Source organism: Agreia bicolorata (assembly GCF_000938265.1).
GTDB lineage: Bacteria > Actinomycetota > Actinomycetes > Actinomycetales > Microbacteriaceae > Agreia > Agreia bicolorata.
In genome coordinates, this window is the sequence record NZ_JYFC01000003.1 from 339,951 (window position 1) to 396,200 (window position 56,250).

Annotated in this window: 56 protein-coding genes (2 of these 56 running past the window's edge); 31 read left to right on the forward strand and 25 right to left on the reverse strand. The window is 65.2% G+C overall.

The genetic code is table 11. The features are described 5' to 3' along the window. Positions 1-303, reverse strand: the 5' portion of a protein-coding gene (locus TZ00_RS08485) for a LacI family DNA-binding transcriptional regulator (protein WP_052521415.1). 720 nt of this gene lie to the left of the window's left edge; only the first 303 of its 1,023 coding nucleotides appear in the window; the start codon lies at positions 301-303; its stop codon lies beyond the left edge, outside the window. 78 nt (positions 304-381) lie between these two features. Between TZ00_RS08485 and TZ00_RS08490 the strand changes: the two genes are divergently transcribed. Further along, positions 382-762 carry a hypothetical protein gene (locus tag TZ00_RS08490; RefSeq protein ID WP_052521416.1) on the forward strand — a complete coding sequence of 127 codons (381 nt, stop codon included), beginning with the start codon at positions 382-384 and terminating at the stop codon, positions 760-762. Between the two features lie 16 nt (positions 763-778). Here the strand turns inward: TZ00_RS08490 and TZ00_RS08495 are convergent, their stop codons facing one another. From TZ00_RS08495 to TZ00_RS08520, 7 genes are all read right to left on the reverse strand, one after another. After that, positions 779-1,465: a response regulator gene (locus TZ00_RS08495; RefSeq protein ID WP_044440837.1), complete on the reverse strand. Its 687-nt coding sequence runs from the start codon at positions 1,463-1,465 to the stop codon at positions 779-781. Beyond that, entirely contained in the window at positions 1,462-4,080 is a 2,619-nt protein-coding gene (locus TZ00_RS08500; protein ID WP_044440839.1) for a DUF4118 domain-containing protein, read from the reverse strand. The genes TZ00_RS08495 and TZ00_RS08500 overlap by 4 nt, the downstream gene beginning before the upstream one ends. 2 nt (positions 4,081-4,082) lie before the next feature. Beyond that, positions 4,083-4,694 carry a potassium-transporting ATPase subunit KdpC gene (kdpC, locus tag TZ00_RS08505; RefSeq protein ID WP_044440841.1) on the reverse strand — a complete coding sequence of 204 codons (612 nt, stop codon included), beginning with the start codon at positions 4,692-4,694 and terminating at the stop codon, positions 4,083-4,085. Between the two features lie 30 nt (positions 4,695-4,724). Continuing rightward, a complete protein-coding gene (gene kdpB / locus TZ00_RS08510) occupies positions 4,725-6,824 on the reverse strand; it encodes a potassium-transporting ATPase subunit KdpB (RefSeq protein ID WP_238579627.1) in 2,100 nt (699 codons plus the stop codon). A 14-nt stretch (positions 6,825-6,838) separates the two neighbouring features. Then, positions 6,839-8,512 carry a potassium-transporting ATPase subunit KdpA gene (gene kdpA / locus TZ00_RS08515; RefSeq protein ID WP_044440845.1) on the reverse strand — a complete coding sequence of 558 codons (1,674 nt, stop codon included), beginning with the start codon at positions 8,510-8,512 and terminating at the stop codon, positions 6,839-6,841. Then, positions 8,513-8,602: a potassium-transporting ATPase subunit F gene (locus TZ00_RS19650; protein ID WP_139368767.1), complete on the reverse strand. Its 90-nt coding sequence runs from the start codon at positions 8,600-8,602 to the stop codon at positions 8,513-8,515. Positions 8,603-9,105: 503 nt separating this feature from the next. Then, positions 9,106-9,507 carry a winged helix-turn-helix transcriptional regulator gene (locus TZ00_RS08520; protein ID WP_084605996.1) on the reverse strand — a complete coding sequence of 134 codons (402 nt, stop codon included), beginning with the start codon at positions 9,505-9,507 and terminating at the stop codon, positions 9,106-9,108. Positions 9,508-9,643: 136 nt separating this feature from the next. Here TZ00_RS08520 and TZ00_RS08525 point away from each other — a divergent pair, with 136 nt between their 5' ends. Together TZ00_RS08525 and TZ00_RS08530 are read left to right on the forward strand one after the other, a co-directional pair. Next, a complete protein-coding gene (locus TZ00_RS08525; RefSeq protein WP_044440846.1) occupies positions 9,644-10,240 on the forward strand; it encodes an NADPH-dependent FMN reductase in 597 nt (198 codons plus the stop codon). Positions 10,241-10,322: 82 nt separating this feature from the next. Further along, positions 10,323-10,679 (forward strand): iron chaperone, encoded by a 357-nt coding sequence (locus TZ00_RS08530; RefSeq protein WP_044440848.1) that lies wholly within the window; start codon positions 10,323-10,325, stop codon positions 10,677-10,679. Between the two features lie 29 nt (positions 10,680-10,708). Here TZ00_RS08530 and TZ00_RS08535 read toward each other — a convergent pair whose 3' ends face one another. After that, on the reverse strand, positions 10,709-11,557 hold the full coding sequence (locus TZ00_RS08535) for an NAD-dependent epimerase/dehydratase family protein (protein WP_044440850.1): 849 nt from the start codon (positions 11,555-11,557) through the stop codon (positions 10,709-10,711). Positions 11,558-11,599: 42 nt separating this feature from the next. Next, entirely contained in the window at positions 11,600-12,214 is a 615-nt protein-coding gene (locus TZ00_RS08540) for a GNAT family N-acetyltransferase (protein WP_044440852.1), read from the reverse strand. Between the two features lie 81 nt (positions 12,215-12,295). Here TZ00_RS08540 and pdxR point away from each other — a divergent pair, with 81 nt between their 5' ends. Continuing rightward, the gene (pdxR, locus tag TZ00_RS08545) at positions 12,296-13,738 is read left to right on the forward strand and encodes a MocR-like pyridoxine biosynthesis transcription factor PdxR (protein ID WP_052521417.1); all 1,443 of its coding nucleotides are present in this window, start codon (positions 12,296-12,298) and stop codon (positions 13,736-13,738) included. A gap of 71 nt (positions 13,739-13,809) precedes the next feature. Beyond that, on the forward strand, positions 13,810-15,156 hold the full coding sequence (locus tag TZ00_RS08550) for an outer membrane protein assembly factor BamB family protein (RefSeq protein WP_044440854.1): 1,347 nt from the start codon (positions 13,810-13,812) through the stop codon (positions 15,154-15,156). Between the two features lie 29 nt (positions 15,157-15,185). Here TZ00_RS08550 and TZ00_RS08555 read toward each other — a convergent pair whose 3' ends face one another. Then, positions 15,186-15,827: an RraA family protein gene (locus tag TZ00_RS08555; protein ID WP_044440856.1), complete on the reverse strand. Its 642-nt coding sequence runs from the start codon at positions 15,825-15,827 to the stop codon at positions 15,186-15,188. 434 nt (positions 15,828-16,261) lie between these two features. On the opposite strand from TZ00_RS08555, the gene TZ00_RS08560 reads away from it, so the two are divergent. From TZ00_RS08560 to TZ00_RS08610, 11 genes are all read left to right on the forward strand, one after another. Further along, the gene (locus tag TZ00_RS08560; protein ID WP_044440858.1) at positions 16,262-17,602 is read left to right on the forward strand and encodes an MFS transporter; all 1,341 of its coding nucleotides are present in this window, start codon (positions 16,262-16,264) and stop codon (positions 17,600-17,602) included. A gap of 63 nt (positions 17,603-17,665) precedes the next feature. After that, positions 17,666-18,493, forward strand: coding sequence for a LamB/YcsF family protein (locus TZ00_RS08565; RefSeq protein ID WP_044440860.1), 828 nt, complete (start codon positions 17,666-17,668; stop codon positions 18,491-18,493). 14 nt (positions 18,494-18,507) lie between these two features. Then, the gene (locus tag TZ00_RS08570) at positions 18,508-19,239 is read left to right on the forward strand and encodes a 5-oxoprolinase subunit B family protein (protein ID WP_044440862.1); all 732 of its coding nucleotides are present in this window, start codon (positions 18,508-18,510) and stop codon (positions 19,237-19,239) included. Next, the gene (locus TZ00_RS08575; RefSeq protein WP_044440864.1) at positions 19,236-20,258 is read left to right on the forward strand and encodes a 5-oxoprolinase subunit C family protein; all 1,023 of its coding nucleotides are present in this window, start codon (positions 19,236-19,238) and stop codon (positions 20,256-20,258) included. Before TZ00_RS08570 ends, TZ00_RS08575 begins: the two co-directional genes overlap by 4 nt. Before the next feature lie 71 nt (positions 20,259-20,329). Then, positions 20,330-21,145, forward strand: a complete 816-nt coding sequence (locus tag TZ00_RS08580) for an SDR family oxidoreductase (protein ID WP_044441397.1) — start codon at positions 20,330-20,332, stop codon at positions 21,143-21,145. Between the two features lie 54 nt (positions 21,146-21,199). Further along, on the forward strand, positions 21,200-22,384 hold the full coding sequence (locus TZ00_RS08585) for a pyridoxal phosphate-dependent aminotransferase (RefSeq protein WP_044440865.1): 1,185 nt from the start codon (positions 21,200-21,202) through the stop codon (positions 22,382-22,384). A gap of 9 nt (positions 22,385-22,393) precedes the next feature. Beyond that, positions 22,394-22,972, forward strand: coding sequence for a TetR/AcrR family transcriptional regulator (locus tag TZ00_RS08590; RefSeq protein WP_044440867.1), 579 nt, complete (start codon positions 22,394-22,396; stop codon positions 22,970-22,972). A gap of 127 nt (positions 22,973-23,099) precedes the next feature. After that, complete coding sequence (locus tag TZ00_RS08595; RefSeq protein WP_044440869.1) at positions 23,100-23,681, forward strand: gluconokinase; 582 nt, start codon at positions 23,100-23,102, stop codon at positions 23,679-23,681. Beyond that, on the forward strand, positions 23,678-24,751 hold the full coding sequence (locus tag TZ00_RS08600; RefSeq protein ID WP_044440870.1) for a D-2-hydroxyacid dehydrogenase: 1,074 nt from the start codon (positions 23,678-23,680) through the stop codon (positions 24,749-24,751). Before TZ00_RS08595 ends, TZ00_RS08600 begins: the two co-directional genes overlap by 4 nt. Continuing rightward, positions 24,751-25,539 carry an SDR family oxidoreductase gene (locus tag TZ00_RS08605; RefSeq protein WP_044440871.1) on the forward strand — a complete coding sequence of 263 codons (789 nt, stop codon included), beginning with the start codon at positions 24,751-24,753 and terminating at the stop codon, positions 25,537-25,539. The genes TZ00_RS08600 and TZ00_RS08605 overlap by 1 nt, the downstream gene beginning before the upstream one ends. After that, entirely contained in the window at positions 25,529-26,605 is a 1,077-nt protein-coding gene (locus TZ00_RS08610; RefSeq protein WP_044440872.1) for an L-idonate 5-dehydrogenase, read from the forward strand. Before TZ00_RS08605 ends, TZ00_RS08610 begins: the two co-directional genes overlap by 11 nt. On the opposite strand, the gene TZ00_RS08615 is transcribed toward TZ00_RS08610, so the two are convergent. Then, positions 26,602-27,414 carry a helix-turn-helix domain-containing protein gene (locus tag TZ00_RS08615; RefSeq protein WP_044440873.1) on the reverse strand — a complete coding sequence of 271 codons (813 nt, stop codon included), beginning with the start codon at positions 27,412-27,414 and terminating at the stop codon, positions 26,602-26,604. The genes TZ00_RS08610 and TZ00_RS08615 overlap by 4 nt on opposite strands. A 121-nt stretch (positions 27,415-27,535) precedes the next feature. Between TZ00_RS08615 and TZ00_RS08620 the strand changes: the two genes are divergently transcribed. From TZ00_RS08620 to TZ00_RS08645, 6 genes are read left to right on the forward strand one after another with little or no spacing between them, the layout of a single operon-like run. Then, positions 27,536-28,606, forward strand: a complete 1,071-nt coding sequence (locus TZ00_RS08620; protein WP_052521418.1) for an ABC transporter substrate-binding protein — start codon at positions 27,536-27,538, stop codon at positions 28,604-28,606. Positions 28,607-28,622: 16 nt separating this feature from the next. Beyond that, on the forward strand, positions 28,623-29,633 hold the full coding sequence (locus TZ00_RS08625; protein ID WP_238579628.1) for a FecCD family ABC transporter permease: 1,011 nt from the start codon (positions 28,623-28,625) through the stop codon (positions 29,631-29,633). Then, on the forward strand, positions 29,630-30,682 hold the full coding sequence (locus TZ00_RS08630) for a FecCD family ABC transporter permease (protein WP_044440876.1): 1,053 nt from the start codon (positions 29,630-29,632) through the stop codon (positions 30,680-30,682). The genes TZ00_RS08625 and TZ00_RS08630 overlap by 4 nt, the downstream gene beginning before the upstream one ends. Continuing rightward, positions 30,679-31,497 carry an ABC transporter ATP-binding protein gene (locus TZ00_RS08635; RefSeq protein WP_044440878.1) on the forward strand — a complete coding sequence of 273 codons (819 nt, stop codon included), beginning with the start codon at positions 30,679-30,681 and terminating at the stop codon, positions 31,495-31,497. Before TZ00_RS08630 ends, TZ00_RS08635 begins: the two co-directional genes overlap by 4 nt. A gap of 41 nt (positions 31,498-31,538) precedes the next feature. Then, entirely contained in the window at positions 31,539-33,122 is a 1,584-nt protein-coding gene (locus tag TZ00_RS08640; protein ID WP_052521419.1) for an ABC transporter transmembrane domain-containing protein, read from the forward strand. After that, positions 33,119-34,894, forward strand: coding sequence for an ABC transporter ATP-binding protein (locus tag TZ00_RS08645; protein WP_044440880.1), 1,776 nt, complete (start codon positions 33,119-33,121; stop codon positions 34,892-34,894). Before TZ00_RS08640 ends, TZ00_RS08645 begins: the two co-directional genes overlap by 4 nt. Before the next feature lie 11 nt (positions 34,895-34,905). Here the strand turns inward: TZ00_RS08645 and TZ00_RS08650 are convergent, their stop codons facing one another. The 3 genes from TZ00_RS08650 to TZ00_RS08660 are packed head-to-tail and all read right to left on the reverse strand — an operon-like array spanning position 34,906 to position 38,933. After that, positions 34,906-35,487 (reverse strand): hypothetical protein, encoded by a 582-nt coding sequence (locus TZ00_RS08650; RefSeq protein ID WP_044440881.1) that lies wholly within the window; start codon positions 35,485-35,487, stop codon positions 34,906-34,908. Between the two features lie 6 nt (positions 35,488-35,493). Continuing rightward, positions 35,494-37,425, reverse strand: coding sequence for a primary-amine oxidase (locus tag TZ00_RS08655; RefSeq protein ID WP_044440882.1), 1,932 nt, complete (start codon positions 37,423-37,425; stop codon positions 35,494-35,496). Positions 37,426-37,442: 17 nt separating this feature from the next. Beyond that, on the reverse strand, positions 37,443-38,933 hold the full coding sequence (locus tag TZ00_RS08660; protein ID WP_044440884.1) for an APC family permease: 1,491 nt from the start codon (positions 38,931-38,933) through the stop codon (positions 37,443-37,445). A gap of 147 nt (positions 38,934-39,080) precedes the next feature. On the opposite strand from TZ00_RS08660, the gene TZ00_RS08665 reads away from it, so the two are divergent. Together TZ00_RS08665 and TZ00_RS08670 are read left to right on the forward strand one after the other, a co-directional pair. Further along, positions 39,081-39,671, forward strand: a complete 591-nt coding sequence (locus TZ00_RS08665) for a TetR/AcrR family transcriptional regulator (protein WP_044440886.1) — start codon at positions 39,081-39,083, stop codon at positions 39,669-39,671. Between the two features lie 29 nt (positions 39,672-39,700). Then, positions 39,701-40,333 carry a GrpB family protein gene (locus TZ00_RS08670; protein ID WP_044440888.1) on the forward strand — a complete coding sequence of 211 codons (633 nt, stop codon included), beginning with the start codon at positions 39,701-39,703 and terminating at the stop codon, positions 40,331-40,333. A gap of 15 nt (positions 40,334-40,348) precedes the next feature. On the opposite strand, the gene TZ00_RS08675 is transcribed toward TZ00_RS08670, so the two are convergent. Continuing rightward, on the reverse strand, positions 40,349-40,948 hold the full coding sequence (locus tag TZ00_RS08675; RefSeq protein WP_052521420.1) for a uracil-DNA glycosylase family protein: 600 nt from the start codon (positions 40,946-40,948) through the stop codon (positions 40,349-40,351). Positions 40,949-40,970: 22 nt separating this feature from the next. Then, on the reverse strand, positions 40,971-42,443 hold the full coding sequence (locus TZ00_RS08680; RefSeq protein WP_044440890.1) for an AAA-type ATPase lid domain-containing protein: 1,473 nt from the start codon (positions 42,441-42,443) through the stop codon (positions 40,971-40,973). Between the two features lie 164 nt (positions 42,444-42,607). On the opposite strand from TZ00_RS08680, the gene TZ00_RS08685 reads away from it, so the two are divergent. From TZ00_RS08685 to TZ00_RS08700, 4 genes are all read left to right on the forward strand, one after another. Beyond that, positions 42,608-43,651, forward strand: coding sequence for an amidohydrolase family protein (locus TZ00_RS08685; protein WP_044440892.1), 1,044 nt, complete (start codon positions 42,608-42,610; stop codon positions 43,649-43,651). Beyond that, positions 43,651-44,454 carry an iron-sulfur cluster assembly protein gene (locus TZ00_RS08690; RefSeq protein ID WP_044440894.1) on the forward strand — a complete coding sequence of 268 codons (804 nt, stop codon included), beginning with the start codon at positions 43,651-43,653 and terminating at the stop codon, positions 44,452-44,454. The genes TZ00_RS08685 and TZ00_RS08690 overlap by 1 nt, the downstream gene beginning before the upstream one ends. Further along, a complete protein-coding gene (locus TZ00_RS08695; RefSeq protein ID WP_202965832.1) occupies positions 44,451-45,491 on the forward strand; it encodes an NAD(P)-dependent alcohol dehydrogenase in 1,041 nt (346 codons plus the stop codon). Before TZ00_RS08690 ends, TZ00_RS08695 begins: the two co-directional genes overlap by 4 nt. A gap of 62 nt (positions 45,492-45,553) precedes the next feature. Continuing rightward, positions 45,554-46,702: a glycerol dehydrogenase gene (locus tag TZ00_RS08700; protein WP_044440896.1), complete on the forward strand. Its 1,149-nt coding sequence runs from the start codon at positions 45,554-45,556 to the stop codon at positions 46,700-46,702. Between the two features lie 18 nt (positions 46,703-46,720). Here the strand turns inward: TZ00_RS08700 and TZ00_RS08705 are convergent, their stop codons facing one another. The 3 genes from TZ00_RS08705 to TZ00_RS08715 form a co-directional block, all read right to left on the reverse strand. Then, the gene (locus TZ00_RS08705; protein ID WP_044441404.1) at positions 46,721-47,794 is read right to left on the reverse strand and encodes a hypothetical protein; all 1,074 of its coding nucleotides are present in this window, start codon (positions 47,792-47,794) and stop codon (positions 46,721-46,723) included. A 444-nt stretch (positions 47,795-48,238) separates the two neighbouring features. Next, positions 48,239-48,481, reverse strand: coding sequence for a hypothetical protein (locus TZ00_RS08710; protein WP_044440897.1), 243 nt, complete (start codon positions 48,479-48,481; stop codon positions 48,239-48,241). A 340-nt stretch (positions 48,482-48,821) separates the two neighbouring features. Beyond that, on the reverse strand, positions 48,822-49,553 hold the full coding sequence (locus tag TZ00_RS08715; protein ID WP_084606002.1) for an AbiV family abortive infection protein: 732 nt from the start codon (positions 49,551-49,553) through the stop codon (positions 48,822-48,824). A 241-nt stretch (positions 49,554-49,794) separates the two neighbouring features. Here TZ00_RS08715 and TZ00_RS08720 point away from each other — a divergent pair, with 241 nt between their 5' ends. Next, complete coding sequence (locus TZ00_RS08720; protein WP_044440901.1) at positions 49,795-50,406, forward strand: hypothetical protein; 612 nt, start codon at positions 49,795-49,797, stop codon at positions 50,404-50,406. Positions 50,407-50,548: 142 nt separating this feature from the next. On the opposite strand, the gene TZ00_RS19945 is transcribed toward TZ00_RS08720, so the two are convergent. Continuing rightward, entirely contained in the window at positions 50,549-50,725 is a 177-nt protein-coding gene (locus TZ00_RS19945) for a hypothetical protein (RefSeq protein ID WP_161793751.1), read from the reverse strand. 41 nt (positions 50,726-50,766) lie between these two features. Here TZ00_RS19945 and TZ00_RS08725 point away from each other — a divergent pair, with 41 nt between their 5' ends. Together TZ00_RS08725 and TZ00_RS08730 are read left to right on the forward strand one after the other, a co-directional pair. After that, positions 50,767-51,069, forward strand: coding sequence for a hypothetical protein (locus TZ00_RS08725; protein ID WP_152631129.1), 303 nt, complete (start codon positions 50,767-50,769; stop codon positions 51,067-51,069). 1 nt (position 51,070) lies between these two features. Further along, positions 51,071-51,619 carry a CYTH domain-containing protein gene (locus TZ00_RS08730; RefSeq protein WP_044440905.1) on the forward strand — a complete coding sequence of 183 codons (549 nt, stop codon included), beginning with the start codon at positions 51,071-51,073 and terminating at the stop codon, positions 51,617-51,619. 1 nt (position 51,620) lies between these two features. Here the strand turns inward: TZ00_RS08730 and TZ00_RS18810 are convergent, their stop codons facing one another. From TZ00_RS18810 to TZ00_RS08750, 4 genes are all read right to left on the reverse strand, one after another. After that, entirely contained in the window at positions 51,621-53,183 is a 1,563-nt protein-coding gene (locus TZ00_RS18810; protein WP_161793752.1) for a deoxyguanosinetriphosphate triphosphohydrolase family protein, read from the reverse strand. A 563-nt stretch (positions 53,184-53,746) separates the two neighbouring features. After that, the gene (locus TZ00_RS19950) at positions 53,747-53,905 is read right to left on the reverse strand and encodes a hypothetical protein (RefSeq protein ID WP_161793753.1); all 159 of its coding nucleotides are present in this window, start codon (positions 53,903-53,905) and stop codon (positions 53,747-53,749) included. Positions 53,906-54,386: 481 nt separating this feature from the next. Continuing rightward, positions 54,387-55,502 (reverse strand): three-Cys-motif partner protein TcmP, encoded by a 1,116-nt coding sequence (locus TZ00_RS08745; RefSeq protein ID WP_044440909.1) that lies wholly within the window; start codon positions 55,500-55,502, stop codon positions 54,387-54,389. Between the two features lie 86 nt (positions 55,503-55,588). Beyond that, positions 55,589-56,250, reverse strand: the 3' portion of a protein-coding gene (locus TZ00_RS08750; RefSeq protein WP_044440911.1) for a DUF5131 family protein. Its footprint extends 88 nt past the window's final position; the window shows 662 of its 750 coding nt (coding positions 89-750); its start codon lies off the right edge, out of view; it ends in the stop codon at positions 55,589-55,591.

A 56,250-nucleotide genomic window follows, 5' to 3' on the forward strand; every position in this document is an offset into this window, starting at 1 on the left:
CGTCAAGGTGTACCCCATGTCGCGGGCGGCCTCTTCGATGGCGCGAATGGTGCTCATCGGGCCGTATTCGACGGCGCTCTCCACCACGACGCCGATTTGCCTCGAGCGATGGGTGGCGAGGGCTCTCGCCGCGGTGCTCGGCGTGAAGTTGAGCTCGCTGATCACGTCGAGCACACGCTGGCGTGTGGCGGGCCGAATGTTCGTGTGGCCGTTGAGCACTCGCGAGACGGTCATGTGCGACACCCCTGCGAGGGATGCGACAAGACGGATTCCGGTCTTGCCAGGCTGATCGCTCACATCCATCGCCGCCTTCGTTCTCCGCGAGAGGGAGACACTCGATTTTACAGCCGACGACAGGGCGCCAGACGCTATTGTCGGTGCATGGCATCCAGTTACGACTTCTTCATCGCGGGCGATCACGACGCCGCGAAGACCATCATCGGCAACGCGCTCACAGCCGAGGGGTTCACCATCACCATCAATACCGACGGCGGGTTCCACGCCGTTCGCGGCAGCACTGCGGCCACCGTTCTTTGGGGAGGGCTCGCGGGCAAGAAGCTGCACATGTCATTCGACACGCAGTTCTTCGTCGACGACCGCGGCCAGCTCGTCGCGCGCCTCAAGCGCGACCTCGCGGTGGGCGCTCTGAAGGGCGGAGCGATCGGCGCAACGAAGACCGCGAACGCGTTCGAAGCAACCTCGCACGCAATCGGCACGGCGCTCACAAACGCCGGCGTGCTGACCTCCAGCATCGCCAACTAGACGACAAGAGTCGGCCTCAGGGCACGAAGCGGTATCCCATCCCGGCCTCTGTCAGCAGGTGCCGGGGCCTCGCCGGCTCCCGCTCGAGCTTCTTGCGCAGCTGGGCGAGATACACGCGCAGATATCCAGAGTCGTTCGTGTGGTTCGGGCCCCAGACAGCGGTCAGCAGAGCGGCTCGCGTCACGAGCCTGCCGGGGCTTCGTACGAGGGTCTCGAGAATGATCCATTCCGTGGGCGTGAGCCGCACGGTCTCGTCGCCGCCGGCATCCGTTCGTCTCGTCGCCTGTTTCGCCGAGAGGTCGATCGTGACATCGCCGAAGGTCACGAGGGCCTCGTCGCCCGCCGTGGGCACCCGCCGGGTCAGGGCACGGATGCGCGCCAGCAGTTCGTCGATCGCAAACGGCTTCGTGACATAGTCGTCGGCGCCCGCGTCGAGGGCCAGCACCTTCTCCGCCCCGTCCGTTCTGCCCGAAACCACGAGAATCGGCACCTGTGACCAGCCGCGAATGCCCTCGATGACCTCGATGCCGGTGAGCTTGGGCATGCCGAGATCGAGCATGACCAGATCTGGATGCTGGTCGATCGCCGCGTTGAGCGCCTCGGCCCCGTCACGTGCCACCACAACGTCGTAGCCGCGGGCGCGCAGCGTCACGGAGAGAGCACGCAAGATCTGCGGGTCGTCGTCGGCGATCAGAATCTTCATGGCTTCTCCTCGGCGGAATCCTTCGACGGTTCAGCGATGCCCGGTTCAGCGATGCCTGGCCCAGCGACACCCGGTTCTGTCACACTCGGCGCCGTCGGCAACGAGACGACCATGGTCAGGCCACCGCCCGGAGTGTCTTCAGCCTCGATGGTTCCGCCCATGCCTTCGACGAAGCCCTTCGAGAGAGCGAGGCCCAGACCGAGACCCGTGGAGTTGTCGGTGTCGCCCAGCCGCTGGAACGGAACGAACACCTCGTCACGCCGATCGCCCGGAATCCCCGGACCGGTGTCCACAACACGGAGCTCCACCCGCCCCTGAAAGCTGCTGGCCGAGAGCCTGATGCGCGTCTCGGCCGGAGCGAAGCGCACGGCATTCGAGAGCAGGTTCACGAGCACCCGTTGCAGCAGCACCGGGTCGGCCAGAACGGGTGGCAGGTCGTCTGCGGCGACGGCGAGCTCCACGGATTCCGGGCCGAGCCCGAGTTCGTCGAGAGCGGGCACGATCACATCGTCGATGTCGAGCGGAATAATCGACACGGCGAGCACCCCCGCCTCGACCCGGCTCACATCGAGCAGATCGGTCACGAGCTCCGCAAGCGTATCGAGGCTCTCTTGCGCGGTGTCGAGCAGCTCGGCGCGATCAGCCCCGCTGAGCTCGACCTCCGTCGAACGCAGCCCGCTCACTGCAGCGGTCGCGGCGGTCAACGGGCGACGCAGGTCGTGGCCGACGGCGGCGAGAAGTGCACTGCGCATGCGATCGGCGACCGCCAGTGGCTTCAACTCCTGGGCCGTGGCCGAGAGGTCGCGGTGCTCGAGGGCCTGCTCGATCTGCGCCGCGATGACGCCCAGCAGGCGTCGCTCGGATGCGGCCAGGTCGGGCCCGCGCAGCTCGAGCACAGCCCGGTCGCCGACCGGCACGGTCGAGACGCTCCCGCTCGTCGAGCCGGTCGAGACGCGTTTTCCTTCGACAGGCTCAGGAAACGGGCCGGGTTCTGGCGACGAGTCCTCCGCCAGCACCTCTCCCCCGCTGCCGACCAGTCGCACCTCGTCGAGCCGGAACGCCTCGCGGGTGCGAGCCAGGAGGGCCTGCAGCGCATCCTGCCCGCGCAGCACGCTGCCGGCGACCATGGCGAGCAGCTCCGACTCCGCGGCGGCCCGCCGCGCCTGCCGCGAGCGCCTCGCCGCCGTGTCGACGACCACGCTCACGAGCACCGCATTCACCACGTAGAGCGCGAGCGCGAGCAGATGAATGGGTTCGCTCACCGTGACGGTGTACAGCGGAGCGACGAAGAAGAAGTCGAGCGTGAGGCCCGACAGCAGGGCGGCGAAGAGAGCGGGCCAGATGCCCCCGAGCAGGGCCACGAGCACAACGAGCAGCTGGAATGTCAACACATCGGAGGTGATCGACTCGTCGCTGCGCAGAACAACGAGCAGCCAGGTCACCAGCGGGCCGCCAACCAGCGCGAGCCCGAAGCCGAGAAGACGGCGTCGCATCGTGAGCGATCCGCTGAACTTCGGCAGCGACAGCCGGCCGCCGGCGGCGGCGTGGGTCACGATGTGCACGTCGATGTCGCCCGAGGCACGAACGACAGTGGAGCCGATTCCCGGACCCGAGAGGGCCGCACTCAATCGGCTGCGCCGGCTGACGCCGATCACGAGCTGGGTCGCGTTCACGCCGCGGGCGAAGTCGACGAGCGCCGCCGGGATATCGTCGCCGACGACCTGATGAAAGGTTCCTCCGAGCGATTCGACCAGCACGCGCTGGGCGGCGAGGGCTCCCGGATGCGCTGCGCGGAGGCCATCCTGGCTGGTCACGTGCACCGCGACCAGGTGACCACCGGCCGAGCGGGCGGCGATGCGCGCACCGCGCCGCAGCAGCGTCTCGCCCTCGGGCCCGCCGGTCAGCGCCACGACCACGCGCTCCCTGGCCTCCCAGGTGTTGGATATGCCGTGGGCCGCGCGATAGTTCGTGAGGGCCGAGTCGACCTCGTCGGCCAGCCAGAGCAGGGCGAGCTCGCGCAGCGCAGTGAGGTTGCCGAGGCGAAAGTAGTTCGAGAGTGCGGCGTCGATGCGCGCGGCCGGGTACACGCGTCCGTCGGCCAGGCGGTCACGCAGCGCCTGCGGGGCCAGGTCGACGACCTCGAGCTGATCGGCCGAGCGCACGATGGAGTCGGGCACGGTCTCCTGCTGACGCGCACCCGTGATCTGCTCGACCACGTCGGTGAGCGACTCGATGTGCTGGATGTTGACGGTCGTCATCACGTCGATGCCGGCATCCAGCAGGGTCTCGACGTCGTTCCAGCGTTTCTCGTGCCTCGACCCGGGAGCGTTGCTGTGCGCCAGTTCGTCGACGAGAGCCACATCCGGATGCCGCTCGAGCACGGCATCGAGATCCATCTCGCTCAGCGTCACCCCGCGATGGGTCACCGACAGGCGCGGAACGACCTCGAGGCCGCCCAGCATCTTCGCGGTGGCCGAGCGTCCGTGGGTCTCGACGACCGCCACGACCACATCTCGGCCCTCGGCGGCAAGCCGGGCTCCCTCTTCGAGCATCGTGTACGTCTTGCCGACGCCGGGCGCGGCACCGAGCAGCACACGCAGACGGCCGCGCCCCATGGTCAGTGAGCCATCGATGCGAGCGCGAGATTCAACTCGAGCACATTGACGGTCGGGTCGCCGAGAATTCCAAGATCCCGGCCGTGAATAAACGACTCGACGAGAGCCGAGACCTTGGCCTCGGGCAGGTCGCGCGCCTCGGCTACGCGAGCCACCTGCAGCCTCGCGTACTCGGGGCTGATCTGGGGGTCGAGACCGGATGCCGATGCGGTCACGGCGTCAGCGGGAACCTCGGACTCCGACACGCCTTCGAGTTTAGCCACCGCGGCGCGACGGTCGCCGATCGCCTTGATGAGGTCGGCGTTCTCGGGGCCGAGGTTGCTTCCGCTCGAGGCGGTGCCGTCGTATCCGCTGCCCGCAGCCGACGGCCTCGACTGGAACCACTGGGGAAGAGCATTGCCGTCAGCGTCGGTGAAGGACTGCCCGATGAGGGCCGAGCCGACGACCTGGCCGTCGGCATCCGATACCAGCTGGCCGCTGGCCTGGGCCGGCAGGGCCAACTGGCCGATGCCGGTGACCACGGCCGTGTAGCCGATGCCGAGAACGACGGTGAGGACCACCATCGCTCGCACGGCGACCCAGTACTGGCGGCCGTTGCGTGAACGTGAACTCATTTTCGTGCTTCTTTCTTGTGGCGAAACGTTCTAGAAACCGGGAATCAGGGTGACGACGAGGTCGATCAGCTTGATGCCGATGAAGGGCGCCACGACTCCGCCGAGTCCGTAGATCAGCAGATTGCGGCCGAGGATGCGCGAGGCAGACAGCGCCCGATACTTGACGCCGCGCAGTGCCAGCGGCACGAGCACGACGATGATGATGGCGTTGAAGATGATCGCCGAGAGAATGGCTGAAGCGGGCGAGTGCAGCTGCATGATGTTCAGCACCGCGAGCCCCGGGAACACCCCGGCGAACATCGCCGGAATGATGGCGAAGTACTTGGCCACGTCGTTCGCGATCGAGAAGGTGGTGAGAGCGCCGCGTGTGATGAGCAGCTGCTTTCCGATGCGCACGATGTCGATGAGCTTGGTCGGGTCGCTGTCGAGGTCGACCATGTTGCCGGCTTCCTTCGCGGCCGAGGTGCCCGTGTTCATCGCCACTCCCACGTCGGCCTGAGCCAGCGCGGGCGCGTCGTTCGTTCCGTCACCGGTCATGGCGACCAAGTTGCCGCCCTCCTGCTCGCGCTTGATCAGCTCGAGCTTCTGCTCGGGCGTCGCCTCAGCGAGAAAGTCGTCGACTCCGGCCTCGTCGGCGATGGCCTTCGCCGTGAGCGGGTTGTCTCCCGTGACCATCACGGTGCGAATTCCCATGGCTCGCAACTCGGCGAAGCGCTCAGCGATGCCCTCCTTCACGATGTCCTTCAGGTAGACGACGCCCAGGATGCGGGCTTCGCCCGGCTGCGTGCCGACGGGCGCCGCCTTCGTGGCGACGACCAGGGGCGTGCCACCCGCGTTCGAGATGCGTTCGACCTGCTCGTTGAGCTGCGCGACGGCCGACGGGGCCGCCGTGCCCGACTCCTCGACCCAGGCGAGCACGGCCGAACCCGCGCCCTTACGAATCTGGCATCCATCGGGAAGGTCGAGCCCCGACATGCGGGTCTGCGCGGTGAACGGCACGATCACGCCATCGACGTCGTCGGGCCTCATGAAGCCCTTCGTCTCGGCGAGCACCACGATCGACTTGCCCTCGGGCGTGGGGTCGGCGAGCGACGAGCTGGCTGCGGCCTCGATGAGCTCCCGTGGCGCGACGCCGTCGAGCGCCGTGAACTCGGCGGCCTGGCGGTTTCCGTAGGTGATCGTTCCGGTCTTGTCCATGAGCAGGGTGGTCACGTCGCCTGCGGCCTCGACCGCGCGGCCCGACATGGCGAGCACGTTGTGCTGCACCAGGCGATCCATGCCGGCGATGCCGATCGCCGAGAGCAGCGCCCCGATGGTGGTCGGAATCAAGCAGACGAGCAGCGCCACCAGCACGGGCACGCTCACCGAGGCGGCGGAGTATCCGGCGATCGGGTTGAGCGTCAGCACCACCACGACGAAGATGACCGACAGGCTGGCGAGCAGAATGTTGAGGGCGATCTCGTTCGGTGTCTTCTGCCTCGAGGCTCCCTCGACGAGCGCGATCATACGATCGACGAAGGTCTCGCCGGGCTTCGAGGTGATGCGCACGACGATGCGATCCGACAGCACGCGAGTGCCACCGGTCACGGCACTACGGTCGCCGCCCGACTCGCGAACGACAGGGGCGGATTCGCCCGTGATCGCCGATTCGTCGACCGAGGCGATGCCCCAGACGATGTCGCCATCGCCGGGGATCAGCTCCCCAGCGGTGACCACGACGTGGTCTCCGAGCGTGAGATCGGCGCTCGAAACGGGCCGGGTCTCGGCACGCAGGCCACCGGCATCCGATTCGCTGTCGTACGACACGATCACGTTCGCGGTCGTCGAGGTGCGGGTCTGGCGCAGGCTGTCGGCCTGGGCCTTGCCGCGGCCCTCGGCGATGGATTCGGCCAGGTTGGCGAAGACCACGGTGAGCCAGAGCCACACCGCGATTCCCGCGGTGAAGCTGGCCGGCACGGCCGAGCCACCGGATGAGGCCGGCCCGCCGAGAAACGGCTCGGCGACGGCCAGCAGGGTCGTGAGCGCGGCGCCGACCTCGACGACGAACATCACGGGGTTGCGCCACATCTGGCGCGGATCGAGCTTGCGCAGGGCCCCGGGAAGCGCGGGGATGACTGTTGCGGTGAGCATGGACATAGCTGCGGTTACAGCCCTTCAGCGAGTGGTGCGAGTGCGAGAACGGGGAAATAGGTGAGGGCCGACACGATGATCGTGACGCCCACGAGCAGGCCCACGAACTGCGGACGGTGCGTGGGCAGAGTGCCCGCGGTGGAGGGGATCTTCGGCTGGCTCGCGAGCGAACCCGCGAGCGCCAGGACCAGCACGATCGGAATAAAGCGGCCGAACAGCATGGCCACCCCGAGAGCGGTGTTGAACCAGGGCGTGTTCGCCGTGAGTCCGGCGAAGGCCGATCCGTTGTTGTTCGCCGCCGAGGTGAACGCGTAGAGCACCTCGCTGAGGCCGTGCAGCCCGGGATTCAGAATCGACGTGGCCTCGACATCCGCCCTGACCGCGGGGATGGCGAAGCTGAGAGCTGTGCCGGCGAGCACCAGCGTCGGAGTCACGAGAATGTAGACACTCGCGAGCTTGATCTCCCGCGGGCCGAGCTTCTTGCCCAGGTACTCGGGGGTGCGTCCGACCAGCAGACCGGCGATGAAGACCGCGATCACGGCGAGAATCAGCATTCCGTAGAGACCGGAACCCACGCCGCCAGGGGCGACCTCACCGAGCATCATGTTGATCATGGGCATCATGCCGCCGAGCGAGGTGAACGAGTCGTGCATCGAGTTGACCGCGCCCGTCGACGTGAGCGTCGAGCTGGTCGCGAAGAGCGTTGAGCCGGCGATCCCGAAGCGCGTCTCCTTGCCCTCCATCGCCGCACCCGCGAGCTGCGGCGCGGTTCCGGCGCCGTTCAGCTCGAACAGCGTCAACGCGGTGAGCGAGACCACGAAGATGGCGGCCATCGCCGCGAGGATCGCGTAGCCCTGGCGCCTGTCGCCCACCATCACGCCGAAGGTACGCGGCAGGCTGAACGGGATCGCGAGCATCAGAACGATCTGCACGAGGTTCGTGAAGCCGGTGGGGTTCTCGAATGGATGCGCCGAGTTGGCGTTGAAGAAACCGCCGCCGTTGGTGCCGAGCATCTTGATGGCCTCCTGGCTGGCAACGGGGCCGCCCGGGATGCTCTGGGTTCCGCCAGTAAGCGTCGTCACGTCGGTGAATCCGGCGAAGTTCTGGATAACGCCTCCCGCGATCAGCACGATCGCGACCAGCGCCGCAAGGGGCAGCAACAGACGCAGAGTGCCGCGGGTCAGGTCGACCCAGAAGTTGCCGAGGGTGCCCTGGCGTGTGCGGGCGAGACCGCGCACGAGGGCGATGGCCACAGCGATTCCGACCGCTGCTGAGACGAAGTTCTGCACCGCGAGGCCGGCGAGCTGCACGGTGTAGCCCATGGTCGCTTCGGGCGAGTAGCTCTGCCAGTTGGTATTGGTCACGAACGAGACGGCCGTGTTGAACGACAGCCCCTCGGGGATGGCAGGCAGGCCGAGCGAGTACGGGAGCACCGCCTGCGCGCGCTGGAGTGCGTAGACCAGAAGCACGCCGACGAGCGAGAACGCGAGCACGCTGCGGAGGTAGGCCATCCAGCTCTGCTCGGAATGGGCATCCACCCCGATGAGCCGATAGAAGCCGCGTTCGACGCGCAGGTCTTTCGTCGACGAATAGATGCGGGCCATGTAGTCGCCGAGTGGCCGGTGGATGACGACGAGAACGAGCGCGAGGGCGCCGACCTGCAGGATTGCGAGAAGTGAGGAGTCCATCTAGAACTTCTCCGGCTTCACGAGCGCGTAGATGAGATACGCGAGGGCTGAGACGGCGAGAACCGCCGCGAGCGCGTCGAAGACGATCACAGCTTCGACACCCCCCAGGCGATGACGCCGACGAGCGCGAACGCGGCGAAGATGCCGAGAACGTAAACGAGGTCGAGCACGGAGAACTCCATCGGATGATGTGACGTGACGCGCCCCGGCCGGGGTCGCACATCCGAGTAGATACCCGCTTTCGCCCGTGTTTCCGCACCCTAACGGATTCCTAACGGGCGCCCCGCGCATCCATACGGTCTCGATACGGTCGCTGAGCGACCTACTCGATCAGCCCCCCTCTACGCGCCCCCCCGCTTGTCACAGATCGACCTTCCCGCGGCATGTTGGGTCGATCTGTGCCAGATGGGAACAGGTAGAGACTGCTGCGCACACGACGAAGGCCCCGGGTTCGTCGCCCTCAGCACGCTTGACCTCGGCTTCGGCGCGAAGCTCGTTGGCCTTGTCGCTGGGCCGGTCCTTCGCGTCGTCGACGGCCTCGCCGATCTTCTTACCGGTGGCCTCTGCAGCAGCCTTAGCCTGACGCAGCCCTTTTACGCGTCGAACCGCCGGCGACTCTCTTCGATCTCGGCCTGGTGCTGCTGGGTCCATCCGACGAACGCGCGCACGGGCTCACTCAGCGTCTCACCCAGCTCGGTGAGTTCGTACTCGACCCGCGGCGGCGACTCGGGGTAGCTCGTGCGGCAGACCAGGCCGTCCCGCTCGAGCGAGCGAAGCGTGCGCGTGAGCATCCGGTGCGAGATGCCCTCGACGGCCTGCATCAGAGCGGTGAACAGCATCGGGCCATCGTCGAGGGCTCGGATGACGGGCATCGACCAGCGGTCGCCGGTCATGGTGAAGATGTCGCGCACAAGGTTTCGAGTGGAAGAGACCTCGCACGCCTCCTCGAGCCCCACAACGGATTCCGCATCGGCGGCGATCGACAATGCCGTCATCTCGGATGACTTCCTTTCATGTGCGTGACGCACCTCAAAGTGCGCGGCCAAAGGCGGGACTAAATCGCACTCCCGGTCTCTTCGTATGACTGACAACGTGCGTTACGCACGAAAAGTTCCTAAGGAGAGAAACCAGATGACCAAGATCGCAATCATTCTCGGCAGCACGCGCCCCGGACGCAATGGAGAGGCCGTCGCGAAATGGGTGCGCGACATCGCCGTGAAGCGCGACGACGCCTCGTTCGAGCTCGTCGACCTGGCCGACTTCCCGCTGCCGCACCTCGACGAGCCCGGCTCGGCCGCGTGGGGCAACTACCAGAACGAGCACACCAAGGCCTGGTCCGCGAAGATCGCCGAGTTCGACGGCTTCGTCTTCGTGACCCCCGAGTACAACCACTCCACGTCGGGCGTTCTGAAGAACGCCCTCGACTACCTCTACAACGAGTGGAACAACAAGGCCGCCGCCTTCGTGAGCTACGGCGGTGTCGGCGGCGCCCGCGCGGTCGAACACCTGCGCCTCATCGCCTCCGAGCTGCAGCTGGCCACCGTTCGCGCCCAGGTCGCGATCTCGCTGATGACGGAGTTCGAGAACTTCTCCGTCTTCACACCCAACGACTACCTGCTGCCCCAGGTCGACACAATGCTCGACCAGCTCGTGGCCTGGTCGAAGGCGCTCGAGCCGCTGCACGCCGCGGCCGAGAGCGACGACGCAGACGAGACCGTCGCCGCCTGATCGACTGAGATCACAGCCGGCCCGCCATCGGATGCGACGGGCCGGCTCTTGTCTCTGTGCAGGCGCGGTGGGAAAATCGGGCATGGCCACCGATGTCACGGACTACATCTCCAGCCTGACCGGTTCCGACCGGCTCCGCATCGAAGAGATCTACTCGACTGCCCGAGCTCTCGCGCCCGATGCCGTCGAAGGCTTCACCTACGGCGTACCCGCGCTCCTGTACAAGGGCAAAGGCCTCCTCTCCGTCGTGAAGACCGCGAAGCACATCGGCATCTACCCGTTCGGCAATCTGGCCGAGCTCGCGAGCGAGGTCACCGCGGCCGGCCTCGATACGACGAAAGGGTCCATTCATCTGAAGGACGGGCAGACCTTGCCGGTCGATCTCCTCGGCGCGTTCATCCGACGCCGGATGGCGCAGATCGATCGAACCGGGCGTTAGCTAGCCGCGCACCTTCTCGACGCGGCGCTTCACAGAGAAGCGAATCCATCGCGCCAACTCGCGTGGCGCAGAACGAGGCCGCTGTCACGGACGCGTTCATTCGAGATAGGTCGACCGACGTCAGCGGAGCCTGAATCAGAGGCTGTCGGCTCAGCTGCGCCAACGGCCGTGGCGAATCCCGGCACCCACTCGCGCCCCGAGGCCGGTTCATCATCGACCACGTTGTAGATTCCGCTCGACCACTCCAACGCGAGCGCGGCTGCGCGAGCGGCATCCGAGGTGTGGATGAACGACGCCACGGAGTCAGTGGCCGGCAAGCGACCGGCTCGTGCGTCCTGCCCAAAGCGGCCTTCCCGGGAATACCACGTACCCGGCCCGTAGAGCTGGCCGAATCTCAGCACGACATGCTCGGGCAGTTCCCGCACGGAGGATTCGAGTGCCGCCACAGCGGCAATCGTCGTGCGCCTCGGCTCGGCGGAATCCGGATCGAGCGGTTCGGCTTCTGTGGCGGGCGTTACGCCGCGCGGATAGACCCAGGAGATGCTCTCGGCGATCATCCGGGGCGTTCCCGTCTTCCGGGCCGCATCGACGAGGTTGCGGGAGCCGCTGACACGGAGCCGGGCGTTGCTGGAGGAGTCGCCCGCGCTCAAATCGGTCAGCAGATGCACGATCACGTCTGGCCGAGCGCGGTCGACCGCCTGAAACGCGGCATCTCTGTCGAGCGCGTCGAAGGCGACCGGGGCCGCGCCGAGCTGGCTGATCAGTGAGAACTTGTCGGCGGAACGGGTCGTGGCGGTGACCTCGTGCCCAGCCGCGATGAGCAGCGGAATGAGCCCGCGACCGAGCACGCCGGAACCGCCCGCAATAAAAATGCGCATGATGAACTCCTCGAGTCACGACAACCGATGGGCCGGCTTCGATCAGCCCCGCACCTTCTCCACGCGGCGGCGCAGCCCGGCGCGCACCGACGGCCATTCGCTCTCCACGATCGAGAACACGACCGTGTCGCGCAGGGTTCCGTCTGCCGTGCGGGTGTGACTGCGCAGCACTCCGTCTTGCTTTGCACCCAGCCTGGCGATCGCCTCGCGCGACTGCTGGTTCATCCAGTTCGTGCGGAACTCGACGGCCACGCATCCGAGCACCTCGAAGGCGTGCCCGAGAAGCAGCAGCTTCGAGTCGGGGTTTGTGCCCGTTCCATGAACTGAGGCGGCGTTCCATGTGTAGCCGATCTCCAGCCGCGGCGTCGTGTGATCGATGTCCATGTACGTGGTCATGCCGATCACGCGTCCCGGCTCTCCCGTCTCGTGGTCGCGCAGTCGGGTGACGAACGGCAGCATCGAGCCCTCCTGCTGCAGCCCGAGTCGTCGATCGATCTCGGCGCGCATGCCCTCAGGCGACGGCACCGTCGTGTACCAGAGCTTCCAGAGCTCGCCGTCGCGCACGGCATCGACGAGTCCGTCGTGGTGGTCGTGGCTGAGCGGCTCCAGAACGACATGGGTTCCAGACAGGGTGACGGGGGTGATCGCGAGTGTCATACGATCGAGTCTGCCCGCCCTAGTGGATCATCGAGTATGCCAGTATTGGCCGAACCGATGAGACCAGTTTCGAGGAGCACCATGCGGCACGCGCGCGCCATCGACATCGCAGAGCTGATCGCGGCCGACGGTCCGGGCAGCCCGCGCGATCGACTGTCGGCGGGGCTCCGGGCGGCCATCCTCAGCGGGCGCATGCGGCCGGGCGACGCGGTGCCGTCGAGCCGCGCCGTGGCATCCGCTGTGGGAGTCGCGCGCGGCACCGTCGTGCGCATCTACGACGAACTGTCGGGAGAGGGATACCTCGAGACCGTTGCGGGGTCGGGCACCTTCGTGTCGATGAGCGTGCCCCAGCGCGCGCCGAACCACGACACGGGGCTCTCCGACGAGGCCCCGATGGCCCACGGCACGAACGATCCGTCCGATTCCCCCGGCCGATCCATCGAGCTGCGCCCCGGCATCCCCTCGACCGCGTCGATCACGCGCGGCGATTGGGCCTCGGCCTGGCGTCGAGCGACCGCGGGCGAGGTCGCCGCGATCTATCCGCCCGCCGCGGGGCTGCCTGCCTTGCGCGAGCAGATCGCCCGGCACCTCTTTCACTCGCGCGGCCTCGCGTGCGACGCCGACGACGTCATCGTCACCTCCGGTGCGCGCGAGGGCCTGGCTCTGGTCGCGCTCGGACTTTCGGCTCGGAACAAGCCGCTGTTGCGGGTCGGATGCGAGAACCCGGGTCATGTGGGCAGTCGGGCGGTGCTCGCGCGGCTCGGCGCCGAGCTCGTGCCCATCGACGTCGTCGACGGCGGGGTCGACCTCGATGCCGTGCAGAGTGCGCGCCTAGCCGCACTGCTGGTCACGCCCAGCCACCAGTACCCGCTGGGCGGAAGCCTCGACGTGGGGCGGCGGCTGCAGCTGCTCGAGTGGGCTGCGCGAACGGGTTCGGTCATCATCGAAGACGACTACGACAGCGAGTTCCGACATGGCCGCAGGGCACTGCCGTCGATCGCGTCGCTCGACGACTCCGGCCGCGTCGTGCACGTCGGCAGCTACTCGAAGGTGATCACGCCGTGGCTGCGCTGCGGCTACGTGGTGGCGCGCGATCCAGCCGTGCGGGCCGCGATTCTGGATGCGCGGGCCGACGTCGGCGAAACTGTGTCGGGCATCCCGCAACAGGCGCTGGCGCACTACCTCGAGAGCGGCGGACTCAGTCGGCACCTCGCACGAACCCGACGCGCGTACGCGCACAAGCGCGGCCTGGTTCTGGATGCGCTCGGCGGCCGTCTCGGCTCGTCTCTCGAGCTGAGCGCGGTCGAAGGAGGGCTGCACGCCGTGCTCTCGTCGCCCGTCGGAGCCGGGAACGCACACCTGGCCGAGCGGCTGCAGCAACGCGGAATCATCGTGAGCGACCTGGCCAGGCACTACCTCGAGCCGACTCCGCGAGCGCGCGAGGGAATCGTCTTCGGCTACGGCGCCGCGACCGATCTCGACCTGCAATCGGCCCTCGCCGCCATTCGCCGCGAGACGACCTGACGAGAGCTCGCGTCCTGTCGATGGGGAGATCTGCCCATTCACGAATTGGAGGCGCTCGATACGCTGGCCGCATGACTCGCACACCACGACTGCGCCGCCGCTGGTTCGCCGCGGGAGGCCTCATGGCCCTGCTGGGAGCGGCCCTGATCGTCGCAAGCATCGTCTGGCAGTGGCGCCATATCCCCTACGGGCTGGGCGTCGCCGCGCTGGCGATCGGATGCGCGGTGGTCGCCGTGGTCGTGATCCGGCGAGCAGTGTGGAAGGCAGTCGCAGGCGTCGCTGTGGCCGCGCTCGTCGTGACAGGTGGCGTCGCCGCCGTCACCGGCATCTCGCCGAAAGACCTGCCCCGGTGGGACAGGAGAGTCTTCGAGGGGGTGTCTGGGCTATCTGCCCGAACAGGCGATCTCCTCGTCTCAGGGGGCACCGCATACGACGCTGCCTCCGGAGACGTGGTGTGGAGCGTCGGCCGCGGGATCGTCGACCCGATGCTCGTCCGCTCGGACATCGTTGTTCTGGGCACCCCCGACGAGACGATGGCACTCGAGACATCGACCGGCAAAGAGCTCTGGCGCTCACCGGTCGCCGGGCGCGGAATCGCCACGAACGGAAACATTCTCGTCGTCTCGCGGTCCGTCTCCGACAGCGATTTCGAGGCCATCGCGCTCGATCTGGCAACCGGTGAGGTCGTCTGGCAGCGCACCGGCCGTCCGGTGATGGAATGCGATCTCGGACCGACCGACCTGTATTCCGTGGCTCTCGACCAGACCCACGTTCTCGTCGACCACGACGGCGGCCAGACCGAACTCCTCTCCGTGGCCGACGGAAGCACCACAGTTGCAGATGTGGACTGCTCCGTCACCGCGCGCATGGTCGGCGACGTTCTCGTCGAAACGAGTGGAAGGACTCTGCTGGGCAGATCTCCCGCTGACGGCACACGGCTCTGGTCGACACCCATCGACGAATCCTGGACAGTCGAGGGGGCCGGCTCCGAGGTCTTCTCGACAGGCCCAGCCGTCGGCGACTCGATCGAACTCACGGCAATCGACGTCTCCACGGGGCGGTCTCGCCCGGTCGAGCCGCCCGCTGGCACGATTCGGCAGATGTCGAGCACCGAACGGTTCCGCACTGCCGACTTATGGGTTCCGCTCGATCTCGAGTCGGGAACCGCCATGTGGAATCCCGGCACCGACGCGCTCGTCGAGATCCCCGACGCCGAATCCATCGATGACTACAGCGTCGACGCGCACTCGGGATGGATCGCCCTGAGCGGCCGGACTCGAGACCTCACGGGCGACGTGACCCGCCTCTGCTGGGCTCTTTCACCCGACGGAGAGCTCTTCGGCCCTGCACCGGGACCGGGATGCTACGTCGACGAAGGCATCATGGACGCCGGCCACGCGGTATATCCCCTGACGTGAGCATGGGCGGTGCGCCGCCGCCAGGAGTCCTAACGAACGATGTGTACCTTCATCTGTTCGACCTCGGCATCCTTGCTGGCTTCGAGTGCTTCGATCTCGGCCACGGCGACGATGACCTCATCGGCGCGGTGCAGGGGAACGACGATGATGCCGTCCTCATCGGCGGCGATGATGTCGCCAGGGTTTACGACGACACCTCCGATGGCGACAGCCTCGCCGATTGTTCCGGGACCGTTCTTGAATGGGCCGGCGGGGGTTAGACCCCGTGCGAAGACGGGGAAGCCGAGGCGCTCGATGATGACTTTGTCGCGCACGTAACCATCGACGATGGCGCCGGTGGCGCCCAGTACGTCGAACCGTTGCGCGAGGTTGTCTCCGATGATTGCTCGACCGCTGAAACCGAACGCGTTGATTGCGAGCAGATCTCCCGGTTGGATGTGGTCGAGCGCCTCGATGACGGCTCGGTTATCGCCGGCGACCGTAAGGACGGGAAGCGCAGAGCCCACCGCTCGGGCACCAGACCAGATGCCGGAGATGCCCCCGTCAGTGAATCCGAGGCGTTCCATGGCGTCACCGATGTTCGCCACTTGGAACCCGGAGAAAGCCTTGAGGACCGCGGCTGTCGGTCGTTGCCATCCTGTGTGGACGCGGACATTGCTGGACTCGGACATGGGTCAAGGCTCCTTGAACTGATGCGGATACATGAAGTGCGAACAGATTCGCATTTTTACTTCAGTCTGCGTGTGATCGAAGAAGATCGCAAGCGACATTGCCGCGCACTCCCATGCGGGAGAAGGCGTGAAACATATGCGAAACATGCCTTTTACGCGCCCGTGACGCGCCCGCTATTGCAGGAAGTGAAATGCGACTCTATTCTCAGTTACGAACCAAATCGCAAATTCGGTTCAGACAACGTCGTCGAACTCCCACGAGGAAATCACATGGATCGCTCTGCTCTGGAAGACCACACCACGGTCTACCTCGTGCGCTCCGACGACCGCAAGCCGCATCGCCCGTCGCGTCAGATACCTTCCCGCGACCGCCCCAATAAGCGCACCATTGACAGGACTCCTGCGAAGGCGTCCATCGACCTTGAGAGAGCACAATGACAACGCAATCAGAACGTCTTGACACGACAGCAGTCAACGTCATCACGGCAGACGGCAAAGTCGTCCGCAGGGCCACCGTCGCCGGATCCGTCGGATCTTTCGTCGAATGGTACGACTACGGCATCTACGGCCTGTTGACCACCTACCTGGCTATCAACATCATGGGCGGCGCCGAAGCAGGCGGCCTCTTCCTCACGAACGTGGGGTTCCTCGTCAGCTTCATCGCCCGACCGTTCGGCAGCGTGATCTGCGGCTACCTGGGCGACAAACTCGGCCGCAAGACCCTCCTCTCCACCCTTCTCCTCCTCATCTCCGGGGCCACGGCCTGCATCGGGCTCATCCCCTCGAGCACGGTCATCGGCATCGCGGCTCCGATCCTGCTGATCGCCCTTCGCGTGCTGCAGGGGTTCTCAGCCGGCGGCGAGGTCGCAGGAGCAATGTCGTTCGTCGGCGAATACGCCCGCGATGCTCGGCGCAACTTCTCTATGAGCTTCATCGCGGTCGGATCGTTCTTCGCCCTGATGTTCGGCAGCGCATTCTCTGCCGTGCTCATCACCACCCTCGGCGACGCCACCATGGAGTCCTGGGGATGGCGCATCCCGTTCCTCTTCGCGGCCCCGCTCGGCTACGTCGGCTTCTACATCCGCAGCAAGATGGAAGAGACGCCGCACTTCGAGGCTCTGCGTGAGCGCAATACCGTCGAACGCAACCCGCTGCGCGCCGTCTTCACCTCGAAGCGCCACCTCAAGGCGATCCTGCTCACCATCTTCCTTCCCGCGCTGAACGGCCCCGGCTACTACCTTCTCTTCGCCTACATGCCGACCTACCTGAAGACGTCGCTCGGCGAGGATCACAACTTCACGATGCTGCAGGCACTGACCGTGACCGCAACGAGTCTGGTCGTCATCATCATCGCGATCCCCCTCATGGCCCGTCTCTCCGACCGCATCGGCCGCAAGCCCGTGCTCGTGATTTCGTCTGTCGCCGTCATGGTGGCCGCGCTGCCCATGTTCATGCTCATCACCACCGGACAGATCGGCTTCGCGATGATCGGCACCGCGATCATGGCCCTCGCGTTCTCGGGTCACGCCGCTGTTGTGCACACGGTGCTCACCGAACTGTTCCCGACCACGGTGCGCTACAGCGCATACAGCATCGGCTTCAGCCTGAGCACGATCATCTTCGGAGGCAGCGCCCCGCTCGTGATGACCGCCATCATCCAGGCCACGGGCAGCAGTCTCGTGCCGGCATTCGCCGCGATCATCACCGCGATCATCAGCTTGGTGACGGTGATGTTCCTGAAGGAGACCAAGGGACTTCCCCTCCGCTCGGTCTGACCGAGCCGTACATTCATAACACGCACGTCGCACCATCGCATCGCCACAGATCAGGAGAACTTCATGAGCATCACGTCAGTCGCCGTCGTCGCAGACCTCGGCGAAAGCTTCGGCAACTACACGATCGGCGACGACGATGCCCTGCTCGGCCTGGTCACGGCGTCGAACATCGCCTGCGGGTTTCACGCCGGAGACCCGCGGGTGATGAACGACACAGTCAGGCGGTGCGTCGAGCGCGGCATCGAGCTCGGCGCACACCCGGGCTACCCCGACCTCGTGGGATTCGGACGCCGCCTGATCGAAGCGTCCGAGGAGGAGATTCGCACCGACGTGCTCTACCAGATCGGCGCCCTCGACGCCTTCGCCCGAGTGCACGGCGGCATCATCAGCCATGTGGCACCCCACGGCAGGATGGGCAGCATCGCGCAGACCGACGCCAAACACGCCCGGGCGATCACCGACGCGATCGCCGCTTACAACCCCGATTACATCGTGATCTGCCAGAACGGTCTGCTGGCCGAAGAGTCGCGCAAGCGCAATCTTCAGGTCGGCTATGTGTTCCTCGCCGACCGCGGCTACGGAGCGGACGGCATGCCGGTTCCCCGCTCACACGAAGGCGGCCTCATCCACGATCCCGAGCTGATCGGCCGCCGCGTCGTTCAGGTCGTCACGGAAGGAACAGTGGTGACGGTCGACGGTGAGACGGTTCCCCTGGGCCACGATGCAGACGTCGTGCTGCTGCACGGCGACCACCCTCAGGTGCTCGCGAACGGCACGGCGCTGCGGGCAGCACTCGAGACGGCCGGCATCCGTGCCACGGGATTGCAGGAGGTGCTCGCCGAAAAGGCATCCGCTGCGCGGCAGACTGCGTCGGTCGTCGGAGCCGTGTGACAGGGCGCCACAACATGAGCATTCACCTCGAGGCGCCGATCGCCACCGAACGCTACGGCGACTCGGCCGTGATGGTGACCGTCAGGCATCCGGATGCCGCGCTGCGCGCGGGTCACATAGTCGACGTGCGCGACCGACTGGTGCAGCGGCGTCCCTTCGGAGTCACCGACGTCGTCTCCGGCCTCGAGTCATTGCTGGTCGAGTTCGATCCGCTGATCACTGCGGCCGAACACGTGGAGTATGCACTGCGTTTGCTCGCGGATCTGCCCCCTCTGGACGCACTGCACGTCACGCCGAAGAACTTCGTGATCCCCATCATCGTGACGGAGCAGACGGCCCCTGACCTCGACGAGGTCGCAGCCGAATGGGGCGTTCCGTCCGATGACGTGATCGACCATCTGCTCCGATCCACACTGACGATCTCACTACTCGGCGCCGCCATGGCCCCGATGATGGCGGGCCTCGAGACCGTACGGCCGATTCGGCGACGTGCGGAACCGAGAACAGATGTGCCGCCTGGATCGATCATGGTCGCCGGCACGAATGCGATCATCCAGCCCTTCCCCGGGCCAACGGGGTGGCGTGTCATCGGCCGCACCCCGTTGACGATCGTCGACATCAATCGGCCGGAGCCGGTCTCGTTCTCCACCGGCGACATCGTGCGCTTCGAGCGGATCGACACCGCGGCGGCCGCCCGGAGGGATGGCGAGTTCCTTCTTCCCAATACGAATGGGGCGCCGGCATGACCGACACAGCACACCTCGATGTCACCGACACGGGCTGGCTGACGACGTTCCAGGACCTGGGGCGTACCGACACGGAACGGCGTGGCGTACCGAGTGGAGGCGCGGCCGACCAGCACTCCGCAGCAGTCGCGAACATCCTCGTCGGCAATCGCCGTGGCGCTCCGCTGATCGAGAGCATGGGCGGCGAACTCGCCATTGTGCCCGACGTCGACGTGCTCGTCGCCGTGACGGGAACGCCGAGCCGGGTCACCGTGGGCGGGGCTCATGTCGACTCGTGGACACCGGTCGTGGTTCCCGCCGGCCACGAGCTGCGCATCTCAGAGGGCGGGCTCGGCGCACGCAGCTACCTTGCGATCAACGGACTTCTTGCCGTCGAGCGATTCCTCGGCAGCGCGGCCCCGGATGCCCGGATGGGCTTCGGCCAAGTCATCGCGCGGGGCTCCGAGATCCGGGTGGACACCGGATTCCACGGCTTCGATCGCACTTTCTTCGATCAGTCGTTGTTCCGCTTTCCCGTCCCCCGACTCGCATTCGACGAGAAGCCGTGGACCATCGACGTACTGCCCAGCGATCAGCTGGTCGGCATCCCCGGCATGCGCGAACTCGTCGCCGAGTCGATCTACACCGTCACCGATCGATCGAATCATGTCGGTCTGCGACTGAATGGACCGGTCCTTCACCCCGACGATCGAACAGAGATCGTCTCGCATGGAGTGCCAATCGGTGCACTCGAGGTGCCGCACGCAGATGAGCTCATCGTTCTGGGCCGCTATCGCAGCCTCACAGCGGGCTACCCGATCATCGGGTTCGCCACCCGCACCAGCCTCGCGATGCTCGGCCAGGCGGGCCCGGGGCGCGAACTCCGTTTCCGCTGGGTCGATCGTGATCGTGCGGTGCACGCAGCGCGTGCCGTCGAGGGCGAGCTCCAGAAGCTGGAGTCCGTCGTGTCCGACGCGTTTGTCGCGCTGGGAGTGCCGACGACATTCAGCCGGGGCCTTGACTGCGCTCGGATCATTTGAGAACCTATTCTCACTTGAGAATCGATTCCGCACAATTCATGCACTCGACGATCGCCCGGGAGGACATTCGGATGACCAACTCCACAACACGCATAGCGATCGTCACAGGAGCAGGCAGCGGCATGGGCGCCGCGACGGCTGCGGCTCTAGCGGATGCCGGCCTCACGGTTGTTCTGGTCGGGCGGCGCCAGCCCCAGCTCGATGCGGTCGCAGCAACCATCGCGACGCATGGTGGCGTGGCCTACGCCCGAGCGTGCGACATCACTGAGGGTGCCGCCATCGCCGCCCTCATCGAATGGGTTCACCGCGAACTCGGTCCGATCGATGTTCTAGTCAACAATGCAGGCAGCTCCTCGACCGTCCTGAATCCTCGATGGACATCCGAGGCCGAATGGCGACAGGTGCTCGAGGTCAACCTCACGGCAGTCTTCCTGCTCACCCAGGCCGTGCTTCCCGACATGTTGGGCACGCGCGACGGAGAGAGAGGTCGTGGCGGCACGATCGTCACGGTCTCATCTCTCGCGGCGGTCACCCCGAATCTGCTCGGCGGCGCCGCATACGGAGCGGCGAAGGCCGGAGTGCGCAACTTCATGACATTCCTCCACACGACCTTTCGCAACGACGGCCTGCGAGCCATCACCGTTCTTCCCGGCGAGGCCGATACTCCGATCCTCGACAATCGGGCCCGGCCGCCACGCGCCGACGAGCGCGCCAATATGGTGCGCCCCGACGATGTGGCCGAGGCCATCCGGCTTGCCGTCACGCTGCCCGAGCGAGTCGTTCTGCAAGAGATCGTCGTGGCCCCCACCCGGCAACGCGACGTCTCGGGCGATCTCGATGTGAGCCGCTGGCTCGGGGCACCCGACGACCTCAGGCCGCGTGCCTGACCGGCACACGGCCCGCCGCACCCACCGACCCCACCAATACCCCGGAGATCTCCGATGACATTCACCAGCCCTTCGCCTCTTCTCGATTTCACCCCATCGGCCGCGGTCTCGCGCATCGATGCGGCATCACGCCGCGTGCAGCAGCCGCAATCGAGCGGCCAGCTTGTGTCGCTCGCCATGGGGGAGCCTGACTTCGACACCCCTCCGCAGGTATCCGAGGCCGCGGCGCGCGCACTCGCCTCCGGTCGCACCCACTACTCGCCGCTCTACGGCGAACCGGCCCTGCGCGAGGCTCTCGCGTCGCGTATCAGCCTGCTCACCGGCGACACGGCCTCGGCGAGCGATGTGCTCATCACGCACGGCGGCACCGGAGGCCTCGGCGCGTCGATCCTCAGCCTGGTCGACCCGGGAGACCGCGTCGTTCTGCCAGACCCCACCTATTCGCTCTACGCCGACCTCATCAGCATGGCCGGAGGAACCGCGGTTCCGGTGCCCCTGGCCGCCGACCTGCACTGGGATCTCGACCGGCTCCGCGACGCGCTCGTCGGCGCCAAGCTCTTCGTCTTCTGCAACCCTGGCAACCCCACGGGCATCGTGCACACCGCAGAGGAGCTCACGGCCCTCGGCGAGTTCCTCGATGGCACCGACACCATCGTCATCTCCGACGAGGCATACGCCGACCTCAACTACACCGACCGTCCCTTCACCTCAGCCCTCACCGTCCCCACCCTCCTCGGCCGCACGATCTACTGCCAGACGTTCTCGAAGAGCTACGCCATGACGGGCTGGCGCGTCGGCTATCTCTGGGGGCCGTCGGCACTGATCGCCGCAGCCGCACGCATCCACAACACGGTCAACGGGTCTATGAATACCGCGGTACAGGATGCCGCACTCGTCGCGCTCGAGACCTGTGGCCCCGACATAGAGCGGATGCGCGAGTCGTATGCCGCACGTCGAGAACTGATGGCGACTGGGCTCGCCGAGGTGCCCGGCCTGACCCTCAGCAATCCGGAGGGCGCGTTCTACTTCTTCCCCAAATACGACCTCGGGATCCCGTCCGCCGAGCTCGTCGGTGCACTGCGCCAGTTCGGCGTCGCCGTGCGGCCTGGCTCGGAGTTCGGAGCGGCCGGCGAGCATCACCTGCGTCTGTCGTATGCCGCGAGCGAGCAGGCCATCAGCGCGGGTGTCGCGCGTCTGGCCGATGCTTTTCGCACGCTACGCTCGCAAGCACAGCAGTAGAGGAGACATGTGCGAAGCGACACCGAACGCAACCGTCGTCGTCTCGTCAAGGCGGCCGCGTATCTTGTCGCCCGACGGGGGTCAGCGGTCAAGATGGCCGATGTCGCCGAGCGCGCCGAAGTCTCGACGGCGACCGCCTACCGGCACTACGGCTCGGTCGACGAGATCCTGTCGCAGTTTCGATTCGAGGTGGGCGAACGCCTGCTCGACTTCTCGAAAGCGAGCGATGCCCGCGGCGTCGCGTTGCTCGAAGCCGTCAGCCAGCACTGGGTCGACCTCGTCGTCAAACACGGCGGCTCGATGGTGCACACGCGCTCCGACGAGGGATACCTCGCGCGCCTGCGATCCGGAGCGACGTACCTGACGGTTCAGGCCGATGCGCTCAGCACCCCCATCGCCGAGGCTGCTGAAGAGTTGGGCATTCCGGATCCGGGAGACGAAGGACTGTTCCTGTGGAACATCCTGTTCGACCCGCGCGAAATCTTCGACCTTCTCTCTACGGTCGGCCTGACGAAAGAGCAGGCCGCCAGGCGGCTCGTCTCCGCTTTGTGCGGCGCGCTTCGTGGCTGGGACGCCGCGCGCGCCTGATCGCGTCGTCGACGGTCGAACACCCGGGCGAGGTTCATCGCCGTGCCTCTTGTGCGGGTCGGCGGGAGAAAATACACTGAAAGAAGTGAGAATCGATTCTCATTTATCGTCACCGTCAGGAGTGTGTATGAGCTCGCGAGTCGACGCCGAAAGAGGCGCCGCCGCCGCCGAAACGCCGCCGCCCGTCATCGTCGTCATGGGTGTAGCCGGCAGCGGCAAGACCACGGTCGCAACGATTCTGGCGAACACCTACCGAGCTGATTTCATCGACGCTCAGGATCTGCATACGCCGTCGAACAGGCGACGCTTGTCTCAGGGGATCGCCCTCACCGATCACGATCGAGAACCATGGATTGCGGCCGTCAGCGAGCGGATCGGCTCCGGAACGCGGGCGAGCCGCCCACTCGTCATTGCGTGCTCCGCTCTGAAGCGCACCTATCGTGACCGCCTTCGCGAGTCCGGGCCGGCCGTGTTCGTGCACCTCGTTGGTGAACGGTGGCAGATCGTCGATCGGCTCGGTCCGGTGACCCAGCAACGGCTGCTGGCACCGCTGCTCGAGTCGCAATTCGCCGCACTGGAGCCCCTGGCCGACGACGAAGAGGGATTCGCGGTGCGTGTCACCGCCCCCGTCTCGGAGGTGGTGTCAGAGGTGGTGCGGCGCCTCGCCGAGACCCCTGTTCCCATGAAATCGAAACGGATCACCCTATGACGACACCCGCCGACAAACCGACAGAGGGACGACTGCGCGTTGTCGTCGCCACACCCCTGGCCGAACCTCTCTGCGAGCTCATCGAGAAGCTCGAGCCCCGCCTCGATCTGATTCGCGAGCAACGACTCCTGCCTCCGATGAGGCACCCGGCTGATTTCGCCGGCGATCCTTCGTTCTCCCGTTCCTCGGCAGAGCAGGCCGAGTTCGAGGCACTGGTCGATTCGGCAGAGGTTCTATACGGCATACCCGACGTCGATCCGGTTGCACTGTCGCGAACGGCGAACCTCAACCCCGGACTGCGGTGGGTGCAGACCATGGCAGCGGGCGGGGGCGGCCAGATCAAGGCTGCTGGCCTCAGTTCCGAGCAGCTCGCTCGAATCGCGTTCACCACCTCTGCCGGAGTTCACGGAGGACCACTCGCCGAATTCGCTGTATTCGGCGTGCTCGCTGGAGCCAAGACTCTGCCGAGGCTGTTGGCCCAGCAGAAAGCGCACGAGTGGTCGGGGCGCTGGACGATGGGCCAGGTGTCCGAACAGACCGTCCTCGTCGTCGGGCTCGGCGGCATCGGCCGGCAAGTGGCCGCAAAACTGGATGCGCTCGGAGCGCGGGTGATCGGCACAAGTCGACACGACACGGATGTTCCCGGAGTGTCCCTACTCATCCATCCGAATGAGATCGCAGACCATGTGGGGTCGGTCGATGCGATCGTCACGACTCTTCCGGGCACTGACGCAACGATCGGACTGCTCGATGGCGCCGTCTTCTCGGCGGCACGACCCGGCGTGACTATCGTGAATGTCGGCCGCGGCACCGTCATCGACGAGGCCGCCCTCATCGCCGGGTTGCAATCGGGCCACGTCGGCTTCGCGGCCCTTGACGTGTTCGCGTCCGAACCGCTCTCTCAGGAGAGCCCTCTGTGGGATCTGCCGAACGTGCTGGTCAGTCCCCACACCGCCGCTCTCAATGACGCCGAAGACCGGCTCATCGCCGAGCTCTTCGCGCAGAACGCCACTCGGTTCTTGGATGGTCACCCCCTTCGAAATCGTGTCGACACAGTGGAGTTCTACTAATGAGCGAAAAACCATCCCCCGGCGCCCTGTTCGACCTGACGGGCCGCGTTGCCCTGATCACCGGCTCGAGTCGCGGCATCGGCCGCACTCTGGCCGAGGCTCTGGCCGAGGCCGGTGCGATCGTGGTGCTGAACGGCCTCAACGAAGACCGGCTCGAGCAGACCAGGAGTGCCCTCGCCCATCGTTTCGGTGACGACCGTATCTTCGCCCGGCCCTTCGACGTGACAGACGAAATCGCGGTTTCCTCTGCGATCGACTGGATCGAGAATGAGGTCGGACCTCTGCGCATTCTGGTCAACAATGCCGGCGTGCAGCACAGGGTTCCGCTCCTCGAACTGGCTCCCGAAGATTGGGAGCGGGTGCTCAAGACAGATCTGACCAGCGCGTTCCTCGTCGGTCGCGCTGCAGCGACACGGATGATCCCGCGCGGGCGAGGCAAGATCATCAATATCGCCTCCGTCCAGGCGAGCCTCGCTCGGCCAGGGATCGCCGCCTATACGGCCGCAAAGGGCGGCCTGCGCAATCTGACGATGGCGATGACGGCCGAGTGGGCTGCATCCGGTCTTCAGATCAACGCGGTGGCGCCCGGCTACATCCACACGGAGATGACCCAGAGCCTCGTCGATGACGAGACATTCAATTCCTGGATCATGGGGCGCACGCCCGCGAACCGATGGGGAACGACTCTCGACCTCGCCGGCCCCGTCGTCTGGCTGGCCTCGGACGGTTCGGATTATGTGAACGGCCAAACGATTTTCATCGACGGAGGGATGACCGTTGTCGTCTGACACTGCATCCATCCCGGCAACGACATCGGCAGTCGTCGCTCACCGCGCCGGCGACCTGCGCCTCGACGAGATCGTGATCCGCGAGCCGCTCGGCGATGAGGCGGTGGTGAAGATCGCCTATGGCGGTATCTGCGGCTCGGACCTGCACTATTGGCGGCACGGAGCCGCAGGCCAATCCATTCTCAGAGAACCGATGATTCTGGGTCATGAGGTTGTCGGCACCGTTGTTCGCGCGGCGGCGGATGGCAGCGGTCCCGTCGTCGGTGTGCATGTGGCGGTACACCCAGCGACTCCTGGTGCCGGCGACGGTGCACGGTACCCGGTCGACCAGCCGAATCTCTCGCCAGGCTGCACCTATCTGGGAAGCGCGGCCCGGCTCCCTCATGAAGATGGAGCCTTTGCAGGCTACGCCGTCCTCAGAGCAGACATGCTGCGTCCCTTACCTGTAGGTCTCCCGCTACGAAGAGCGGCCCTCGCGGAGCCGGCCTCCGTCGCGTGGCATGCCGTCAGCCGAGCAGGTTCCATCAGAGGTCGCCGCGTTCTCGTCATTGGCGCAGGCCCGATCGGTGCCCTCATCGTCGCGGTAGCCGCTCGGGCCGGGGCCACCGAGATTGTCGTCACCGATCTTTCGGAACAACCCCTAAAAAGAGCCATCGCAGTCGGAGCGACACGAACGCTCCTGGCGACGGATGAGACGGAAATCTCGCGAGTAGATGCTGACGTCGTGTTCGAGTCATCAGGCAGTCATCGGGGTCTCGGCTCGGCGATCAACGGAGCCACCCGTGGCGGCACCGTCGTCATGGTGGGCCTGTTGCCTGCCGGGGAACAGCCGGTGCATATCACCACAGCAATCACGCGCGAACTAACGCTGGTGGGTTCGTTCCGCTTCAACTCGGAGATCGATGAGGTGATCGCAGCGCTTGCCGATGGCTCCCTCCAGGTCGACCCCATCATCACTCATGAATTCGCCATCGATCAGTCATTCGACGCTTTCCAGACCGCATCAGACCCAGCACGCTCCGGGAAAGTGCTCCTGAAGTTCGGTGACGAGGGTCACCTCATCTAGTCGCCCGCGGTTACCCCATACCTGTACCGCGCGGGCGTCGTGCCGAACCGCACCTTGAACGCCGCGATGAAGCTGCTCACCGATTCGTAGCCGACCGCGCGCGCGACGTGCTGCACCTCGTCGCCGCCCGCGAGCATCCGGGCGGCCGCGTGCAGCCGCGCGCGCACTCGCCACTCGCGGAACGAGCTGCCCGTATCGGCCACGAACGCCCGCGCCAGCGTCTTCGAGCTCACGCCAAGAGAGACGGCCCACGCCGCGAGCGATCGCTGGTCGTCCGGATGCGCGAGCAAAGACGACGCGACGGCTCGGGCCCGCGGGTCGCGCGGCAGGGCCACGGCGTCGTGCTGCGCGGGCGAGTCGGCGAGCAGATCGGCCAGCAGCTGACGCACCTGCGTCTTCCGCGGGGCGGTCGGCGACGCGTCGGCGAGGTGAAGCATGAGCGCTCCCGCGAGCGCCTCGGCCCTCAGCGTGCGCGGCCTGTGCCAGGAATCCCCGGCCGGCCGCAGAGCGATGTCGGCGTAGACGCTGATCAATTCGCCCGGCTCGTCGAACGCCATCTCATGCAGGATGCCCGCCGGGATCCAGGCGAGGTGCTCGCGACGGAGCTGCCAGCGCTCGCCCTGCACGGCGAGTTCCATCGAGCCGGATGCCATCCAGGCGAGCTGGTCCTCCCGATGCTGGTGGGCGGCGAAGAGCGTTCCCGAATCCACGCGAGAGCGTGAGGCGAAAAAAGTGCTCGATGTCTCATCGGCGGCATCGGATGCCCCGACAACTGCCAGGTCGGGTAACGAATATGCGGCGATAGACATGGGGATGTCGTTCCTCGGTTAGTTCTGTCTTTTCGGGGCGATAGCGCTCGAAGCTTAGGTAAGGCTAACCTGTGTGCGGAATTGCGTCGAACCCGGCGACGCCCCTCACCACGAAGGACCCATGAACACCATCTCCCCGAGCCGCGCCCGACCCACGTCCCTCGCCGGCCGACTTCTCACTCTCACCGCGATCATCGGCTTGAGCGGTGCCGTTCTCACCGGCTGCTCGACATCGGCCGAGGCGGTCGCAGACAATCCGAACTACACGACCGAGCCGAGCGACAGCTTTCCCGTGACGGTCGAGCACCAGTTCGGCGAGACCGTCATCCCCTCTGAGCCGCAGCGCGTTGTTGTGGTGGGCCTGACCGAGCAGGACATTCTGCTCGAGCTCGGTGTCACGCCGATCGCCACCACAGAGTGGTACGGCGAGCAGCCCTACGCCGTGTGGCCCTGGGCCACCGACTTGCTTGGCGATGCGAAACCGACCGTGCTCGACCAGACCGACGGCCTCGAGTTCGAGAAGATCGCCTCGCTGAAGCCCGACCTCATCGTGGGCACGAACGCGGGCCTCACCGAAGACGCCTACAAGAAGCTCGCCACCATCGCACCAACCGTGACCGGTGTCGAGGGCTCAGGCCTCTACTTCTCAGACTGGCAGGATCAGACTCGTCAGGTCTCCAAAGCCATGGGCCGCTCCGCCGAGGGCGAGGCGCTGATCGACGGCGTCGAGAGCGCGTATGCCGAAGCCGCCGCCGCGCATCCGGAATTCGCCGGGCTCACCGCCAGCTTCTCGCAGGGTGTTCCCTACGACGGCAACATCTACGTATACCCCGACGGCCTGAACACCGACTTCCTCACCGACCTCGGATTCGTGATGACGCCCGGACTCGAGAAGTACGCGCCCGAGGAGGGCCAACAGGCGCTCATCTCGCCCGAGAACATGAGCCTGATCGATGCCGACGTGATCGTCTTCGCCACCGAGAGCGACGACGGCGTCAACGAGATTCTCGACTTCGGCACCACCTCGAGCCTCAGCGCGGTCACCGGCGGACACGCCGTATTCAGCAACCCTGAGCTCTCGGGCGCGATCTACTTCCTCACGCCGCTGAGCCAGAAGTACGTTCTCGAGAAGCTCGTGCCGCGCCTGGTCGATGCCGTCAACGGCACAGCGCCGCAGAGCGTCGAGGGCTGAGCTGAGCGCCATCGCCGTGCGCACTCCCAGGGCGTCTGATCGACGTCGGATGCTCGGCCTGGCCGGCGCGGTCGGCGCACTGATCGCGGCGGTCGTGCTGAGCATCGTCGTCGGCTCGAACCAGCTCGGGCCGGACGAACTCTGGCACGCGCTCACGGCATACAGCGGAACGCCAACCGACCAGGTCGTGGTCGATCTGCGAGTGCCGCGCACCGTCGCGGGGCTCGTGGTGGGTGCCGGACTCGGGGTTGCGGGAGCCGTCATCCAGGCACTCACCCGCAACCCCCTCGGCGACCCGGGCATCCTCGGTGTCGATGCTGGCGCCGGGCTCTTCGTGGCGACCGGCGTGCTCTTGGGCGCGGTCACGCCGGTGCAGTACCTGCCGTTCGCGTTCCTCGGCGCCTTCGTCGTGACCGTGCTCGTCTACCTGATCGGCTCGGCCGGCCGTGGAGCGCCCGATCCCATCAGACTCACGCTCGCGGGCGTCGCCCTGGCCGCCGTGCTCACGGGAATCACAACCGCCATGACGCTACTCGACCCGGTGACGTTCAACAGGCTGCGCGCCTGGAACGCCGGCTCGTTCGTGGAGCGCGGCTTCGACGTCATCCTGCCCGCCCTTCCGTTCGCGGTGGTGGGCGTTGTACTGGCACTCATCTGTGCTCGCCCGCTCAACACCATGGGACTCGGCGACGACCTGGCATCGTCGCTCGGCACGAACATCGTGCGCACCCGCGTCATCTCGGTCGTCGCCATCACGCTGCTCGCCGGCTCGGCTACGGCGATAGCAGGGCCGGTCGCCTTCGTCGGGCTGATGGTGCCGCATATATCCCGTTGGATCGTGGGGCCGGATCAGCGTTGGATCATTCCGTACTGCGTCGTCATCGCTCCTGTCGTGCTCTTGGTTTCGGATGTGATCGGCCGCGTCATCCTGTGGCCGAGCGAGGTTCCCGTCGGCGTTGTGACCGCTTTTGTTGGGGCGCCCGTGCTCATCCACCTCGTGCGCCGGGCGAAGGCGAGCTCGCTGTGAGCCCCGTCGACTTCGGGTCGCGCACTGCCGTGCTTCGGCACGGCCGCTTCTCGGTGCGGTTCCGGATGCGCACCGCGCTTATGTGCGCCGCACTCGCCCTGGCGACGGTGACCGTCGCGATCCTCGCTCTCTGCCTCGGTGATCTGCCGCTGAGCCCAGTGGATGTCGTGTCGGCCCTGCTGGGTTCGCGGGAGGGGATCGCGCACCTCGTGGTGTTCGAGTGGCGGCTGCCCCGAGTACTCAGCGCGGTGGTGTTCGGGGCGGCGTTGGGCGTTTCGGGAGCCATCTTCCAGTCACTCACTCGCAATCCGCTGGCGAGTCCCGATGTGATCGGGCTCTCGGCCGGGTCGTACGCGGGTGGACTCGTCATGATCATCGTGTTCGGAGTCGGAGCGGGCTCGGTGCCGGTGGCGGGCGGGGCGATCATCGGAGGCCTTCTGGCGGCCGCCGCGGTCTATCTGCTGGCGTACCGCAACGGCATGCACGGTTTCCGCCTGATCGTCGTGGGCATCGGTGTCTCGGCCATGCTCGAGGCGCTCGGCGTGTATCTCATTCTTCGGGCGAAACTCGAGGTCGCGATGGTGGCGAGCGTATGGGGAATGGGGTCGCTGAACCCGGTGGGGTGGGCGCAGTTCGTCCCCGCCTTCGCTGTGGTCGCCATCGTCTTCCTCGGCCTCGGCTTTCTGGTGCGACCCATGCGACAACTCGAACTGGGTGACGACGCGGCACGGTCACTCGGGTCGAGGGTGGAACCGGCGCGGCTGTGGCTCGTGGTGTGCGCCGTGGCGCTCACCGCCGTAGTGACCGGTGCGGCGGGCCCGATCGCGTTCATCTCGTTGGCCGCACCGCAGATCGCGCAGCGACTCACCCGCACGGCCGGCATCGCCCTCGCGCCCTCCGCGCTCATCGGTGCCCTGGTTCTGACGGCGTCGGACATCGTCGCGCAGTACGCCCTGCCCGACAACCTGCCCGTTGGGCTCGTAACGGTGGTCGTCGGCGGCGGCTACCTGGTCTGGCTCCTCATCCACGAAGTCCGGAGACGACGTTGACCCTTCATTCCCTTGACACCCGGTTGCCGCGGCTCGCCGCCTCGGACATCACCATCGGCTACGACCGACGGGTGATCTCGCGCGACCTCTCGGTCGACATCCCCGATGGCTCGTTCACGGTGATCGTCGGTCCGAACGCGTGTGGCAAATCGACACTGCTTCGGGCACTGTCGAAGCTCATCACGCCGAGCGCAGGGCAAGTGGTGCTCGATGGACGCTCGATCTCGTCGTACAAAGCGCGAGAGGTGGCACGGGTGCTGGGGCTGCTGCCGCAGACGTCACTGGCGCCCGACGGCATCACGGTGGCCGATCTCGTTGCTCGCGGGCGGCATCCGCACCAGGAATTCATGCGGCAATGGTCACGTGACGATGAGGCAGCGGTCGTGGCCGCGATGGCGGCCACCGGGGTGACCGAGCTCTCCGGTCGGCACGTCGACGAGCTCTCTGGCGGGCAACGGCAGCGGGTCTGGGTGGCGATGGTGCTCGCGCAGCAGACACCGCTGATGCTGCTCGACGAACCCACGACCTTCCTCGACATCGCGCACCAGATCGAACTGATGGAACTGTTCACCGACCTCAATGAGCTGGGCACCACACTTGTGGCCGTGCTGCACGACCTCAACCAGGCGGCGCGATACGCGACACACCTGATCGCCATGAAAGACGGATCGGTCGTAGCGCAGGGTGCGCCGTCGGAGATCGTGACGGCATCGCTGGTCGAGGAGGTGTTCGGGCTGCGCTGCATCGTGGTGCCAGACCCCGTGACGGGCATGCCCTCCGTCGTGCCGATGGGGCGCGAACGGGTCAGGCGATGAACGCGCGAGCATCCGGCGCACGTCGGCGTTGGATCCCTCCGATGCTGTTGCAGGCGCCGGCAGAGCCCATCCGCACACGGCCTATTCACGTCGATGACGCCACGACCCCGCGGAGGCTCACTCTGCGCGTGATGGCCGCCGCGCCCCGCTACTCCGTACCCGCGGCCGTGCTCAGCATCACCCATCAGGTCGGCGAGGCACTGGTGCCCGTGCTCATGGGCCTCGCGATCGAACGCGCCGTGTCGAGCGGCGATCTCGGGCAGCTTCTGCTGTGGCTGGGGCTGCTCGCCGCAGATTTCGCGTTGCTGTCGTTCTCGTGGCGCTTCGGCTCACGCCTCGGCGAGCTCGGGATGCTCGCGGTACAGCACCGCCTGCGCACGCTCGTGACAGAGCACCTGTTGCTGCGCGCATCCGGTGCCCGTCGAGCCTCGAATCAGCCCGGCGTGGCGCTCTCGCTTGCCACCTCGGATGTGAATCGCCTCTCTGCCGCCGTCGAAATCGGTGTCTACCCCGTGGGCCAGTTGGCCGCCGTGCTGTTCGGCGGCAGCGTTCTGCTGGCGATCTCGTGGCCGCTGGGAATCGCGGTACTCATCGGTGCTCCCCTGCTGCTGTGGCTCACGGAACGAGCCGGGCGCACCCTGCGCACGCGCAGCGGCGACGAGCAGGCGGCGGCGGCAGTGGCAGCGGGCCAGGCCGCTGATCTGATGGCCGGCTACAGGGTGATCCGCGGAATCGGAGCCGAGGCCGAGGCGTCGTCGCGCTACCGGCAGACCAGCCAGTCAGCGCTCGCCAGCACCCTTCTCGCGCGGCGCGCCGAGGGTGCGTTCGGCGGCACGATGGATGTCGCCAGCGGACTCTTCTTGACCGGGGTCGCCGTGGCGGCAGGGCTGAGTGCGATCACCGGCGGGCTGGGCGTCGGCGAGCTGATTGCCGTGGTGGGGCTGGCACAGTTCCTCATCGATCCCCTGCAATACGCCGCGCGCAACGCGGGCGGACTGTGGGCCTCGGCGATGGCATCCTCTACACGTCTGCTCGCACTACTGCGCGAGGTCGGGCCGGATGCGACGAGCGTTACGCGGAGCAGGCGATCTGCTGCCCGCGGCATCGGACTCGTCGCGGAGGGCGAAGTGGTGGGCGTCGCGGCCGACGGAGCAGAGGCGGAGGCGGTCATCGCAGCACTCGAGGAGGCGCATCCGGATGCTCTGGCCGCGCCGCACGAGGCGCACCTGTTCACGGGCACGGTGTGGCAGAACGTCGCGCTTCCGACGGTCGACGCCGCGCGCGCCCGGGCGGCCCTGACCGCGGCAGGCTGTGACGAACTCATCGAGCTGTTGCCGCAGGGCTGGGACAGCCCCGTAGGAGAGAACGGCTCGACGCTCTCCGGCGGTCAACGGCAGCGCGTCGCGCTCGCGCGGGCCCTGGCTCAGGATGCGCCGGTGCTCGTGCTCAATGACCCGACGACGGCCGTCGATGCGGTGACCGAAGCGGCCATTGCGGACCGCTTGCGTCAGGCGCGAGCCGGTCGCCGCACCGTCGTGGTCACGCACTCCCCCGCGCTGCTCGCCATCGCCGATCGGGTGGTGCGGATCGACAGAACCGAGCCTCGAACGGAGGCCGCCTCGTGAGCGAGACGAGCGCATCCGAGAGCGCATCCGACCGTGGCCGAAACGTCGACCGTCTGCCTGTCGCCAACGCTCGCACCGTTTGGCGCGAGGCCCGTCGCTCGCTCGCCGGACGACGGTGGCAGCTCGCCGCCCTGGCAGCGGTGCTAACGGCAGCCGCGGCAGCCGGCATCGTGTCGCCGCTGGCGCTGGGAGCCGTCGTCGACGGCGCGAAATCGGGTGTGACGTCGGGCGACCCGGCGTTCGTGTGGATGCTCGGCGGCTGGATGGCCTCATCCATTCTGCTGGGGGCGCTGCTGGGGGCGGTCGGAGTGATCGGGGCGTCGCGACTGATCGAGCTGACGCTGGCCGACCTGCGAGAGCGCATGGTCGACACGGCGTTCCGTCTGCCTCAGGCACGGGTCGAGCGCGCTGGCACGGGCGACCTCATCTCGCGAGCCGGAGACGATGTGGCCGTGGTCGCGGAGGCGATTCCGAGCGTGGTGCCCGCACTGGCCGGGTCGTTCTTCACGATCGCGGTCACGATCGTGGGCATGGCAGTGATCGACCCCTGGTACGCGCTGGTGCTGCTCGTTGTTGTGCCCGTGCACGCCCTCGCCGTGCGCGGTTATCTGCGGCACGCGCCGCAGGTCTACGCGGGCGAGCGCGCGGCGATGGCCGACCGGGCGCAGCATCTTCTCGACAGCCTGCGCGGACTCGAGTCGGTGCGCGCCTACGGCCTCGCCGTGGACCACATCGGCCGTATCGCCCGGGTCTCGTGGGCCGTTGCCGGCTGGACAATGCGGGCTCGCGCCATCCAGAATGTGTTCTTCGCACGTCTGAATGTGGCCGAACTGCTCGGCATGGGCGGGCTGCTGGTGGTGGGCTTCGTGCTCGTATCGAACGGGTCTGGCAGCATCGGTGGCACCACCGCCGCGATGCTGCTGTTTCTGCGGCTGTTCGGGCCGATCAACGAGCTGCTTTTTGTGGTCGACGATCTGCAGTCTGCGCTGGCCTCGCTCGGACGCATCGTGGGCGTGATCACGGCCGAACCGCGGTCGAGGCCCGCACATGGCGTGAGCACGGCGCCGCCCGGCACGGTGCGCCTGACCGGGGTGACCCACTCCTACGTAGAGGGCCACGATGCGCTGCGGGACATTCAGCTCGAGCTGTCGCCGGGCGAGACCGTGGCCGTCGTCGGAGCTTCGGGCACGGGCAAGAGCACACTCGCGGCGCTCGTCGCCGGGGTGCACGAGCCCGTCGTGGGCTCGGTGCAGCGCAAGGGTTCACTCGTGCTGGTCACGCAGGAGGTGCACGTATTCGACGCGACCCTGCGGGCGAACCTCACGCTGGCGCGCGCTGACGCGTCAGACACGATGGTTCTGGATGCGCTGGGCCGCGTCGGTGCCTCCCGTCTCGTTTCCCGGCTGGCCGGGGGGCTCGATGAGCCGGTCGGATCGGCCGGAACACCCCTCACTCCGGCCGAGGAGCAGCAGCTCGCCTTGGCGCGAGTGCTTCTGGCAGACCCTGAGCTGGTGATCCTCGATGAGGCGACCGCCGAGGGCGGATCCCGCGACGCCGACAGGCTCGACCGTGCGGCGGCCGAGGTGGGGCGCGGCCGCACAGTGCTCATCGTGGCGCACCGTCTCAGCCAGGCCGCGACGGCCGACCGTGTGGTGCTGATGCACAACGGCCGCATCCAAGAGCAGGGCACGCACGCCGACTTGGCCGCCGCCGACGGCGCCTACGCCCGACTCTGGAAGGCCTGGTCGCGTGATCCGCCCGCAGTGCAGTAGAGAACCGCGGCTCAGCTCGGCAGGGTAACCATGATGGCCATCACGGAGGTGCTGACCGCCATGGCGGCTATGTCCACGATGCCAAGACTCAGCCGGCGCCGTTGTCGACCGTGGGATCGGCGGTTGCGGGCGCGAACACCGAGCCAGATCGCGACTGCTGAGTAGCCCACATACAACGTGGTGGCGACAACCAGCACGAGGGCGAAAGGCTCCCCGCCCACTCCGTGGTGGTGTGCGCCGACCGCGATCGAGGCGGTTGATCTAGTCGGGCCGGCAGAGCCGGCGACGAGCAGCGATGCCGTGAGAATGAGGGCGAGCGCCCTGTGCGTCGTCACCGTGGTCACACCGGGCAGCGGGTTGTGCCGTTGGCTGACCGAGCTGATGGCACTTGTCGAGATAGCGAGCAGAACCAGAAGAGCCGCCCACACAAGGCCCGGCAGCATGGGAGACGCCGCTAGGCCGTCAGCCATTGCCAGCAGCATTGCGACGCCCACAATCAGGCCCTGCACGCGCTGCGCCCGGGGTGCACCGACCGCGCAGCAGACACTCACCGATGCGGGCACCAGCATGCCCCCGTGCATGATCTCGATCACGGGCGCCTAGCCATGGTGGGCACAGTGGCCGGCCTCTGCCCCACCGTGCGCGCCGATCACCGCGGGCACATCAAGCGTGGGATTGCGGTCGAAGAAGCCGTGCGGCTTGAGGGTGAAGCCGGCGTAATCGACGGGCATGATCGGCCAGTCCTCGAGACGGGGAAAATGGGTGAGCCCGAAGGTGTGCCAGACGACGATATCGGTGCCATCGATGTCGCGATCCCGACCGGCGTAGGCCGGCAGACCGCCTCCACCGGGATGCTGATTGACAGCGGCACCGGATGCCCACAATTCGTCTTCGTGGAACCGGGTGACCCACAGATGCTTCGTCGCGAACGCCGCGCGCTTGGCGATGGATGACTCGTCGGCGGCGAGCAGAGTGGGCTGCCCCTCGGGGTAGAGCACGTAGGCAGGGTGGCCTCCCATGCGGTTCGTCGTATCGGTGTTCACAACAGCCCACACGCGAGCTTTGTCCGTGGCGGCGAGGCGTTGCGCTTCTGACTCGGTGCGCAGACGGGTGACCGAGCGGGTGAACGCATTGCCCAGCGCGTTGCCCGGCCCCATAGCGACCCGTTCGGCGTCGATCTCCTCTACGGCGTTGTTGGGCCCGTCGACCGCCATATCGAGGCGGGCCGAGAAGAGGTGCTGGTGAAACGGCGCTCCGAGTCCGGGCGCGATCTCGTTCGCGTAGGGGTAGTCGCCGCCGGGGTATCCGGAGGTGAAGACGATGCCGGTCGCCTTGGCCTCGAGTTGGATGGTGCCGTCGAGGTAGAGGTACCAGTAGAAGCCGTAGTCGTAGTTGCCCACGGTCACGAAAAAGGAGATCACGATGCGGCGCTGGCGCCTGGTCTCGCTGGTGCCGGCGAAGGCGTCGGTGTGCTTCCAGAGAATGCCGAAGTCCTCCTCGTGAATGCAGATCGCGTTCGTGAGGGTGGTCGGGTAGCCGAGATCGTTCACGACCACCGCGTCGAGGTAGGTGATGTCTCCCACGCAATCGCAGCCGAGCTCGAGCGAGTTGGCGAGTCGTCCGAACTGGTATTCGCCCACGTCGAAGTAGTTCTGCCAGTTGTGGGTCGGGGTGGGATCGCCGTAGGGAACGACCATCTCGGAGATCGAGGCCCGGTCGATGATGCTGCGGATGGTGCCGTGATCGTCGAAGGCGAGGTTGTGCAGGGTGAGGCCCTCACGTCCGTTGAAGCCGAGACGTACACTCCAGTTCTCCCACGTGAGAACGTTGTCGGCGATGGTGAAGCTCACACCCTCTGGTTGGCTGATCTCGATCGGCTTCAGCGAGGTTCGTTCCGGTCCACGCACGGCGGGATCAAGGTAGTCGCCTGATTCGGCGGGTACATGGATGACGTCGGTCTCGACGATCCGCAGCACACGCTGGTTGGTCAGGTCGACATGCGCCACGACACCGTCGATCGGATGCGCCCACACCGAGTCGCTCGGATACTGCGAGTAGAACGCGAGCACCCGGGTGGCTCTGATTCCGACCTCGTCTGCATAATCGAACGATCCGGCTGACAGAGACACCGTGCGCACGTTGTCGAGGTCGGTGATGCCGCGCTTGGCGAGCGCGGCCACCCAACCGGAGTCTGCCTTCACGATCGCGTCGCCGAGATCGAAGTCGGCGTCGAAAGTCGGGGCGTGGCCGGCTTCGGCTCCGAGAACCCGGTTGACGAGAAGATCTCCGGTCGCCAGGTTCACAACGACTTCGCGAGTTTCCGCGGTAGCCAACTCGACGAGTAATGCAGAGACGCGACGATCAATGCTCAGGCCGGCGCGCACATCCGCCTTGTCTGGCTCGACGAGAGCGACGTAGGCGAACCGCACGCTGCCGCCGACGAGATCCAGCGCGGTGAGGATGGAGCGAAAACGGTCGATCTCGTCGGCTGTGAGGGGAGCGAGAGGATGCTGGGTTGTAGTGAGAGTCATTGTCTTGTCTTTCTGGATCAGGAGAGCTGAGCGGTAGCGTCTTCGAGGGCTTCCACCGAGACACGGCGGTGGGTACGGACCCGCATCACAACAGCGCGAACCACTCCGGCCACGAAGACCGCCGCAATAGAGAGAATGAGCACGGTGACGAGATCGCCGTCGCCGCCGACAAGGGTGCCGAAATTCGAGATGATGATGACCAGGGCGCCGACGAGAGTGAGCACAGACAGAGCCGGCGCGATCACCGAGTTCCAGTAGGTGGCATCGGGCTGCTTCGTGCGGCGGAAGTAGACGATCACCGACAACGAGACGAACAGATAGGCGAGCACCAGGGCGACAACGGCGATACCGCCGCCCCAGTTGAAGACGATTGTGATCGGGTCAGCGCCGACGAGGGCGAAGATGGCGGTAAGCACGACCGCCCCGGTCGTCTGCGCTACGGACGCGACGAACGGCGCACCGGTCTTCGCATGAACCTTGCCGAGCGCCGCGGGCAGCACGCCTCCCCGCCCGAGTGTGAACATGTAGCGGGCGATGCTGTTGTGGAAGGCGAGCGCGGCGGCGAAGATCGACGTCACGATGAAGACCCCCATCACGGCCGGCGCCCACGGCCCCAAATAGCGATCGCCAAGACCATAGATGAACGAGGCGGTGTCACCGCTCTCCAGCGCCTTGCCTGCCTCGGCGAGCACTGCCGAGGGGCCATAGCCGACGGTGATCATCCAGGTGGTCACCACAAAGAAGCCGGCTATGAGCGCCACGGACAGATACGTGGCGCGGGGGACCGACTTGCGCGGGTTGGCTACCTCCTCGCCGAACACGGCGGCGGCTTCGAACCCGAGGCTCGATGCGAACGCGAATGTGAGTGCCACACCGGGCGCGCCGACGAGCAGCGACTGCACGGAGAAGACCTGATCGATCGCGAAGCCCTCCCCCGCCCCACCTTGAATGGCGATCGAGATGGCCATGGCGATCATCACTCCCCACTCGCCGAGCAACAGCACACCCAGCACTTTCGCACCCAGTTCGAGCCTCAGATAGCCGAAGACCTGCACGACGGCGATCAGGGCCAGGGATCCGAGCCACCACGGCAGGGCAATGCCGATCGACGGCGCGAGAAGAGCCACGACCGTGGCTCCGAAGAAGGCGTAGATGGCTACCTGAACCGCCGTATAGGCGTAGACCGCGAGGCCCGCAACGCCGATGCTCGCCTCCGCCCCCAGTCCTTTCCCCGCATAGGCGTAGAGGGCGCCGGCATCCGTCACGTGACGCGACATCAGCACGAACCCGACAGAGAACAAGAGCAACAGGGCTCCGATGAGCAGGTATGACATGGTGACGCCGAGGCCGTTTCCGATGACCATGGTCACGGGAACAGCGCCGGTGAGCCCGATGATCGGGCTCGCAGCAGCGAGAACGAGAAAGACGATGCCCGCGACGGTGACCGAGTTCTTCTTCAGTTCACGTTGGGGAATGGTGGTGCCGAGCGAGGCGGTGCGTGATGTCATGGAGCCTCCGATGTCGGAAAGTAATGGGTTGAGAAAAGTATTCTGTACAGCCGTACAAAATAGATTTCGACCGTGTAACAAGCTGATTTCGTATTTCGTCAGCAAATCGGGCGATCCTGCCCGTTGGTAGGCTTGGCGGGAGGAAACATGCCCAAAGTCGTAGATGCCGAGATCCGCCGGGCTCAGATCGTCGCCGTCGCCTGTCAGCTGATCGCAAGCGACGGAATCAAAGCGGTGACCACCCGTCGTATCGCCGAGGCCACCGGATACTCGAACGGCGTACTCCGCTACTACTTCTCTGGCAAAGACGCCGTCGTCAATGCCGCGTTCCAGGGCATCTTCGACGCGACGAATGAACGCGCTCGCGCTGCGGACCCCTCACCACGAGGCCTGGCCGGCCTGCACGAACTCGCCATGCAGATCATGCCGCTCGACCACGACAGACTGATGGAAGCTCGCATCGCCATCAACTTCTGGCAGGAGGCACTCGGTTCCGAGGAGAAGGCCGCCCTGCACGCCGACGTGATGCAGCGGTGGCGAATAGAGATCGAGCTGCGGCTCCGCGAAGCAGAAGACGACGGCGAGCTACCCGCCGGATCTCCGATCCCCGAGATAGCCGACGAGCTGTTGGCCATGCTCACAGGGCTCCAAGTGCTCGCATGCCTCTCCCCGGCCGAGACCTCGCCACAGCGGCAGGTCGCTCAATACGAGACGTTCATCGACCGACTTCGTCGTTGACCTCCTCCGGATCCACGTAACCTGACTCGATGCCATCGAAGCGCCAGATAACCGAATTCTCCGACGAGCCAGCCGCCGGAAACCCCTGGGTCGTCGAACCCGTGCCCACAACAATCGAGCTGATCGAATACGATCCGACATGGCCCGCCCAGGCCAAGCAGATCGGTGACCGTCTCTGCGAGCTTCTCGGCGTCCGGGCGATCCGCATCGATCACGTCGGCTCCACCGCGGTGGAGGGCCTACCCGCCAAGCCCGTCATCGACATCGACCTCACTGTGGCTGACTCGGCCGACGAGGCGGGCTATGTGAACACGCTGCAGGACGCGGGATTCCTTCTCACGGTGCGCGAGCCCTGGTGGCACGAGCACCGCCTGTTCCACGGCGGCCAACGCCCCGACGATCGCGTCTTGCCGACCGATGGCGGCCCGGCCACGAACATCCATGTTTTCGGACCCGACAGCCCAGAGCTCATCAAGCATGTCGTCTTTCGCAACTGGCTGCGCTCGAGCGCGAGCGACCGAAAGTTGTATGCCGACGCGAAACGTGCCGCCGCTGCTGCCCAGCAGGAGAACGACGCGGTCATGGACTACAACGTCAGAAAGCAGGCCGTGATCCTCGAGATCTACGACCGCGCCTTCCGCGCTTCCGGGTTCCTCAGCTGACGCACACCCGATTCATCAGTCCGCATGCAGCGCCCGCCGCACCTCCTGCGCGAGTCGCGGCACCGTCGTCGCCTCGAACCACGGATTGCGGGAACGCCAGCCGCGCGCCAGCGGCGACGGATGGACCAGCGGAAAGAAGGGAAGGAACGACTCGGCCGCCCGCACGGTCACGGTCACGGACTGCCGCTTCTGCCCATGCAGGTAGTACCGCTGCGAGTATGCGCCCACCAACACCGTCAAGCGCACGTTGCTCAGAGCGCTCAGGATGCGCGGATGCCACAGCGGCGCAACATCCGGTCGGGGCGGCAGGTCGCCACTGGCGCCCTTGCCCGGAAAGTAGAAGTCCATGGGCAGGAGCGCAAACTGCTCGGGGTCGTAGAACGTGGCATCCGTCACGCCGAGCCACGACCGCAGCAGTCGCCCGCTGGCGTCACTCCACGGCTGACCCGTCTCCTGCGCGACCCGGCCCGGAGCCTGGCCGATTACGAGAACGCGAGCGCGCGCCGATGCGGTGAACAGGGGTTCCCACCCCAATTGCGTCGCCCAGGCGTTCGACGGGTGCTCGATGATCTCCCGACGAATGACGTTGAATTCGTCAACGGAACGCGATCTCACCAGTCGATCTTCGCAGACGCCTTCACGCGTGGATCTTGGGCAGACTGATCCCATATTGCGCGAGTTTTCGGTAGATGGTGGCCCGGCTCATGCCGAGCTCGGCCACGGCGTCATCGATACTGGTGCCTTCGCGGGAGAGAACTCGAACCATCTCGTCACGTTCGAAGGCCTTTATGCGCGGCAGGTGCTCCGCGCGTGAGAGCAGCTCCGGCGGCAGATGTCGTGCGTCGATCACATCCGAGCGCAGCGCCGCATCTTTTACCACCGCCGCCAGCTCGGCCACATTGCCCGGCCACGCATAGTCGCTGAGCGCTCGCGCGGCCGCCGGCGTGAACTCCACCTCACGACCTCGTGCTCGGCGAGCGAGATGATCGGCCAGGGGCAGGATGTCGTTGGCCCGGTTTCGCAGGGCCGGCACTTCGACGACCGCGTCGACCAAGGCAGACAGCTGGCGCGGAATGGCATCGAAGCGCTCCGCGGTCAGGGTAACCGTTCCCGCTGCTGGACCGCGGGGGCCTGCCAGGAGATCGTGCAGCCGCTCTGCAGCCATGGCGGGCAGCTCGTCGGTGTTGCAGATGATGAAGCGGGTATGTGGGCGCGCGAGCTCCGGTGTCCAGAACGCAAGCCAGGCATCGACATCGTGCGGCTCCGGCGCGTGCACGGCGAACAGTCGATCGCCCGGACTGATCCGTCGCTCGGCCTGCGCGAGCAAGGTGGAGCGACCCGATCCGCGCTCGCCCACGGCCGCCACGACCTTTCCGGCCTGCAGCGCGTCGGATGCGTGCAGCAGAGCACTGTTCCACACCTCGGACAGTCGGTCGAGCGACCCCGAACCGGTCTCCTGCCGCAACGGTTCTATGCGGAAGACCTGCCCGCGGGCGGCACGCCGGGGGCGGTGACCCTGCGAGCGGGCGAGCATCAGATTGGCTGTCGATGCCGCAGCCGTCTGTGCCAGGGCGAGCAGCAGTTCGGAGCGCGCATCCGACCAGGTCGTGAAGTTCACCGACCCTTCGAGCCGGCCGGTGAGCGGGTCGAAGATCGGGGCGGCGGCGCAGGTGTAGCCGCACAAGCTCAGCGAATAGTGGTCGTTCGCTCGAACCAGCGTGGGCACGCGGTCGGCCAGCGCGAGTCCGAGCCCGTTGGTTCCGGCGTCTCGCTCCGCGTACGAGAAGCCGGGGGCCAGATTCACGCGATCGAGGGCGCGCAGCAGCTCTTGGTCGCCACTCAGCCGGTTGAGCACCAGGCCATCGGCGTCGGTCAGCATCAGACCGAGCGGCTCGGAGGAGAGCGTGCTGTGCAGCTCGGCGAGCACCTCACGTCCGCACTCGTAGAAGAGCGACTGGTCGTCGTAGGTGCCCGAGAAAACGGGATGCGGATCGTCGAGCGACACCCCGTAGTCTTCGCTGCGCTGCCAGGAGGCCAGCAGCCGGGCCGGGATCGCCGCCACGGGCGCGTTGTGCACCCCCGCGCGTGAGGGTAGGTCGTGAACGTCCATAAGCGCCTTTGCAATCGTCCGTCGAAGTCAGCATATGCCCGGCCCGAGCCGGAGTCGCTACACGCCGTCTCAGAATGAGACAGCTCGCCGGTCGGGCTGAACCCAGTGCGACCTAGCATGGCGACAGGAAGTGAGATTTCCCCACATGCGGCAAAGGAGCAGACATGTATTCACAGGACGGCGAGAGCTTTTTCATCGTCGACGCCCACGTGGCGTTATGGGATGCGCGACCCGAGAACCAGCGCAACATTCACGGCAAGCAGTTCATCGACTGCTTCTACGACTACCACGCGAACCTCTCGCCCGAATCGCAGAAGTGGAGCTACGAGGAGTACCTCTATCAGGGCGGCGAGCGTCTGATGAAAGACCTCTTCACCGATGGCTACGTCGACCACGCGATCTTTCAGCCCGCCAAGCTCGGCGAGTTCTATCACAACGGCTTCGGGCAGACAGAAGAGGCATGGGCGCTCACCCAGGCCAACCCAGACAAGCTCACGTACAACCACAACTTCGATCCCCGTCTCGGCGAGGCCGGCCTCGACCAGCTTCGTGCCGATGCCGAGCGCTTCGACCTCAAGGGAGTGAAGCTCTACACGGCCGAGTGGAACGGCGATTCACGTGGCTGGAAGCTCGACGACCCGTGGGCCTATCGATACTTCGAGCTCTGCCAGGAACTCGGCATCCGCAACATCCACGTGCACAAGGGCCCGACCATCCGCCCGCTCGACCGTGACGCCTTCGACGTGGCCGACGTCGACCACGCGGCCACCGACTTCACCGACCTCAACTTCGTGGTCGAGCACGTGGGCCTGCCTCGGCTCGAGGACTTCTGCTGGATCGCCACCCAGGAGCCCAATGTTCATGGCGGTCTGGCGGTGGCGATGCCTTTCATCCATACCCGCCCGCGCTACTTCGCTCAGATCATCGGCGAACTCATCTACTGGATCGGTGAAGACCGCATCCAGTTCTCCAGCGACTACGCGCTGTGGACGCCGCGCTGGCTGATCGAGGCCTTCGTCAACTTCCAGATTCCCGAGGACATGACCGAGTACGCCCCCATCACGATGGATCAGAAACGCAAGATCCTCGGCCTCAATGCCGCGAAGATGTACGACATTCCGGTGCCGGCCGAACTGCAGCTGCCGAACGCAGACGAGACCGCCACGGGCTCGCGCCAGCCGGAACGAGCCGATCTGGCGGCCGTCTGATGAGCGCCGATCCTGCTGTGCTTCCGCTCACCGAACGTGATGTGCTGCGCGCGCTCGACGCGGTGATCGACCCCGAGCTCGACGAACCCATCACCGACCTCGGTTTCGTGCGATCGGTACGCTTCACCGAGCAGGGCCTCGAGGTGCACCTGCGCCTGCCCACCTCGTTCTGCGCGCCGAACTTCGCCTACCTCATGGCGTCCGACGCGAAAGATGTGCTCGCAGCGCTGCCCCTGTCGGGCACGGTCGTGGTGGAACTCGATGATCATCACGACTCGGAGATCATCAACCGGGGGCTCGCGGCCGACGCAGGCTACCGGGGCACCTTCCGGCACGAAGCCGAGAGTGATCTCGACGAGCTGCGGGCGATCTTCCAACGCAAGGCACATACGGCGGCGATGGAGCGGGCGCTCACAGCGATGTTGCGATCCCGGCCCGACCTCGAGGAGCAGGATGTCGCGGACGTGCGCCTCGGCGACCTGGCCGACGACGAGGCCAAGGCCGCCCTGGTGCGTCGACGGGCGACTCTCGGGCTGAGCCTCGATGACTCGGCCCCCGTCTTGGTCGACGATCACGGCGTTCCGCACCCCGCCGCATCCGCTGCTCTGGCCCTGCGTCGCGCGCGGTCGACCCGCATCTCGATCGACGGCAATGCGCACTTCTGCCGGGGACTGCTGGCCACTCGATACCCGGGGTCGGAGTCCGACCAGGCGCCGCGCGCAGAAGAGACTTTCTTTCCCCTCTCCACCCTCAGAAGCACAGCCCGAAGCGCTGTCGAAACCCCACGAAAGAGCGTTGCATGAGCACCATGAGAGCCGTGCAGGTCGTCGGATACCACCACGACCTGCAGCTGACAGAGATTCCGCGCCCCAAGATCGATGGTTCGTTCGACGTGATCGTGCGTATCGGCGGGGCCGGCGTATGCCGCACCGATCTGCACATTCTCGAGGGTCAGTGGGAGCAGAAATCTGGCGTGACGCTGCCGTACACGATCGGTCACGAGAACGCGGGCTGGGTGGATGCGATCGGCAGCGCGGTCACGAATGTCGCGGTCGGTGACAAGGTGATCGTGCATCCGCTAGTCACCTGCGGGCTGTGCCGCGCCTGCCGATCGGGCGACGATGTGCACTGCACCCAGAGCGCCTTCCCGGGAATCGACACCCATGGCGGCTACGCCGAATACCTCAAGACCTCGGCGCGCAGCGTCGTGCGCATCGCTGACTCGCTCGAGCCGGCCGACGTCGCGGCCCTCGCCGACGCCGGACTGACCGCGTACCATGCCGCCGCGAAGGCCGCCCGCACACTTCGGCCGGCCGACCGCTGCGTGGTCATCGGAGCGGGAGGCCTGGGGCACATCGGCATCCAGGTGCTGAAAGCCCTGACCGCCTCGGAGCTGATCGTGATCGACCGCAACCCGGCCGCGCTCGAATTGGCCGCGTCGCTCGGCGCCGACTACACGGTGCTGGCCGATGGCGATGGATCGCATGTCACCCGCGTGCTCGAGTTGACCGACGGTGTCGGTGCCGAGGCCGTGATCGACTTCGTGGGCGAGGGCGGCTCGACCGCCGAAGGTGTGCAGATGCTGCGCCAGGCCGGCGACTACTACGTGGTGGGCTACGGCGAGAACATCAACGTGCCGACGATCGACATCATCTCGAACGAGATCAATTTCATCGGCAACCTCGTCGGCAGCTACACCGACCTCACCGAGTTGATGGTGCTCGCCGCCCGCGGACTCGTGACATTGCACACCGCGACCTATGCGCTCGACGACTTCCAGCAGGCGATCGACGACCTCAATGCGGGTCGCGTGCGCGGCCGCGCCATCCTCATCCCATAACGACCTTCTTCCCAGCCATCGGCCATCCGGCCACATTCGACAACGACGTCAGGAGCGACATCATGCCCGCCAACCTTCCCATCCGCACAGTCATCAGCCCCGGACGCTACGTTCAGGGTCCAGGCGCCATCAACCGTCTCGGCGAGTTCCTCGCGCCGATCGGATCGAAGCCCCTCATCGTCGCCGACGATGTCGTCTGGGGTTTCGTCGGCCACGACGTCGAGGCCTCCCTGGCAGTGAGCGGCCTGCCGGTGCGCCGCGAGACCTTCAACGGCGTTCCCACCGCGGTAGAGATCGATCGCCTCGTCGCCGTGATCGCGGACGCGAAGGCCGATGTCGTTGTGGCGATCGGCGGCGGCAGCACGATCGACGCCGTCAAATCCTCCGGCTTTCTCGCCGGCATCCGCTGGGTCACGGTGCCCTCCGTGGCGTCGACGGATGCCCCCACCTCGGCACTCGCCGTCATCTACACCGAAGACGGCGCGTTCGAGGAGTACCGCTTCTTCCCTCGCAACCCCGACCTCGTTCTCGTCGACTCACAGCTCGTGGCGAACGCGCCGGCGTCCTTCCTGGCAGCGGGCGTGGGCGACGCTCTGGCCACCTGGCTCGAAGCCCGTGCAACATCACGCTCGAACTCGAACACCATGGCCGGCGGTCTGCCGACCGAAACCGGCACGGCGCTCGCGCGACTGAGCTGGGACGTTCTGTGGGAGAACGCCCTGCCCGCTCTCGACGCGGTGCGCGACCACGTGGTGACTCCTGCTGTCGAAAAGGTCATCGAGGCCAACACGCTTCTCTCCGGTCTCGGCTTCGAATCGGGCGGACTGGCGGCCGCGCACGCCGTTCACAATGGACTCACCGCGGCACCGCAGACCCACGGACTTGCTCACGGCCAGAAGGTGAACATCGGATCGATCACCCAGCTCATTCTCGAGGGAGCGCCGACCGCCGACATCAGAGACTTCATCGAATTCACCACGCGCGTCGGGCTGCCGACGACCCTCACCGAGATCGGACTCAGCGCCGACTCATCCGAACTCACCCAGGTCGCGGAGCTGGCCACCGTTCCCGGCGAGACCATCCACGCGATGCCCTTCGAGGTTCGACCGATCGAGGTCGTCGCGGCGTTGAAGTCGATCGAGCGCCTAGCCCGTCGAGTGCGCGCGGATGCGAAGCTGCCTGAGCCCGTCGCCTATGTGGCGCACCATTGACGGTGGCGGGTGCGTAGATCAGGAGAAGATGTCCTTGATGAGGCTGTAGAAGCCGAAGATGGCGAGCAGAGCGCCGATGATCCACCACCAGTCCGCTCGGCGGGCGAGCCTGCGCCCCTGGGGTGCAACGCCCGCCCGCCGATCGTAATTCGGGATGGCCGCGCCTTGCGTCCATGCCGCACCACCGGCATCCAGACGCTCGTCTCGCCACCGCGCCCACTGCCGCACCCTCTGCGAGAGCACCTCGACGGTGTCGAGAAGCGGCCTCCAGAGTTCGGGATCGAGGGTGGAGAGCTCGCCCTGGGCGTAGAGAAACAGGTAGTCATCGACGATCTCGATATCGAAGGAAGCGGCGTTGTCGATGAACCGCGCCATGATGTCGGGTGTGAAGAGGTAGAGGGCATCGGCTTCGTAACCAACGGGGCAGTAGAGAGCGAAGTGCCGGTCGAAGTCTCCCTCGAGTGACAGTCGCTGCCGGGCCGCGAGCGCCACGGGCAACGCTGCCCGGCCCCACGAGTTGTTCTTCTGGGCATCGAGAACGATGTTGGGCAGAGGCGTGGCCAGGCGGAGCGCCACATAGCCCCAGCGATATACCGATCGGTTCTTGCCAGACCCGACGATGGAGGTGTGATTCGCGATCGTCGTCGGCTCCTCGCCGCCGCGGCTCACTATGTCGGTCGAATACGACGACGACTGCCCCTCCCTGGTGAAGATCATGCCGGGGAGCCACGGCCGCTCAGTCCGCGGCGAGTAGCTGAACGAGTTGGCCCGAGCGAACTCGGCGATACGAAACTGCCGCACCCCGTTGCGCTGCCGCAGAGCCCTCACGAGGAACGTGATCCCAACGACGGGCATGGCGATGACCGGCACGAATGCCATGACGCTCGACGGGCCGTTGTCGCGCAGGACGAACTGATCGAAACCCACCGCGGTGAGGAACATGATCATGAAGACAAAAGGAATCGCGATGAAAGCGACGGGCAGCAGCACGGTCCCCAGCTTCGGCCGCACAGTGGAGGGGAGCGTGCGCCGGAAGACGCGAAGTGCCCGGCGGTCGATGCGATCGGTCAGCGGCCGCGTATCCAGAGTCACCCGACCAGAGTAGTTGCAGCCCGCGAGTCCGCTTCGCGACAAAACAGATACATCTCGTAAATGAGACATCCCCAGTCGGCTGAACTCGAAGCCGACGGGATCTGGAATCTCTGTCGTGGCGACTGCATGCCGGTATGACGGACAAAGCGAACCTCCCAGAATTTCCGGGAGGTTCGAGGAAGTTCACCTAGCCCGACAGACCGAACTCACAAGAATGACTTGTAAGTTCGCCGGTACGCGTCAGTTCACCGACTCTTCGTCCCACTTCATGCCGGTCACCAAGCCCGTGTAGTGCCAGCGATGTGAGTCGTGGAGCATGACTCTCCTGAGCACGCCCAGGTGGCGCGTCTTGGACGTGTCGATACGCGCGAGGCTCCTTGACCCGTCGGCTCCAACTCGAAGGCGAGTCTCTTCGACGAAGTCGATGTAGTGGGTGGTGGTGCCTCAAAGTGTGTCGAGGATAAGTACGCGCTTCTCGGTATTGAAGTCGTAGACCAGGAGTCCCTCGTCGTCGAGCTCGATGCCGGGGCCTTCTGCATCGGGAGCAATTGCCCGCGAGAGGGGTGGCTCGCCGGCGTTGGTCTCGGCCCAGGTGTATGTGTCGGTGAGGTTTTGAGTCCTGAAGAAGGTCGCCGCTGCATCCTCGGTCGAGGCGACGATGATGTGGCTAGGAATGTGAAATGTCATGTCGCTGCCATGCGCGGCCTTCGCCGAACGGATGTCGACGCATGATAGCCACAACCTGGCGGGATTCCCAACATGTTTGCGAGGACTGGACCCTCATCGCATGAGGCAACTTGGCTCGGTGACCCACGCAATCGGCCGGACCTGCTAACCGTAAAGGATTCCTTTATAGTTGCCCGCCCGAACGCGGTTCACCGCTGTCATAGGCCTCGAGCAGCCACGCAGAGCTTACGCGGCCTCCACCCATCCAGGGTGTCTGCATCGGCGTTGCATTAGACGGCCGGCGCGGTCGATTCTCAGCTCCGGGTTACAGCACTCGAGTCTTTGCTCGCCTACACGCGGCCTATTCGCCGTCGACCGAATCCCCACCGAGTTCCTGGGCCAAGAGCGACAAGTGCGCGTCGGAGGACTCCCATCCGCGGCCTCCCGAACGACTTCGCGCGAGACGTCCACCGTCGGCGTAGTCCGCGTACGCCTCGGTTCCTTTGACTCGTTCGGCTCCCCGGCTGCTGGCTATGAACTCGATGTGGTCGCCGAGTCGAAGCTGCCACCCGACCTGATGACCCAGTCCGAGGAGCTCGAACACATCGTCAGGGTTGACGGACGAGTTCGGAGTCTCCGTCCTTCCTGTCGCCGCATCGATGTCGACGTAGAAACCTTTGAGTTTGTTCGAGTCTCCGTCGGCGGCTCTCCTGTCGAGTTCCGCAAGATAGTCGTCTACCTCCCCGAGCAACAACTCGTTCACAGGGGGCGGGGCGACGTCGAACCAATGAGGTTCGTGGACGATGTAGTCGTGGACCGCGCGAAGCTTTGTCTGGTGCGAGCGCCAGTTCTTCCAGAACGTCGCATCGAGGTGCGGGTCTCTCAATCCTTCACGAAAGGACCGAACCTTCGCCTTGTGAATCATGACGGCCTTGCCGGCCTCTTCGAGCGCCAGCACAGCCAACGCCCGGGCTCGTCCGACGGAACCGTGTTCGAGCAATAGCCGAGCGTCTTGGGAAAGGTGAAAAGCGTTGGACAGCACTTCGTCGTATAGGTCCTCCACCTGAAGGAACGAGAGTTTACGGAAACCCATGAGTACCTCCGACGTCCGGGGCAACTCAGCGCAAGCGGTGAGCGGCCTGCCCACAATCTACTGCCAGTTCGAGTCTTCCAGGATGGACACCGCGACAGACAGGCGTCCGAGCCCAATCCCTCACCGCGCATACGAGCGTCATGACACCAGTCCGCAAGGTCGAGCCCAACGGCGAAGCCCTGGCGGACACGCCACACGTCATCGAGGATCCGCTGTCGCATGTGATGAATATGCTTCAGCCGTGACCGACTTGACCTCGTTGCCCGACTCCCTCCCGCAGACGTTCTTTTTCCCGTGGGCGAACGGCACCGGATACCCGGACGACCCGACCGCCTTCACGCTCGCTCTGTCGAACAAGCTGCGCTTACCGGTCACGGTGCTCTGCTCGAGCCAGTCGAGCCTGCCAGATCCGCTGAGGAAGGCCGCGTTCGTGACGCCGCGCGTGAACCATGCCGTCCGGGGACCGTCCATCGTCCTCCTTCACTACCCGGATTACCGGCTCATAGACCACATACCGCTGAGTTACGCCCGACACGTAGTCGCAGCCGAGGTGCCCAGTCACCCTCTCGATGTGTGGGCGGCTAAACGCGAAGCATTCAATGTTCGGGCGGGCAAGACGATGACGCTAGACATCGACGACCGTGTGCGTGAAATCTACGAACGCATCCTGTGGAACGGCAATAACGCCTGGAGTGACAAGCCAGGTAAACGCGATGCGCTTCAGGACTTGACCACGCTTCGGAACATGGATGCACTAGACCGAGACAGCCTCATCGGCTACCTCTTGGACGAGAAGGGCTCGTGGGCACTCGATACACTCGCGAAGCTCATCAAGCAAGCCCAAACGAAGTGAGTGAGCGGAAAAACGTTCGAGCCTAAGGAGTTAGTCCGTAAGGCGGAGTTGAGACAGGTCACATTCACCGCAGTGCTGTCGACCCGCAGGTGGTTCTTTTCACTGACGCGCGTTGCGATGGGCTTCGGGCGCCGGGGACCGGTCAGTCGATATACCGCCCATGTGTCATGACCTCGTCAACGGATCCGTCTTCGAGGTAGAAGGTCTCGCCGGTGAGTGAGGCGAAATGAGGCTTGTTGTCGAGATAAAGGGAAACCTCAATTGTCAGCGCGATGGTGTCGATGGTGAGGGTGCTGTTATCCGGACTGGTGAAGTTCACGTCACTCCTTCAATCATGATTGATGCTAGGGTCAACGTAGCATGACCCGCTCCGAAGATAGAAGTGAACTTGTGAAGACATCTGAAACCAGCGTCGACGTCGCTCCGGCGAGCTCATTGCTCAGGGACATCGAAATTCTGGTCATCGAAATTGCGCAGGCGGAACGCGACCTTTCCGCACTGGTAACCCGCGCTCGTCTCGACGGCGCTTCCTGGAAGCAGGTCGGAGCTGCGCTAGGAATCTCCGCGCAGGCGGCGCACCAAAGATGGTCCAAGCTCGGACCAGAAACTCATCGGCGCCTGCAGGCCGAATGGGTTCGGAAGAACGACCAGAAGGAGAACTGACATGTCTGATTCATTCGTGCCTGAATACGAACGGGAGCGACGCTTCCTTGTCGCAGAGAAGTCAATCGTCCGTGGCGCCAGCTGGGAGTTCATCACCCAGGGATACTTCTTCGCCCAGGATGGCTACGCCCTCCGGGTCCGCCTGACCGAGAAGCCGGCCAACCGCACCGGAGCGTTCGAGCATGTAGGCGCCAAGGTCACCGCGAAGGGTCCCCGCATCGGCGACGAACGTGCCGAGTACGAGACGGAGATGGACCCGCTGCTGGCGGTCGAGTTCATCGCGAGGTGCTCGAACGTCATCCGCAAACGCCGCTACCACCTGGTCTTTGAGAAGCAGATCTGGGAAATCGACGAGTTTCTAGAGAAAAACGAAGGCCTGTGGATAGCGGAGCTCGAGGGCAAGGACATCCGCGACGTTCCGGTGCCGCCCTGGGCCCTGCGCGAAATCACGTCGCACACTGAGTTCAATAACGACGAAATCGCGTTCAAGCCCGTCTCTGAGTGGGAGGGGACAGACTGGAAGGCCGAGTCGCCTTGGGACTGGAACTGACCTACTTGACGAACGCGCTGGGAACCGCGTGGGCAGAGCTACCGCCGAGCTGGGCAGCAAGCTCGTAGACTTCCCGGTCCGTCAGGCTGCACAGATAGTCGGCCACTGCTCGTGCGAGAACCTCGCGGGGCGAGTAGTGGTCCGACTGCACTCGGCCCAGCGCGACATAGGTCGTCAACAACGACGGCACACTTCTCTTGCTGTGGGCGGAGGCCTCCTTGAATTCGGACTCCTCCTTGTCCGAATCCGGGGTGAGCCATACGCCGGAGACCATAGCGAAGAGAGCGGTAAAGCACTTCGTCACCACGGATTTTTGTCCGATGCGCACGACCGCCAGTTGCGGATTCTCGATGACGAAGTGCCACGTCAACTGTTGAAGAAATTCCATGAACGTCTCGAGATGTTCGACGCCGAACTTGACCTTGTTATCCACCACGCTCAGATCTGAAACAAACTGTGTGATAAGTCCGGAACGCCAACGAGCCAATTCAGCTCGCCCGTTTGCGTCGTCGACGAACGGACGGGAGGGCAGGCTCGTTTCGATACCTTTTAGGACAAATTCTAGGGTTGGGAACTTTTCGACACGCGGCGATGGAGATGGCGCGTCACCACCGTCGTCGATGACCGCTTCAGCGGCGTTTTCCGGAACCCCGACAGCGAGCTGGTATTGATCGAACTCCTCTACGAGCTTCTTGAGGTTGGGGCTTCGAATTTCCTCTTCCTCACCACGGATGTAGTCCATGAGTTCTGACAATCCTCGGCCTTCAAGATTGAGGGTGCCGACAGGTATGAGGTTCGCTTTGTAAAAATCTTCGAGGTCGTGAACCGCATAGGCGATGTCATCGGCAGCGTCCATAATCTGAGCCTCGAGGGACCGCTCTAGTAGCGGCGCACCCTCCATAGCCCATTGCAATGCTTGAAGGTCGTTGTCGTAAGCACCCCATTTATGCAACTTGTTCTCGTCATCGTTATCACCCCTGGCCCATGGGTACTTTGACGCAGCCAGCAAAGTACGGCGTGTCAGGTCGAGTCCGAAAGCCTCGCCCTCCTTGACACCATTCTTGGCGGCCAGGCGCGCCATAATCCGGAAGGACTGAGCATTGCCTTCAAAACCATCCGGAAGGATGCAGCCACCCGTATCGCAGGGAAACTTGCGACGCCCTTTTATCGTGGACTGTCGTTCCTTATAAGTACTAACGTGCTCTTTGCCACGATGCTTCTCACAAACGAGAAGTTCTTGCAGAGCCACCTCGCCGGTGTGACCGAACGGCGCGTGGCCGATGTCGTGAGCGAGCGCCGCCGCCATCACAACGTCGATATCGACGTCCAGGCCGTCTGCCTTGAACTTTACAGCGATGGTACGGGCAACCTGTTCAACCTTGTACGAATGCGTCAGCCTGTTGTGGAGCGACGTCGACATAACGGTCGCTACCTGCGTGACTCCCTCGAGGCGCGCAAACTCGCGCGAATAGAAGATGCGGTCGCGGTCACGATGTCCTGGCTCGCGGGGGTCGTTCGACTTGCCCCGCGCGGGGCTTCCAGATTTCCGCTCATACGGATCCACGACGGCAGAATCGCCTAGTCCTACCCCGACCGAGGCAGCATTCGTCAATTTTTAGAATTCGATTGTGAGGTCGGCGCGAATTTCGCCATCAAGCTCATTGAACGCACGACGAGCGAGGTCCGCGTCGTATCCATACCGAGCCATGGTCCGCGCATAAACAAGGTACGGAACTGGTTGTTCCCGCTCACGAAGCTTCTCCAGTACTGCCTTCGCTGTCGCGTGCGACTTGGTGAGCATCCGTGTTTCGAGAATTCCTGGCAATTTGCATTCCTCCTGTGACAACGGCGATGCGTAACACCGACGTTAATGGGCTGACTGGCGCTTTAACGAAAAAAGAGAGAGCGCCGTTACGTTCGGCCCCGCATGCGTCTCTGTTTCCTCAGTCTAACTACGCGTCTGGGGAAGTGTTCTACCAATTTTTGTTACGACGCGCCGAACGATGTCAAGTTGTGTGTTGAGTCTCGCGCATTCGCAGTGTGCGTCTGGAACGCCACGCGGCTCGACTGTATCTATGCGCAGTTGCCATACGAGCTGTAAATCGTGTCAAGCCGCAGTCGCTTCGGTCACCCAGCGACGCGTGCGATGCGCGGGTGCTGTTCTGTGGTTACCGACGCGAACGTCTCGGTATGAAACACCGCCAACAACGACAACGCCTGCTCGTCGAGGGCAATGTGATTGCCCTCCAGCTCCAGCTGTATTGCTCGGGCGAGTTCGGGTGTCACGGTGGGGTCATCGATGAGAACGTTCGCCCGAAGCTTTCGCTGCGCGGATGAATACTCCTACGCTGCCATGGCCGAGAGCATTCGTTCGCGGAACTCGTCGGTGCTCATCAGGACCACGGGCTGACGAAGCTCAACATCGTCGCCGTCAGCGACATCTGGTTGCGTCTGAGACGGCATGGAGATCTGGTGAAATCATCGGCGCCGACCGGGATGCCGCCAAGCGCCGGCGAGGCATCGGGTTCGACCCCCTCGCGGAGCCATCCCGGTCAACGTACCCGTGGGCCGCGGAGTTTGAACTCCTGAATGACCCGCGTGCGTTTATCGCGCGTTCGTATATGGAAAACCCCTCCGGGAGGCAGCTACCACTTTTGAACTGGCCGGCAGTGCGGGATGTGTCAGCTGAGGTGTCTCCTGCCGCGGCGTACTACCTCGAGCAGTTTGCTCTCGAGAGCACGGCCGAGGTCCAGTAGCTCGGCCCGAGTTATGGAAACGCGATGAGGGTGCCCGGGGGAAATTGACCGGCTCGCTTCTGATTCGGTGAACTGATGCGACCAGCAGCTTGCATGGGTTTGAGTGTCTTCATCTTTACGTGGCCGGCGTGGAAGGGCGTGAACTCGATGACGTAGGTGACGACGTCATCGATGTCCACGGTCTGTCCGGAGAACTCGAGCAGCAGCGCGTCTTCGAGAACTGTGAAATCCGGGGTCACATCAAAGAGCACGGCCTGATTGTTGAGCATGTCGGAGAACCGAAAATTGCCGGTGGGGTCGACCTGCCACATCGCGTACTTCATCTTGTCGAGACCCTTGAGGCTGCGAGTGCCGAAAAACAAGTAATTGCCGGTGCGATTTCCCGAGTTCACCATCTGAAAACTACGGACGTAGCGAAATCCGCACTGAGCGGCGAGTTGGCGCCGGTAGAGGTCGTGAAGGAAAGGCATCCTGTTGGCATCGCCCGCAGGCGGCGCGTTCTTGAATTCATCGGTTCCGAAGAGGGCCTCGAAATGCTCGTCCACAATGTTGCCGGTCGCGAAGCGGTTGGCGCTGTTGGCGTCCCAGTAGATGAACAGCTCGCTCTGTTTGTACTTCATGAGGCGAGCAATGAGTTCTAACGGAACGTCTTTGTAACCGAATGGGTCCACGAACGCGAATGTGGGCGCCATCCTGTCGTCGCCAAGGCTTGTCAGTATCTGCTCCGCGACAGTCTTGAAGTTGTCGTTGTGCACTTTGACGACCACGTTCTTGGGCCAGCCTTTGTGCTCAACCGAGAGCTTGTCGACGTGGGCTTCCAATTCTGCGTGACGTTCCGTGTTGAACTCGTTGAAAATGAAGACGAACTGCGTCTCCTTCATTCGTGTTGCGTGCCCGTGGTCCAGAAGCGTTCTCAGAGCCAGTTCCGGTGAGCCGGGCTCGCCGCCCGCGTAGCTACCAGGGCCGGCAAATCCGTCGATGAAAACTACCCGCTTGCTCCAGCTCGACAGGACTGGAAACCACGCATTGAGGTAGTGGCGGAGGATTGCGTGCTTCGCGCTGGTGTGAGGCTCAATCGCCCAGACCGTTGCGTTCCTGTCCTTCGGTGCTGTTTCCTTCTTGGACATGCTGACCTCCCATTAGTTCCCCGCCTACGAGGACACTATGGTTCATCAGCTCGCGCCTCGGCTGCGCGACACGGAGACTCAGGGTCTCAACCGGCGGCTGCGGCCCGAGGCATCTCGTTCCAGATGAGCCCGTCCAAGGTTCGTCCGCCCGCTTTCGGGGTCCGTCCACCCCACTGCTTGTGAAAGAACGGAACGTCCGCCTCCGCGCACGCATCTCGAATTTCTCGTACCCATGCGGCTTCCATTGGACGCGCGTGGGGACCTGACTCGCCGCCAGTGATGACCCAACCGATGCCCGTCAAATCAAGCCCGGTAAGCGCGCCCAGCAGAGGCTCGCACGAAAGGAAGCGAACAGCTGCTGGAACTTTCCGCAGGTCATCTACTCGGTCCAGCTGGTCTGCGCTTTCGACGCTCACGCCTAGCCAAAGGTTCGCCGGCCAGTTGAGCTTGTCCATCACCTTCGGGAGCCGGGAAGCCCGTTTCGTCAATACTTGATAGGTGTGCTGAGGGGTGTCGGCGATGACATCAAAAACCTGACGAACGAAGTCCAACGGTACTTTTGCGTGAAACAGGTCGCTCATCGAGTTGACGAATACGACCTTCTGTCCCTTCCATTTATAGGGTTGCTGAAGAGCCGTGGGATGAACCGCGATACCAAACCCGGGGCCCGACGTAATCGGGTTTCCGTCGTTTTGGTACTTGAGTGAACCCATTGCTTTGAGCCGCTTCGAGAGTGCTAGGGCGTAAC

What these genes read in the sequence shown, in the direction of transcription:
- TZ00_RS08570 (WP_044440862.1), top strand. Translation starts at nt 18,508, where the DNA reads ATGAGCATTCACCTCGAGGCGCCGATCGCCACCGAACGCTACGGCGAC.
- TZ00_RS08565 (WP_044440860.1), top strand. Translation starts at nt 17,666, where the DNA reads ATGAGCATCACGTCAGTCGCCGTCGTCGCAGACCTCGGCGAAAGCTTC.
- TZ00_RS08575 (WP_044440864.1), top strand. Translation starts at nt 19,236, where the DNA reads ATGACCGACACAGCACACCTCGATGTCACCGACACGGGCTGGCTGACG.
- TZ00_RS08715 (WP_084606002.1), bottom strand. Translation starts at nt 49,553, where the DNA reads ATGGGTTTCCGTAAACTCTCGTTCCTTCAGGTGGAGGACCTATACGAC.
- TZ00_RS08615 (WP_044440873.1), bottom strand. Translation starts at nt 27,414, where the DNA reads ATGTCTATCGCCGCATATTCGTTACCCGACCTGGCAGTTGTCGGGGCA.
- TZ00_RS08665 (WP_044440886.1), top strand. Translation starts at nt 39,081, where the DNA reads ATGCCCAAAGTCGTAGATGCCGAGATCCGCCGGGCTCAGATCGTCGCC.
- TZ00_RS08745 (WP_044440909.1), bottom strand. Translation starts at nt 55,502, where the DNA reads ATGTCCAAGAAGGAAACAGCACCGAAGGACAGGAACGCAACGGTCTGG.
- TZ00_RS08550 (WP_044440854.1), top strand. Translation starts at nt 13,810, where the DNA reads ATGACTCGCACACCACGACTGCGCCGCCGCTGGTTCGCCGCGGGAGGC.
- TZ00_RS08490 (WP_052521416.1), top strand. Translation starts at nt 382, where the DNA reads ATGGCATCCAGTTACGACTTCTTCATCGCGGGCGATCACGACGCCGCG.
- TZ00_RS08495 (WP_044440837.1), bottom strand. Translation starts at nt 1,465, where the DNA reads ATGAAGATTCTGATCGCCGACGACGACCCGCAGATCTTGCGTGCTCTC.
- TZ00_RS08685 (WP_044440892.1), top strand. Translation starts at nt 42,608, where the DNA reads ATGTATTCACAGGACGGCGAGAGCTTTTTCATCGTCGACGCCCACGTG.
- TZ00_RS08540 (WP_044440852.1), bottom strand. Translation starts at nt 12,214, where the DNA reads ATGACACTCGCGATCACCCCCGTCACCCTGTCTGGAACCCATGTCGTT.
- kdpA (WP_044440845.1), bottom strand. Translation starts at nt 8,512, where the DNA reads ATGGACTCCTCACTTCTCGCAATCCTGCAGGTCGGCGCCCTCGCGCTC.
- TZ00_RS08680 (WP_044440890.1), bottom strand. Translation starts at nt 42,443, where the DNA reads ATGGACGTTCACGACCTACCCTCACGCGCGGGGGTGCACAACGCGCCC.
- TZ00_RS08555 (WP_044440856.1), bottom strand. Translation starts at nt 15,827, where the DNA reads ATGTCCGAGTCCAGCAATGTCCGCGTCCACACAGGATGGCAACGACCG.
- TZ00_RS08535 (WP_044440850.1), bottom strand. Translation starts at nt 11,557, where the DNA reads ATGCGCATTTTTATTGCGGGCGGTTCCGGCGTGCTCGGTCGCGGGCTC.
- TZ00_RS08655 (WP_044440882.1), bottom strand. Translation starts at nt 37,425, where the DNA reads ATGACTCTCACTACAACCCAGCATCCTCTCGCTCCCCTCACAGCCGAC.
- TZ00_RS08580 (WP_044441397.1), top strand. Translation starts at nt 20,330, where the DNA reads ATGACCAACTCCACAACACGCATAGCGATCGTCACAGGAGCAGGCAGC.
- TZ00_RS08710 (WP_044440897.1), bottom strand. Translation starts at nt 48,481, where the DNA reads ATGACATTTCACATTCCTAGCCACATCATCGTCGCCTCGACCGAGGAT.
- TZ00_RS08520 (WP_084605996.1), bottom strand. Translation starts at nt 9,507, where the DNA reads ATGACGGCATTGTCGATCGCCGCCGATGCGGAATCCGTTGTGGGGCTC.
- TZ00_RS08500 (WP_044440839.1), bottom strand. Translation starts at nt 4,080, where the DNA reads ATGGGGCGCGGCCGTCTGCGTGTGCTGCTCGGTGCCGCGCCCGGCGTC.
- TZ00_RS08670 (WP_044440888.1), top strand. Translation starts at nt 39,701, where the DNA reads ATGCCATCGAAGCGCCAGATAACCGAATTCTCCGACGAGCCAGCCGCC.
- TZ00_RS08620 (WP_052521418.1), top strand. Translation starts at nt 27,536, where the DNA reads ATGAACACCATCTCCCCGAGCCGCGCCCGACCCACGTCCCTCGCCGGC.
- TZ00_RS08725 (WP_152631129.1), top strand. Translation starts at nt 50,767, where the DNA reads ATGACCCGCTCCGAAGATAGAAGTGAACTTGTGAAGACATCTGAAACC.
- TZ00_RS08600 (WP_044440870.1), top strand. Translation starts at nt 23,678, where the DNA reads ATGACGACACCCGCCGACAAACCGACAGAGGGACGACTGCGCGTTGTC.
- TZ00_RS08660 (WP_044440884.1), bottom strand. Translation starts at nt 38,933, where the DNA reads ATGACATCACGCACCGCCTCGCTCGGCACCACCATTCCCCAACGTGAA.
- TZ00_RS08585 (WP_044440865.1), top strand. Translation starts at nt 21,200, where the DNA reads ATGACATTCACCAGCCCTTCGCCTCTTCTCGATTTCACCCCATCGGCC.
- TZ00_RS08560 (WP_044440858.1), top strand. Translation starts at nt 16,262, where the DNA reads ATGACAACGCAATCAGAACGTCTTGACACGACAGCAGTCAACGTCATC.
- pdxR (WP_052521417.1), top strand. Translation starts at nt 12,296, where the DNA reads ATGCGGCACGCGCGCGCCATCGACATCGCAGAGCTGATCGCGGCCGAC.
- TZ00_RS08525 (WP_044440846.1), top strand. Translation starts at nt 9,644, where the DNA reads ATGACCAAGATCGCAATCATTCTCGGCAGCACGCGCCCCGGACGCAAT.
- TZ00_RS08530 (WP_044440848.1), top strand. Translation starts at nt 10,323, where the DNA reads ATGGCCACCGATGTCACGGACTACATCTCCAGCCTGACCGGTTCCGAC.
- TZ00_RS08690 (WP_044440894.1), top strand. Translation starts at nt 43,651, where the DNA reads ATGAGCGCCGATCCTGCTGTGCTTCCGCTCACCGAACGTGATGTGCTG.
- kdpC (WP_044440841.1), bottom strand. Translation starts at nt 4,694, where the DNA reads ATGAGTTCACGTTCACGCAACGGCCGCCAGTACTGGGTCGCCGTGCGA.
- TZ00_RS08595 (WP_044440869.1), top strand. Translation starts at nt 23,100, where the DNA reads ATGAGCTCGCGAGTCGACGCCGAAAGAGGCGCCGCCGCCGCCGAAACG.
- TZ00_RS08700 (WP_044440896.1), top strand. Translation starts at nt 45,554, where the DNA reads ATGCCCGCCAACCTTCCCATCCGCACAGTCATCAGCCCCGGACGCTAC.
- TZ00_RS08730 (WP_044440905.1), top strand. Translation starts at nt 51,071, where the DNA reads ATGTCTGATTCATTCGTGCCTGAATACGAACGGGAGCGACGCTTCCTT.
- kdpB (WP_238579627.1), bottom strand. Translation starts at nt 6,824, where the DNA reads ATGCTCACCGCAACAGTCATCCCCGCGCTTCCCGGGGCCCTGCGCAAG.
- TZ00_RS08695 (WP_202965832.1), top strand. Translation starts at nt 44,451, where the DNA reads ATGAGCACCATGAGAGCCGTGCAGGTCGTCGGATACCACCACGACCTG.
- TZ00_RS08605 (WP_044440871.1), top strand. Translation starts at nt 24,751, where the DNA reads ATGAGCGAAAAACCATCCCCCGGCGCCCTGTTCGACCTGACGGGCCGC.
- TZ00_RS08640 (WP_052521419.1), top strand. Translation starts at nt 31,539, where the DNA reads ATGCTGTTGCAGGCGCCGGCAGAGCCCATCCGCACACGGCCTATTCAC.